The sequence below is a fragment of the Rhodococcus indonesiensis genome (assembly GCF_047782815.1).
Lineage (GTDB): Bacteria > Actinomycetota > Actinomycetes > Mycobacteriales > Mycobacteriaceae > Rhodococcus > Rhodococcus indonesiensis.
The window spans coordinates 4,724,010-4,780,589 of record NZ_CP180630.1; the positions used below are offsets into that span (position 1 = coordinate 4,724,010).

Consider the following 56,580-nt stretch of genomic DNA (forward strand, 5'->3'; position numbering starts at 1 on the left):
CGCGCTCGCGCTACGACGAGGTCGTCGAGAAGATGGTCGCGACCGCCGCGTTCTTCCCCGTCGGCGCCCCCGACGACGCAACCGCACAGCTCGGGCCCCTGATCTCCGCCAAGCAGCGCGACCGGGTCGAGGGCTACATCGCCAAGGGCAAGGAGGAGGGCGCGCGAGTGGTGCTCGGCGGCGGCCGGCCCGCCGGACTCGACAAGGGCTACTTCGTCGAACCGACCATCTTCGCGGACGTCGACAACTCCATGACCATCGCGCGCGAGGAGATCTTCGGTCCCGTGCTGTGCGTGATCCCGTACGACAGCGTGGACGAGGCGGTGAAGATCGCCAACGACTCCGACTACGGCCTCGCCGGCTCCGTCTACACCACCGACGTCGACAAGGGCCTCGAGGTGGCGTCGCGGGTACGCACCGGCACCTACGGCATCAACTGGTACGCCTTCGACCCGGGCTCGCCGTTCGGCGGCTACAAGAATTCCGGCATCGGACGGGAGAACGGTCCCGAGGGCGTCGAGGCGTTCTGCGAGACCAAGTCGGTGCTGTACCCGCCCGGCTACGGCGCCTGACCCCCTCTCCCGGGTCTGGGCCGAATGTCACATCGGGTCGATCCAGTCGACCCGATGTGACATTCGGCCGTCAGACGGCGATGGACGTCAGATGTACATCGCGGGATCGATGTAGCACGCCGGGTCGACGAGTTCCTCGTGCGACTTGCGCGGCCGGATCGTCGCCGGGATGCCGACGGCGATCGAGTCGGCGGGGACGTCGCGGGTGACGACCGCGTTCGCGCCGATCGCGACGTCGTCGCCGATCACCACCGGCCCGAGTACCTTCGCCCCCGCGCCGATGGTGACCCGGTTGCCGATGGTCGGGTGCCGCTTCGTCCGTGCCAGCGACCGTCCGCCGAGCGTGACGCCGTGATAGATCATCACGTCTTCGCCGATCTCGGCGGTCTCTCCGATCACCACGCCCATGCCGTGGTCGACGAAGAATCGCCGGCCGATCGTCGCGCCGGGGTGGATCTCGATGCCCGTGAGGAAGCGGGTGAACTGCGCCAGGACGCGGGCAGGTCCCCGCAGCGCCGGCCGCGCCCACATCCGGTGTGCCAGCCTGTGCGACCAGATCGCGTGCAGGCCCGAGTACACGAGGGCGTTCTCCATGTCACCACGCGACGCCGGATCGTGGCCCCGGGCCGCCTGCAGGTCTTCCCGGAGGGTGCGCAGAACACTCACGATTCGTTCAGTCCCGGATGTGCTCGAACAGCGGAGTGGAGATGTACCGCTCGCCGAAGTCGCAGACCACGGCGACGATGAGCTTGCCCGCATTCTCCGGGCGCTTCGCCAGTTCCAGCGCCGCCCACACGATCGCACCGGACGAGATGCCGCCGAGGATGCCCTCCTGCGTGCCGAGATCCCGGCCCACGCGCACGGCGTCGTCGAACGAGACGTCGACGATCTCGTCGTAGACCGCGCGATCGAGCACGTCCGGCACGAAGTTCGCGCCGATGCCCTGAATCTTGTGCGGGCCCGGCTGCCCGCCGGTGAGGATCGGCGAATCGATGGGCTCGACGCCGACGATCTTCACCTCCGGCTTGTATTCCTTGAGCCTGCGGCCCGCTCCGGTGATGGTGCCGCCGGTGCCGATGCCGGCGACGAAGATGTCGACCTCCCCGCCGGTGTCCTTCCAGATCTCCTCACCGGTGGTGTTGTAGTGGATCTCCGGGTTCGCCGGGTTCGCGAACTGGCGGGCGAGGATCGCGTTCTCGGTCTTCGCGACGATCTCCTCCGCCTTCGACACCGCGCCGGCCATACCCTCGGAGCCGGGGGTCAGGACGATCTCGGCGCCGAACGCCCGCAGCATCACGCGCCGCTCGGTGGACATCGTCTCGGGCATCGTCAGGATGACCTTGTAGCCGCGTGCGGCACCGACCATCGCCAGCGCGATGCCGGTGTTGCCGCTGGTCCCCTCGACGATCGTCCCACCGGGACGCAGCTCGCCGGACTTCTCGGCCGCGTCGATGATCGCCACGCCGATCCGGTCCTTGACGCTGTTGGCCGGGTTGTAGAATTCGAGCTTCACCGCGACCTGGGCGTCGAGCCCCTCGGTCAGCCGGTTCAGCCGCACGATCGGGGTTCGCCCGACCAGCTCGGTGACATTGTTGTAGATACCGCTCATGGGCCCGATCCTCCTCCCGGTCGCAGTGCCGACCGGATTGGTTCCGTCGTCACCTATTGCATCATTCCGCCGGATGCCCGATTCACGTGGGGAGCCGACAACGGCCCTACCGCGAACCCCTCGCCGCAGAACTGACCGAATGTCACATTCCTTCGATCGAATCGAACCCATGTGACATTCGGTCCGTGGCACGGGACGAAGGATGTCGGAAACGTCCAATACTGCAGCTCGTGACGACGCCAGACTGGTCGCATGACGCATTCCGTGAAACCGATTCCCACCGGCTACACCGCCCTCACACCGTTCCTCGTCGTGGACGGTGCGGCCCGCGCCGTCGAGTTCTACCGCACAGTGTTCGGCGCCGAGGTCGTCGACCGCACCGACGGACCCGACGGCACGATCGCCCACGCCGAACTGGACTTCGGCGCCGGCCGGCTCCAGCTGAGCGACCCCGCGCCGGCCATGGGCCTGCGCGCCCCGGACGGGACGAACGTCGTCGACCATTCCTACGTGCTGTACTGCACCGACGTCGACGCGACGTTCGCCCGGGCCGTCGAGCAGGGGGCGCAGGTCTTCGAGGAACCGTCGACGTTCGTCACCGGGGACCGGTTCGGGACGATCCTCGACCCGTTCGGGCACCGGTGGGCGATCATGACGCGGGTCGAGGACGTCCCGCCCGAGGAGGCACGACGTCGCATCGACGAATGGCTCACGAGCCGGTCGTCCTGAGCAGCCGGCACCCCTGAAACGCCGAATGTCACATCGGATCGATCCAAGCGATCCGATGTGACATTCGGTCGGTCAGGCGTCAGCCGAGGCGCTGCTTCAGGGCCTCGAACTCGTCACGGATGCCGGAGGGCACCTTCTCACCGAGGAACTCGAAGTACTCCTCGATCAGGGGCAGCTCTTCCTTCCACTCCGCCACGTCGACCTTCAGTGCCTCGTCGACGTCGTCGCGGTCGACGTCGAGGCCCTCGAGGTCGAGGTCCGCGGCCGACGGCACGAAGCCGATGGGCGTGGACTGCGCGCCGGCCCGGTGCTCGATGCGATCGACGATCCACTTGAGCACTCGGGAGTTCTCGCCGAAGCCCGGCCACAGGAAGCGGCCGTCGTCACCGCGACGGAACCAGTTCACGTAGAAGATCTTCGGCAGCTTGTCCGAGTCGGCGGACTTGCCGATGTTGATCCAGTGGTTCAGGTAGTCGCCGGCGTTGTACCCGATGAACGGCAGCATCGCCATGGGGTCACGACGGACGGTGCCGACCTTGCCCTCTGCGGCGGCGGTCTGCTCGGACGACAGCGTCGCACCGAGGAAGGTGCCGTGCTGCCAGTCGAGGGACTCGCTCACCAGCGGCACCGTCGTCTTGCGGCGACCGCCGAACAGGATCGCGGAGATCGGCACGCCCTGCGGATCGTCCCACTCGGGGGCGAGGATCGGGCACTGCGACATCGGGGTGCAGTACCGCGAGTTCGGGTGCGCGGCCGGGGTGCCGGACTCGGGAGTCCAGTCGTTGCCCTTCCAGTCCGTGAGGTGCTGCGGATCGCCCTCGAGCCCCTCCCACCACACGTCGCCGTCGTCGGTCAGCGCGACGTTGGTGTACAGCGTGTTGCCGGCCTCCATCGTCTTCATGGCGTTGGGGTTGGAGCCGTGGTTCGTGCCGGGCGCGACGCCGAAGAAGCCGTACTCCGGGTTGACCGCGTACAGCCGGCCGTCCTCACCGAACCGCATCCAGGCGATGTCGTCGCCGAGGGTCTCGGCACGCCAGCCCGGGATGGTCGGCTGGATCATCGCGAGGTTGGTCTTGCCGCAGGCGCTCGGGAACGCGGCCGCGATGTAGTAGGCCTTGTCCTCCGGCGAGATCAGCTTGAGGATCAGCATGTGCTCGGCGAGCCAGCCCTCGTCGTGCGCCATGGCCGACGCGATACGCAGCGAGTAGCACTTCTTGCCGAGGAGGGCGTTGCCGCCGTAGCCGGAGCCGTAGCTCCAGATCTCCCGGTCCTCCGGGAAGTGGGTGATGTACTTGGTGTCGTTGCACGGCCACGGCACGTCCTTCTGGCCGGGCTCGAGCGGTGCACCCACGGAATGCAGGGCCTTGACGAAGGGCTTGTCGGTGCCCAGCTTCTCCAGGGCCGCGGTGCCCATGCGGGTCATGATCCGCATGGAGACGACGACGTACTCCGAGTCGGTGATCTCGACGCCGAGCTTCGGGTCGTCCGCGCCGAGCGGGCCCATGCAGAACGGCACCACGTAGAGGGTGCGTCCGCGCATGCTGCCGCGGTAAAGCTCGGTCATGGTGGCCCGCATCTCGGCCGGGTCCATCCAATTGTTGGTGGGTCCGGCATCGACCTCGTTGCGCGAGCAGATGAAGGTGCGCGACTCGACGCGCGCGACGTCCGACGGGTCGGAGTTACCCAGGAAGGAATTGGGCTTCTTCTCGTCGTCGAGGCGGGTGAAGGTCCCTGCCTCGACCAGCTGGGTGGTCAGCCGGTCCCATTCCTCGTCGGACCCGTCGGCCCAGACGACCCGGTCCGGCTGAGTGAGTTCGGCGATCTCCTGTACCCATGCGAGCAGCTCGGCGTGCTGGGTCGGGGGCGTGCCGTCGGTGCCGTTCAGACCGGGAATGGTCACTGAGGTCATCAAACTCTCCTGGGGTGCGCCGGAACCGGATCCCTCCCCCGACCTGCGACGAACCGTCCCAGGGACCAGCGGCGGACCCGGACTCCCCCTCTCGGCAGGGGTACCACCCGCTTCCTCCGTGGCCGAACGGACGAGGCGGGCGCCGGATGTCCTATTCATAGAGGTTAACGCCGGACTTCGGGGTGATGGCAATCGGGGCCGGTCGGAAATGTCACAGAAACGATTCAGAGGGGTGACAGCGTACCCGCCTCACACCCCCACGGCACAGGCGATTTGTCTCACTTTCTCCCGTCCAGGTGACCTTCGTCAATACGGGTCCAGGACTCCGCCCCCTCCACGTCGCACCGGAACTGCCACACGCCGAACCGTCCGTCGTCGCCGAGCTCGGTGACCCGGTCGAACCAGCCGTCGGCGTCGGTGTCCGACGCGACGACGAGGGCCTCCGCGGTGGTGAACGTGACGGTCTCGGGCAGGCCGTCGCCGTCGACGTCCACGGGCGGGGGCAGCGCACCCGGTCCGACCGGGTCGAGCAGGGCCGGGACCAGCCCCGGGACGAACGACGGACGTCCCGGGACGGGTGGACCGGGTTCCCCGTCGTCGATGTCGATCGAACCGTCCACCATCGTGCGCTCCTCACTCCCGTGCCCCACCGTCGGATGCCGTCATCGCGTTGGACGCACCCGGCCGGCCGGCGGTTCCCGCCCGGGCGAGTACCGCGAGATCGCGCTCGCAGGCCGCCAGCTTCCCGGCCCGGACCTCGGCGCGACGTCGCAGTTCGTCGTCGACGGCGGCGATGCGCTCCCGCGCGGCGGCGATCCGGGCGGCACGCGCGGTGGCGACGGCCGCCCCGAGCCGGGCCTCGGCGTCGACGAGGCGCTCGAGCGCCACGGCCTCGAGCTCGGCCCGCACGTCGACGAGTTCCTCGAGCGCCCACCGGCGCATCCGATCCCGATCGGCGAGCCGGCGGCGTATCCGCACCAGCCACCACGCGGCCGCCGCGCCGAGCAACAGGCTCAGCGGTACCGTCGCCAGCTCGAGCCCGGGCACCAGGGACAGTGGGGACACCGCGACCCGTCCCAGTCCGGCCGCCGCCGAAGCACCGATCACCACGGTGAGGCGGTCCTCCACGGAACGTCGTGGGGAGGGCGGCGCGAGACGCGGAGGCGCCACCGGCGGTCCGGCCGGTCGCTGTTCGATCGGATCGAGGCGGGCCAGCCGCGCGGTGACGACCGCGTCCACCCGGACGTACAGGCCGCGCACCGCGTCGTCGAGCAGATCTGGCACGATCGCCGGATCCACCGACTCGAGTGCGTCGCGGACCTCGGCGGACGCCGCCCGGACGGCCGCCGCCACGGCCTGCGCGGTGTCGAGGCGGGCCCGTTGCAGCTCGGCTCGGAGACTGCCGTCGTCGGTGGGAGTGGACGCGCGCAGGCTCCATCGCGCCCGTTCGGCGCGCAGTGCCGCGGTGTCGTCGCCGGCGCGCAACTCGGCGACCGCGCGGATCACGAGGTGGCGGGTCTCGGCGACGACGGCGGTACGCAGGGCCCGGTCCGTGTGCGGGCCCGCGACGAGCGCCGCCGTCAGGGCCTCGTGCAGGTCCACGATCCCGGATTCGAGTCGCAGCACCGCGCCCGCGTCGCCGCCGACGACGCGGGCGCGGGCGGCGAGCGACGTCCCGACGGGCAGCAGGGCCACCGGACCGAGCCAGGGCGCGTGCCGCTGCAGCAGGGCGACGTCCCGGTCGTGCACGTCCCGCCAGTCCGGGTGCGCGTCGATGCCGGTGAGGGCGCACACCACGCGGCCGGCGCCCCGTCCGGCGGACTCGAGGACGGCGAGTTCGGTCCGGCCGAGGTAGGCCGAGGCCTCGAACACCATGAGCACGACGGTCGCGGGACCGTCGCGGACGTACTCCGGGGCAGCGTCGAGCGCGGAGAGTTCGTCGACGAGGACTGCGCAACCGCAACCGTCGACCCCGGCCACCCGGACCCGCGGCGGGCCCACCGGTGCGTGCAGCCGAGCCCATCCGTCCGGGTTCCAGCGGCGCACGACGTCGCCGACATCGGCCGGGATCACCACTCCGACCCGAGGAGATCGTCGAGGACGGATTCGATGACGTCGCGGGCTCGCGGGCCGGCCGCGATGCCGGCCAGGTCGCGGGCGAGCGCGGCGGCGCGGCGGCGGCGCGCGGATCCGAGCCGGTGGGCCACCGCCGCCGGCGCCGACCCGGGCGCGAGGACCGGCCGTCGCACCTGCGCGGCGGCGTGGGCGAATGCGGCGTCGGCGTCGTCGAGTCCCTCGGTCCGGTCGAGCACGACGACGAGTCGTTCGGCGTCGACGGTGAGGAGCGCCGCCAGATCGGCGGGGTGCGCCCGCGCGGCGAGGACGAGGAGGACGACGTCCGCGTCGAGGACCGGTTCGGGCCGGTCCGGCGAGTCGAGTTCCGCGGCCTCGACGCGCGCGACCGCCGCCTCGACGGCGCTGCGGAGGGTGGGACGGACGGCCCCGCCGCGACCGGCGATCTGCACCCGCAGCGGGGCGTCGTGCCGCTCGAGGGCGCGCTGGGCCTGCCGGCCGGCTCCGGCGTCGAACCGGCCGATGTCCTCGACGATGTGTCGCCAACGAGCGTGCGCGACCCCCGCATCCCCCACCATGACCACCCCCGTGTGTCGCCGCCGATTCTGACAGAGGGGGCGGGCGACGGCAGCGGCCCGGGGCGTCGGCACCCTGAGAAAACACTGTGGTCACTTCAGTCCCTCCTGCCACACACTCCGTCGATACGCGACAATGGTCGGGTGAACGACGCCGATCTGGACACGACCGAGACGCTGGAGCAGGGCCCGACCCGAGGAAACCGTCTGTACCCGCGGGTGACGAGTTTCCGCTCGCGGCGGGGTGCGCTGACGCTCCCGCAGCAGGAGTCGTGGGACCGCTGCTGGCCCGAGCTGGGCCGCGACGTCGGCGACGACCGGCTCGACATGGATGCCTGGTTCGGCCGCTCCGCACCGGTCGTGCTGGAGATCGGCTCCGGCACCGGAACCGCCGCGGTGACGATGGCCCGTGCCGAACCACACGTGAATCTCGTCGCCGTCGAGGTCTACAAGCCCGGTATCGCGCAGACCCTGCAGCAGATCGAGCGCACCTACGACACCGACACGCCGATCCGGAACCTGCGGATCCTGCGCGGCGACGCCGTCGAGGTACTGGAGCACATGGTGGCCCCCGAGTCGCTGACCGGAGTGCGGGTCTTCTTCCCCGACCCGTGGCCCAAGGCCCGCCACCACAAGCGGCGGCTCCTGCAGCCACCGACGTTCGCCCTGATCGCGAGCCGGCTGCAGCCGGGCGGCGTGCTGCACGTCGCGACCGACCACGCCGAGTACGCCGAAGCCATCGCCGAGGCGGGCAACGCCGAGCCGTTGCTGACGAGCCTCGACTGGGAGTCCCCCATCAGCCACGAACGGCCCGTCACGAAGTTCGAGGACAAGGCGCAGCGGGTGGGCAGCAGCATCACCGAGCTCGTCTGGGGGAAGATCAGGGCATGAGCGTCCACGAAGAAGTGTCCGACGTGTCCGCGGCTCCCCCGGCGGACGGCACCGAGCGGCGCGAGCGGGTGCTGCTCGTGTGGGACGCGCCGAACCTGGACATGGGTCTCGGTGCCATCCTGGGTGGCCGGCCCACCGCCGCGTACCGGCCGCGGTTCGACGCGCTCGGACGGTGGCTGCTCAGCCGCACGGCCGAACTCTCACGCACCACGACGGCCACCCTCGAGCCCGAGGCGACGGTGTTCACGAACATCGCCCCGGGCAGCGCCGACGTGGTCCGCCCATGGGTCGAGGCGTTGCGCAACGTGGGTTTCGCGGTGTTCGCCAAGCCGAAGATCGACGAGGACAGCGACGTAGACTCCGACATGTTGCGGCACATCGCGCTGCGACGCAGTGAGGGTCTGGCGGGGGTGATGGTCGCCTCCGCCGACGGGCAGGCGTTCCGGGAACCGCTCGAGGAGATCGCCGCCACCGGCGTGGCGGTGCAGGTCCTCGGTTTCCGCGAGCACGCCAGCTGGGCGGTCACGTCCGAGGTGCTCGACTTCCTCGACCTCGAGGACATCCCGGGGGTGTTCCGCGAGCCGCTGCCACGCGTGAGCCTGGACTCGCTGCCCGACGAGGGCGCCTGGTTGCAGCCGTTCCGACCGCTGTCCGCCCTGCTCGTGGGCCGCAAGAGCGTGGCCGAATAGGAGAGTTTCGTGTTCGACCGCTGGGGAGAGCTCGTCCACCGTGCGCGCTTCACCGTTATCGCGGTGATGGTCGCCGGTCTGCTCGGGCTCGCCGGGTACGGCGCGGGCCTGAGCGATCATCTCAGTCAGAGCGGCTGGGACGATCCCGGCTCGGAGTCCGTCGCCGCGGCGAAGCTGGCCGACGGCACCTTCGGCCGGGACACGAACGGCGACGTCCTCGCGCTGTACACGGCGCCGGAGGGCAGGACGGTCGACGATCCGGAGTTCGCGGCGAAGGTCAAGGACAGCCTGAACTCGCTGGTCGCGGACCACTCCGATCAGATCCTGAAGATCAACGGCGCGTACTGGCCGACGGACGGGGCCCCCGCGGTGCCCGCTCTCGCGGACGAGTCCCGGCAGCACGCGGTGGCGTCGATCGCCATCGCCGGCGACAACGACACCGAGCTGACCAACAACTTCCGCGACGTGAAGGACGAGTTCCTCATCGACGGGGTCGACGTGCAGCTCGCCGGCCTGCAACCGATCTCCGGCGCCCTCAACGACACGATGGCGCAGGACATCAAGCGCATGGAACTGCTCGCCATCCCGGCGGTCGGCATCCTGCTGTTCTTCGTCTTCGGCGGGGTGATCGCGGCCGCGATGCCGCTGATCACCGGCGGACTGACGGTCGTCGCCGCCAACGGCATCGTGCGGCTCATCACGAACTTCACCGAGGTGAACTCGTTCGTCGCCCCGGTGGTGTCCCTGATCGGCCTGGGTCTGGCGATCGACTACGGCCTGTTCATGGTGTCCCGGTTCCGGGAGGAACTCGCCGAGGGTTACGCCACACCCGCCGCGATCCGCCGCACGGTGATGACGGCGGGACGCACCGTGGTGTTCTCCGCGACGATGGTCGTCACCAGCCTCGGCGGCCTGCTGCTGTTCCCGCAGGGATTCCTCAAGTCCGTCGCCTACGGCGCGATCGCGACGGTGTCCCTCGCGGCGATCACCTCGATCACACTGCTGCCCGCCATGCTGGCCATCCTCGGCAAGAACATCGACAAGTGGGGCTGGTCCCGGTTCGGGCAGATCCAGTCCAACGAACAGATCGAGAACAGCATCTGGGGACGCATCACCCGCTGGGTGATGCGCAACCCGCTCAAGGTCACGATTCCCACCGTGATCGGCCTGCTGCTGCTCATCGTGCCGCTGACCGGCATCAAGTTCGGCGGCATCAACGAGACCTACCTGCCGCCCGACCATCCGACCCGGCTCGCCCAGGAGCAGTTCGACGAACTGTTCCCCGGCCAGCGCGCCGAGCCGGTACGCATCGTCGTCCGCGGGGCCGAGGGGGGCGATCTCAACCAGATCATCCAGACGGCCAGCTCGGCGCCCGGCCTGGTGGAGAAGTTCACCATCGAAGGCCCCGCTCGGGACGGCGTCCGCGTCGTCAAGGCCGGCCTCGAGGACCGCAACAACTCTGCGGAGACCATCGACTATCTGCATGCGGCGCAGTGGCCCGACGGCGTGGAGGTACTCGTCGGCGGGACACCGGCGATCGAGCAGGATTCGATCGCCGCCCTGATGAACACGCTGCCGTTGATGGTGACGGTGGTCGTGGTGCTCACGACCCTGCTGATGTTCCTGGCCTTCGGGTCACTGGTGCTGCCGATCAAGGCGGCACTGATGAGCGCACTGGGCCTGGGCTCCACCCTCGGCATCCTCACGTGGATCTTCATCGACGGCCACGGCGCCGGCGCCCTGAACTTCACCCCCGGCCCCATCATGTCGCCGGTACTCGTACTCATCATCGCGATCATCTACGGCCTGTCCACCGACTACGAGGTGTTCCTGCTCTCCCGGATGGTCGAAGCCCGCTCGCAGGGGGCGAGCACCACCGAGTCCATCCGGATCGGCACGGCCCACACCGGCCGCATCATCACGGCCGCGGCGCTGATCCTGATCGTCGTGACCGGCGCCTTCGGCTTCTCGGAACTGGTGATGATGAAGTACATCGCCTACGGCATGATCGCGGCCCTGATCATCGACGCCACCGTCATCCGCATGCTGCTCGTGCCGGCGACGATGAAGCTGCTCGGCGACGACTGCTGGTGGGCACCGGCGTGGATGAAGCGCATCCAGGCCAGGATCGGGCTCGCCGAGCCGATCCTCGACAACGAGCTCATGCCGCAGGACGTGCCGGAGCTGATCACCGTCGGCATGTTCGGTCCGGCCACCGTCGCAGCCACCGGGTCGCATCGCCTGCCGACCGTCGCCGGCGTCGCCATGGACGATCCGATGACGCAGCCGCTGCCGAAGATCGCCCCACCCCGCTCGGCCGCCGAGCAGCGGCGCGTGCGCGACCTGCAGCCACCCGTCCGCCGGTCGGCGCCCCCTCGCCCACCGCGCCCGGCGGAGCCGCCGGCACGGGCCCCGGAGGGTCGGGACCGGCCGTCCCGCCGCCCGACCGGTGCCGCCCCGGCCTCGCCGCCGGCACGGCCGCAGCAGCCGGCGGCGGCGAATCCGTCGGGCCGGATCCCGACGCCGCCGCGGCCGGCTCCCACCCCGGACAGTCCCCGCCCGCCGGCACCCGAACCCCAGCCACGCCCCGAGCGGGCGCAGGCCCCGCAACCGCAGGCACAGCATCCCCTGCCGCAGCGGCCCCGCCCGCAGCAGGTCCCGGACCCGCAGACGCCGCCCCCGCCCTCGAGCGGCGAGCGGGGCGGGGTTCCCCCCACGGAGAGCCGTCGCCCTGCCACGCCCCCGTTGCCTCGCCGGCAACGCGGCGACGTGCCACCGCCGGTGACCCAGACCTACGTACGCCCGCAGGCACAGCCGCAACGGCGCTCTTCCGGCGCACCGGCCCGGGACCCGCAGGCGATCGAGAACTGGCTCTCACAGCTGCGACGGGCCAACCCGCGGACGGCGGATCAGCCGGTCACCGACGATCGGGCGCAGCCGACACCGCCGGCTGAGGCCGGCGCCCCCGCCGACGACGCCCCGGCGCAGCGGTCGCAGACCGACGAGCAGGATGCGCAGGGCGGCCGGCACGGAGGAGCCGAGAACAGCCAGTCGATCAGCGTGAGCGAACTGATCGCCCGGCAGCGCCGCGACTGACCGGCCGGATCAGTCCTGGTCGCGTCCCGGCTCCGGCGAGTCGGCTTCGCGACCGGCGAACGCCTTGGCGTAGCGGGTGCCGACCGCGAGCAGTAGCAGGCCCACGACGATGAAGGCGACGACCCGCCACACCCCTTCGAGGGCGGCGAGGTCGAACAGGAAGAGCTTGGCCAGCGCGGCAGCGGTCAGCGACAGCCCCGCGGCCAGGGCGGCGTGTGCGTACTCGGTGCGCGCGAGACCGAGCGCCAGCATCGCGGTCGCCGCGATCATCCAGCAGATGGTCGCGGCGGCGTGCCCGGCGACGAACCCCGCATCCGCGCCCCCCAGGAGGACGCCGGCCGTGACGAGCGCCGTGGTCACCGCGTACAGCACCACGAGCGCCACCCCGCTCCACATCCACGGCACGCCCCGGTCCCGGACGAGATGCAGTCGTGTCGCCGTCCACGCGAACAGCAGCGTGACCGCGGCGAGCAGGACCGCCGTGACCAGCGTGGTCACGTCGAGGCGGTCCACCGCCTGCATCCGGTCGGTGAGATTCTCGATTTCGGCCCCGTCGTAGAACATCGCGCCGCCGAGCACCCAGAAGCCGAGGCCGGCGACGAACAGCAGACGCGAGCGCATCGATGCGGCCGCGCCCGCATACCCGGCGGCGACGGCAAGCAGTACCGTGGCCGCCGCATCGGGGCTCGCACCGGTGAGGCACGCGTGCAGCAGCGCGAACGCCGCCACCGCGGCGGACGCCACCCGCAGCGGGCGCGACCGGGGACCGGCGAGCGCGAACAGCGCGAGGTACCCGGCGGCGGCCGTGGCTTCGAGTGCGACGGCAGGCCACCGGTCCAGCCGCAGACCGACCGTGAGCAGCGGCAGTGCCGCGACCGCCAGGCACACCGCGGCGACGACGTCGCCCGGGTCCCGGCGCAGCAGCAGCACCGCGGTGCCGGCGACGAAGACGGCCACCGCCACCGGGAATCCGACCAGCCAGGCCAGCTCGCCACGGTCGGCTAATTCGCCCCCGGCGATCGTCGCCAGCAGGACCGCGACGATCGGCACGACCCGCGCGAGATGCAGCAGCGCCCAGTTGCGCTGCCACTGGGCCGGGAAGCTCGCGACGAGCAACACCAGCAGGAAGCCGAGCAGCGGCAGCGGATCGCCCTCCGACAGGGCCGGGGCGAGCAGAGCGGCACCGAGCACGAGCAGCACGGCCAGGATCCGGTCCGACCAGCGCACCGCGAGCGCGACGCCCGCACCGGCGACGACGAGGGCAGCGGCCAGACCGGCGACGGCAGGCACCCACCGGTAGTACGCGGTCGCCGCGAAGAGCACCAGGTAGCCGCCCGCGAAACCGGTCGCGGCCAGGGCGGCACCGCCGACGCGTCCGCCCTCGCGTCGGTGCACCCGGATCCCCACGGCGACGAGCGCGACGGCCAGCACCGCACCGGAGACGACGCGGGGCACGGGCCCGAAGATCCCGGCCTGCGCGGCGAGCACGAGCAGCATCACGACGCCGATGAGGGTGACCGCCACCCCCGCGACGGCGAGCACCCGGCTGATCACGCCGTCGCGCTGCCACCACGGCTCCCGCGCCGGCGCCGGCGGCGGCGGCGGGACGACGGGCGGGACCGGCCGTGGGGGTGGCGGCGGGGTCCGCGACACGGACGGCGCGGGGGCCGGCACCGGCACCGGGGCCGGGGCCGGGGTGACAGCGAGGCGGTCGAGCTGGGCCCGTAGGTGCGCGACGTGCGCGCCGACGGCGAGCAGGTGCTGTTCGAGCGCGTAGCACTCGCCGGACAGCTGGGCGACGAGCCGCGGATCGAGACCGGGCGGGGTCGGCGTACTCATCCCTTCATGGTCCGCGGCTCGGCGTCCGGGGGCATGAGTATCACTACCGCAATGTTGGGCTCGTGCATCGCCTCTCGGAGTGGCAGCGGGCGTAGATGGTCAGAGGGCGGGAACGAGCTCCTCTCGGATCCAGCCGCGCAGCTGCGTGGGAGTCGTCGTGACCAGGGAGCGCTGCTGCTCGGGGACGAAGCCGTCCCGCAACCCGACCGACATCCCGAGCACGGCATCGGCCATGGCGGGCGGCATGCCTGCTGCGAGGTACTGCTGGGTCATGTCCTCGTCGGTGATCTGCTCGACGCGCACGTTGCGCCCCGTTTCCTCGCTCAGGATCGAGGCGACCTGGGCCCAGGTGAGGTCCTCGGGGCCGTGAACGGCTTGAACCCGGCGACCGCTCCAGTCGCCGTTGAGCAGCGTCGTCGTGGCGACCTCGGCGATGTCGCGTGGAGCCACCCAGCTCATCGGACTGTCGACCGGAAGCACGGTCTGCAGCAGGCCGGCTGTGATCGACTCGGTTTCGAAGAGCAGGTTGGTGAAGAAGTAACCACACCGCAGATGCGTGGCGGCCACCCCGAGTCGATCGAGAGCTACCTCAGTCGCCGCCAGACCGTCGATCTCGCCGGCCCCCCGACGCTTCTCGGCCCCCACACTGCTCTGGAAAACCACGCGACCGATCCCGTTGGACTCCACCGCCGCCCGGATCGCCTCGGTTGCCCGCGCGTAGTCGGCGAGCGGGTCTGCAGACTCGGCAGGCGGATCCACCCAGTAGATGGCGTCGACGCCGACGGTAGCGGCGACGACGTCGCTCGGTGTGCGTGAGTCGGCCTCGACTACGTCGGCACACTCGTCGATCCCGGCCGGGATGCTGCCTGGATGTCGGGTCAGCAGCAGTGGCCTGACGCCCGCCCGGATGAGCATGGTGGTCACGTGGTGGCCTACATGTCCCAGAGGTGTGGTGACTGCGATGCGCACAGTGGCTCCGTTTCGTTTCTCGGGTCTGTTCTGTCACCGTAGGAGCTGATGCGGCCTGTTCCTGTCCGCCATTTCGACGATGCTGGGGCTTATGGAGTCTGCTTCGTCGCGCTCACTTCAACTGTTGACCCTGCTCCAGACCGGCCGTGAATGGACCGCTGCCGAGCTGGCCCGCCGACTGGAAGTCAGCGAACGCACGGTGCGCCGCGACGCCGGGCGCCTGCGCGACCTCGGCTACGACGTGACCTCACGGCCTGGGCCAGGTGCCACCTATCGGCTACGCCCGAGCATGAAGATTCCCCCGCTGTTGCTCACCCCGGACGAGGTTGCAACCATCATCACCGGCCTGCTCGTACTGGAGGCTCGGGCGCCGGACGACGCGTCCGTCGCAGCCGCGCGAGCCAAGATCGAGCAAGTGCTTCCGGCCGGCTTGCGCAGGCGTGCAGCAGCGACCGCTCTCGCCACGCAGATTCTGACCGACGCGCCGTCTCCGGTGGACTGGCGACTCGTCGGAACAGTCGCCGACGCCGTGGCGACCGGCGCGCGCCTCTGCTTCGACTACACGGACCGACAGGGACTTGAATCGCAGCGGACAGTCGATCCTTATCGCCACATCCTGCGCCGGAGGCACTGGTACCTCATCGGGTACGACCTCGGCCGCGCCGACTGGAGGCTTTTCCGCCTCGACCGTGTCCAGGCGCCCAGGACCCTGCCCGGCCCGCATCACCGCCACGAGTTCCCCTACGACTCGATCGACGACTGGCTCGTGAGCGACTTCGGGGCGCATCCGCGAGCTTCGATCGACGTCCCCGATCAGTACAGCTAGCCCAGCAATCTGCGCAGGGTCGTCCCCAGCGGGTGTTTGACGTTGACGGAACCGAGGCGGACGGTCCCGTCGACGATCAGATGCAGCGGACCGAACGGGGGCCCGTTGCGCACCTTCGACTCGGCACTCGCGGCGACCGTGTCGAGACCGTTGATGTCGGCCGTGGCCTCGGCGGGAACGACCAGGGTGATGGAGCTGAGGTAGTCGTCCACCTGGATCCGCACGACCTGGGTGCGCATGACGGCCTCGGTGAAGTCGAGGGTCACCGAAGACAGCACAGTGTCGAGCCGCAGCACCGGTGGCACCTCCCACCGGCCCTTGCGGCTGAGGTTGGACATCCGGCCGCGAATGGTGGGTACATGCATGTGCGGAGACGGTGCGGGGTATGCCGGCCCGGGTGTCGGTGACGCGGGATACCCCTGCCCGGGCATCGGTGGCGCGGGATGCCCCGGGGCGGGCATCGGTGGCGCGGGATGCCCCGGGGCGGGCATCGGCGGCGCCGGGAGGGGACCGGGCTGGGTGGGGTGCGGCAGGTATTCGGGCCGCACCTGCATGCCGGGCAGGTCGACGAGTACGGCGTTCAGTTCTCCGCGGGTCTTCGCGGCCAGCGCGGTATCCATGCGTTCGGTGAACTCTCCCAGCGACAGCATCCCCTGCCCGACCGCACGTTGCAGCAATGTCCCGACGTGTTCGCGCTCGGCGTCCGAGACACGCAGATCCCTCGACTCCATGATCGACAGGGTAGGCGTTGCCGCACCCGGGGTCATCAGGGTCAGCGCTGCCGCGAGTGCGGGACGATCATGGAGTCGAGGAATCGTCACTGTCGGTTCAGATCGCCGTTGCGGGCCAGCGCGCCGCAGACGCGAAGACACCGGCGGGGTCGTAAGCCGCGCGGATCCGGGCGAGCCGCGCACGCTGGGCCGGGGTCCACGCGCTCGCCACGCGGGCGGCGGGGACACCGTCCGCTGCACCGGCGAAGTTCGTCAACGCACCCCCGGTGCCCCACGGTGCGAGTGCCTCGACGACGGACTCGAGGGCACCGGGCACCGCGTCGGCGACGGGCGGCGCCAGCACTCCGACCGTGAAGAGGTTGAACGCGGCGTCGCGGCCCCCGACCGCGTTGGCGGTCTCCGGCGGCGCGCTCAGGGCGCCACCCATCGCGCGGAGCTCGGCGAGCGTGATCGGCAGCGCGCCTGCGGGACCCGCGACGGCGAGCAGGGCGTCGAGGGCGGCGTCCGGGAGTTCCCGCAACAACAGGGAACGTTCCGTGGCGGGCATCGGATCGGTGGGGTCGGCGTGGATCGAGCCCAGCGCCGGGTACACGATCTCGGCGACGGTGTCGAGGATCGGGGTGGCCGCCGCCCGCATCGGTGCGAGCAGTGCTGTCCCGTCCTCGTGGTCGTCGACGTGCGCGAACCGCACATGCACGGCGGTGCGGCCGCGCAGCGGCTCGGGCAGTACGGGCAGGGGTGGGAAGTTGACGATCGCCAGCGAGCTGGATACGGACATCGGCGCGGCGGAGATCCAGTCCCGCCAGCGGCGCAGCACGGCCGGTGCGTCGGCGATGTCGAAGAAGAGGCCGCCGCCGTCGAGGGTCTGGATGGGAAGCAGCTCGAAGGTCATCTGGGTGACGATCCCGAACGCCGCGCCGCCGCCGAGGAGCGCCCAGAACAGGTCGGGTTCCTCGTCGGCGGTGACCCGCCGCAGCTGTCCGTCGGCGGTGACGACCTCCATCCGCAGCACCCGGTCGGCGGCGAAGCCGTGGGTGCGAGCGATCGGTCCGAGACCACCGCCGAGGGTGTACCCCACCACACCGACGTCGGGCGACGACCCGGCCAGCGGTGCCAGCCCGTGCGGGGCGGCGGCATCGAGCACCTGCCGCCAGCGGACCCCGGCCTCGACGGTGGCGGTGCGTTCGGCGCGGTTGATACTCACCCCGTCGAGGAGGGCGGTGTCGACCAGGATGCTGTTCTCCGGGGCGGGGGCGGCGCCGTGGCCGGTGGCCTGCACCGCGACGGTCAGTCCGCACTCGGCGGCGATCCGGACGGTGGTGGCGACGTCGGCGGCGCTCGAGGCGACCACCACCGCGGCGCTGCGGTGCACGGTGGCGACGTTGAAGCCGGTGGCGGACAGGCGGTAGCCCTCGTCTCCGGGGGCGTGTACCGCGCCGGCGACGGCGGCGCGGAGGCGGTCGGCGACGGGCGTGGCGGCCAGGGTCTGGAACGACTGGTGGGACATGATGCTCCTCGGAGGGGACGACTCGGGGTCCCCTCCAGGACAGCGAACGGCGCTTAGCTGCCGCTTAGCTCCGGCTGGGCACCGACGTGTCCCGTTCGGCACAGCCGGTCGAGCAGTGCGCTCACCTCCGCGCGGTCCAGGCCGGCGCCGAGACCGACATACCGTTCGAACTCGGCGTCGCCGAGCGCATCGCGGACGACCGCTACCTCGCGCGGGCCGTCGACGGGATCCATCACCTCGGGCAGGAAGCCGATGCGGCCACCGAGGGCACGGACCGCGCCGAGCAGCATCGCGCCGACGTCGGGTGTGCCGAGCCGCGCCACCAGGGCCGCGGCACTGTGGACGAGTACCAGCCACGACGTCACGTCGCCCTCGGCTTCGAGCACCGGCTGCATCACCCGGACCGCGTCGAGCGCCGCATCCGTGTCCCCGACGTCCATCGCTGTGCGCATGAGGGTCCACGACGCCGAGCCGACTGCCCAGCCGTGGCCGCAGCGCTCGCCCGTCTCCACGGCCTCCCGCAACACCTGCCGGGCCCGCTCGGGACGGCCGAGGAAGCGCAGGATCATCCCCTCGATGAGCAGCGCGTCGGCGCGCTGCCACACGGCACCTTCCCGGCGCAGGACGTCGGCACTCTCGTGCGCTGCGTGCAGGGACTCCTCGGACGGTCCCGTGATCGCGGAACAGTAGGCCCACCAGGAGCGCATCCATGCCTCGGTGACGGCATCGCCGGTGCGCGCCGCGGTCTCGGCGGACCGAAGCAGCGCAGCCGCCGCGGCGGCTGCGTCGCCCGCCAGGTAGGTGAGTCCACCCAGACCGGTCAGCGCCGACGACAGCGTCGCATCCGGGACGACGGTGGCGGAGCGCTCCACCGCCCCGAGCCCCGCCGAGATCACTCCGAGGCCCTCCCGGATGTGCCCGCGCCGGTACCAGAACCAGTAGAGCGCTCCGGCGAGCTCGAGCAGGTAGACGGCATCGCCGGCAGCTGCGGCGGACGCCGCCGCGGCGCGGTGCTCGGCGATGTCCGCAGTCAGGGCGTCGAACGTCTGCCGTGCCCGGGAACCGCGCAGGTGGGGCGTCGCCGCGAGGGCTCGTTGCAGCACGAACCGGCGGTGCACGACGGCGATCCGGTCCCGTTCGGACGCGTCCACACGTTCCAGGGCGAACTCCCGGATCGTCTGCAGCATCGAGTACCGCCGCGGCGACGACGCCGGTTCCACCCGCAACAGCGACCGTCGCACGAGTGCGGTCAGCGGCGGCAGGACGCTCAGCGGCGGCGCGCTGCCGTGCACGGCGGCAGCGCCCTCGAGATCGAAGCTGCCCGCGAACACCGCCACCTCGCGCAGCAGCCGCGCCTGCTCGTCGTCGAGGAGCCGGTAGCTCCATTCGATGGCGTCGGCGAGTCCGCGTTGCCGGGGCGGAGCGGTGCGGGAGCCGCCCTGCAGCAGGGCGAACCGGTCGCTCAGCCCCTCGGCGATCTGCTGCTCGGACAGCACCCGCAGCTGGGCCGCCGCCAGTTCGATGCCCAGCGGGATCCCGTCGAGCTCGGTGCAGATGCGGCGCACGGGTTCGGTCACCTCGTCGTGGATCGTCCAGCCCGGCACCACCCCGGCGGCCCGGACGCCGAACAGCTCGACGGCCGCATCCTCGTCCAGCGGCGGCACCTCGTAGACCCACTCGCCGTCGATGCCGAGCGGCTCCCGGCTCGTCGCCAGGATCCGCACACCCGGGCAGCGCTCGAGCAGCGCCGTCACCAGCTCCACGACCCCGTCGAGCAGGTGCTCACAGTTGTCCAGCACGAGGACGAACTCGCGGGGCGCGAGGACCGTCGCCAGGTGGTCCACGGTCCCGGGGCCGAGGATCTGCAGGGCTGCCGCGACGGTCGCGGCGACCAGCGCATCGGTGCGCACCGCCCCCAGGTCCACGAACCACGGTCCGTCGGCGGGACGCTCACCGCCCTGGCGGCACACCTCCACCGCCAGACGTGTCTTCCCGACCCCGCCGGGGCCGACGAGCGTGACCAACGGTTCCCGGGCCAGCGCCGCGGCGACCTCCACGAGTTCACGGTTGCGGGCGACGAGGGCGGTGCGTGGGGACGGCAGAGTGGAGTTCGCGTTCCGCGGGGCCGCGGCCGACGGCGGGATCACCGTGCCGAGCAGCCGGGCGTCGTCCTGCCGCAGCACCGCCGTTTCGAGTTCGCGCAGTCCGGTCCCCGGTTCGATGCCGAGTTCACCGTCGAGCACGGTGCGCACGCGGCGCAGCGCCGCCAGCGCGTCCGCTTGCAGGCCCGCCCGGTAGAGGGCGACGACGAGGAGTTCCCAGGCCCGTTCGTCGAGCGGATGCGCGGCGACGAGCCGCTCGGCGGTCTCGACGACGTCATCGGCGCCGCCCAGGTCCAGCCGGATCTGCAGCAGGGCCTTGCGGGTGCGCAACTCGACGGCCGTCAGCCGGGCGACCTCGGAGCGGACGAACTCGGCGTCGGCGACGTCGGCGTAGGGCGACCCTCGCCAGCACGACAGGGCGGTCGCGTACGCCTCGGCCGCGGCCTGAGCGGCACCTTGCTCGCGCAGCCGGTCGCCCCGTGCGACGAGGTCGGTGAACCGGACGGCATCGATCTGCTCGGCGGCGACGGCGAGCCGGTACCGCGAGCCCTCCCGGACGATCACCCCCTCGTCCCCACGTGGTCGCTGCGGGCTGAGCCGGTCGCGCAGCTTGGAGACGGCGAAGTGCAGTGAGCTCGTCTTCGGGTCGTCGACGTCGTGCCAGACCTGCTCGAGCAGCCGCTCGCCCGACACGTCGCCCGGGAACGCGACGACGAGCGCGGCGAGCAGGGCGCGCTGCCGGCTGCCACCGAGGTCGACGGGTCGTCCGTCGACGCTGACGGCGAAGCCTCCCAGTACGCCGAGCGCCACGCCAGCGATGGTCATCGGCGCTCCACCTTTCGATCGCCCAGCCTTTCGATCGCCCAGCCTTTCGATCGAGCACGTCACCGCCGCAACCGGACTGCGGAAGCGGTCGAATTCTAGAGGATCGGTGGCGCCCGGTGAGCCCGATGAGCTAGTCCAGTCCTTGTTCGATCGCGTACCGGGTGAGCTCGACGCGGTTGGCCAGCTGCAGCTTGCGCAGCGTGGCCTGGACGTGGTTCTCCACCGTGCGGTGGCTGAGGGTGAGCCGGGCGGCGATCTGCTTAGCCGACAGTCCCTTCGCGACGAGCCGCAGCACCTCGGTCTCGCGTTCGGTGAGGGTGGGCGGGGCGGCGGCTCGCCGGCCGGAGTCCGAGGACATGCGGCGGTACTCGCCGGAGGACATGCGCCGGTACTCGCCGAGGACCAGACCGGCCAGTCCGGGCGTGAACACCGCCTGCCCGGCAGCGGTCGCCCGCACGGCCTCGGCCAGCTCGGCGGCCGACGCGCTCTTGACCAGATACCCGGAGGCACCGGCCTTCACGGCCCCGAGGACGTCGTCACGCTCGGAGGACGCGGACAGCACGAGCACGCGACTGGCCGGGGAGGCCCCGAGCACGGCGACGGTGGCCTCGGTGCCGGTGCCGTCGGGCAGCGACATGTCCATCAGTACGACGGTCGGCTGCACCGCCGCGGCCCGGCGCGCGGCCGCACCGACGCCGTCGGCGGTGGCGACGACCCGGAAGCCGGCCGCCTCGAGGTCCCGCGAGACGCCGTCGCGCCACATCGGATGGTCGTCGACGACCATCACCGTGATCGGGCCGCTCGTCGCGCTGTCCTCACCCACCTCGTGCTCCCCTCTTCGGAACGCGGATCTCCCATTCGGTGCCCTCGCCGGGCGCGCTGTCGAGCACCGCGACGCCACCGAGCCACTGCGCGCGGCCGACGATCGACTTCGACACACCCATCCGGCCCTCGGCGCGGGCCTCGGCGAGCCGCCCCTCCGCGATGCCCTTCCCGTCGTCGCGGACACTGAGGATCACCTCGTCGCCGAGGTCCTCGACCAGCACGTAGGCTTTCGCGCCGGCACCCGCATGCAGCGTGGTGTTGGTCAGCGCCGTGGTGGCGACGGCCGCCAGTTCCGTGGCGCGGACGCGGTCGAGCAGGACCGGATCGGCGGGCGCGGAGACGGTGACGCCGGCACCGGCCTGGGCGCGCAGCAACGCCCGCAGGTCCACCAGTTCGTCGCCGCGGTCGAGGCGGGTGTTCTGTTCCGAGACGAGCATCCGGAGGGCGGCCTCCTGTTCCCCGGCGAGCCGGGCGAGTTCGGCGGCCTCCCCGCCGAGAGCGGTGCCGCGGCGCCGCACCAGGGCCAGCACCTGCAGCACCCCGTCGTGCACCTCGCGGGCGAGCCGGTCGCGTTCCTCGGTGGCGGCCGCCACTCGCACGGCCTGTTCGAGCTGCCGGTGGGCGCGCCGGGCGGTGGTGGTGGCGAATCCCATCGCGACGCCGACCGCGACGAGGACGGGGGCAGTCGCGTCCCGCCACAGGTCGAGGTTGATCTGGTCGCGGACGATCGCGCTGACCGACGCCATCACCAGTGCGGACGCCACGCCGGCGACGGGACCGCCGAGGATCGCGGCCGAGAGCACCGCGTTGGCGACCCAGAGGGTGGTGGGCAGCGTCTGGTGGGCGCTGTACCAGTCGTGGTCGGCGACGAGCCGCGTCGCGCCCATGAGCGCGACCGCGACGACCTGGTCGATCCCGACCACCACGGCGCGCCGGCCGACCCCCTGCGACAGCAGCACCGCCGACACCCCGGACCACACCGCCAGCAGCGCGACGAAGAACCAGCTGAGCTGCGGGGAGGTGTAGTGGGCGACGGTGGAGAACTGGGAGCTGACGGCGTAGACGACGGTGACGAGCCGGAACACCTGCGCGGCCCGCCACAGCGGCGCGTCGGGGTCGGCGCCGATCCGGTCCCGGGCGGGCACGGCGACGCGACGCGGCGGCCTGTCGTCGGCTCTGCGCCGGACCATGCGGACGGTCCCCTTCCCGGTCGGTCGTCGCGCCGAGGGTAACCGCCCGAAACGCCCGGATCACGACCATGGTGCACTGTGACGGTGGGCACAGTGGTTTGATTTGATGTCGTGTTGGGGTCCTATCGAGCCGTCGCGGCGACGTTGCGTAGTCGCTGGCCGCTCTACATGGCCTCGATGGGCGCGTCGAACCTGTTCGGCGCGCTGCTGGTGTTCGCGTTCGTCCGGTACGGCATCCCGCTGTCCGAGAACGAGAACATCATCGCGGACCGGGTCCGCAACTTCGCGGTGTTCGCGGTGTATCTGGTGTTCGCCGGGATCGTGAGCCTGACGGCGGCCGCCCTGATGCTGCGGGCGGTGGTGCGGTGGCAGCTGCGCGGCGGCCCCCCGACCCGGTCCGAGCAGATGTCCGCGCTGCACGCGCCGCTGCGGCAGGCGATCGTGCACCTGATCCTGTGGATCCTCGGCGGTGCGCTGTTCGTGTTCCTCACCGCGGAGGAGATGCCGGAGCTGGCGGTCGCGGTGGCGATCACCGTCGCGATGGCCGCCACGAGCACGTTCGGGTTCACGTACATGCTGGGCGAGCGGATCCTGCGGCCGGTGGCAGCGCGGGCCCTGAGCGAGGGGGAGTTCGACCGGACCCTCGCGCCGGGTGTCGGTACGCGCCTCGCCATGACGTGGGGGCTCGGCACGCTGATGCCGACCGGCGGCATCGCACTGCTGTGCGTCACGCAGCTGACCACCGACGTCGCGTTCCCGGCGGACGCGATGGCCTGGGCGGTGCTGGCGCTGTCGGTGATGGCGATCGGTCTGGCGGGGGTGCTGTCGTCGCTCACCGCGGCCCAGATCTCCGATCCGGTCAAGCAGCTGCGCTGGGCCATCGAGCGAGTCCAGCGCGGCGCGACGGACGTGCAGGTCGAGGTGTTCGACGGCAGCGAGATCGGACGCCTGCAGGTCGGCTTCAACCGGATGATGGCCGAGTCCGACGAGCGGCGGCGGCTGCGCCAGCTGTTCGGTCAGCATGTCGGCGAGGACGTGGCCCGCCGCGCCCTGCAGTACGGCACCGAGCTCGGCGGGGAGACCCGCTACGTCGCGGTGCTGTTCGTGGACATGGTCGGATCGACGGCGACGGCGGCCGAACGTCCGCCGGGCGAGGTCGTCGAGTTGCTCAACGAGTTCTTCCGGGTGGTGGTGGACGTCGTGGACCGGCACCACGGCTTCGTCAACAAGTTCATGGGCGACGCGGCGCTGGCGATCTTCGGCGCTCCGCTGGACCGGCCCGACGCACCCACCGCCGCGCTCGCGGCGGCCCGGGAACTGCGGTTCGCGCTGGACGAGATCACCGACCTCGACATCGGCATCGGGGTCTCGGCCGGGCTGGCGGTGGCCGGCAACATCGGCGCGGCCGAACGGTTCGAGTACACCGTCATCGGCGATCCGGTGAACGAGGCGTCGCGCCTGACCGAACTGGCGAAGCTGCGGCCGAGCCGGGTGCTCGCCTCGTCGAGCGCGTTGTACTTCGCCGACGACGAGGAACGGGCCCACTGGGAGCTCGGCGACGAGGTGCAACTCCGGGGCCGCCGCCGGGTGACGCATCTGGCCTGGCCGGTGCGGTACCCGGAATCGGGCCACGAGTGACGGGCGGCCGGGACGACCGGCGCCGAAAAGGACGATCCGCCCTCCGGGCCACTTGGCTACGCTGAATCCTGTGGCGCAGCCCCGACGTGATCCGCCAGCACCCGACGCCACGCGGCGCCGGGGTCGCTTCGGACGGGTGAAGTGGCTGCTCGCCGTGGCCCTGGTCGCACTGCTGGTGGTCGAGGGCATCTACCTGTGGCCGACGCTGGCCGACTCCTGGCGCGCCCTGACCGAACTGCACTGGGGCTGGCTGGCCGCCTGCATCCTCGCGCAGGCCCTGTCGCTGAGCGGCTTCGCGGAGGTGCAGCGCCGGCTCCTGCGTGCCGGGGAGGTCGTCGTCGGGCACGTGCGCTCGGCGTCGGTGATCTATGCGAGCACCGCGATGGCGGTGACGTTGCCGGCCGGTCCGGTGTTCTCCACCGCGTTCACCTACCAGCAGACCCGGCGCTGGGGTGCGACGCCGGTGGTGGCGTCGTGGCAGCTGGCGGTCTCAGGAGTGATCGCGGCGGTGACGCTCGCGGCGGTCGGCGTGGGCGGCGCGTTCGCGGTCGGCACGCGGGTGAGCCCGGTGACGCTGGTCCTGTCGGTCGCCGGGGTGATCGCGCTGGTCGTCGGGGTCCGGTACGTGTCCCGCAATCCGTCGTCCGTCGAATCGGCCGGGGCGTGGGTTCTCGCGCGCGTCAACCGCCTGCTGCGCAAGCCGGCCGACACCGGGATGGAGAAGTTCGAGCAGATTCTCGGGCAGATCGAGGCGGTTCATTTGGGTCGGCGCGACGGGCTCGCCACGATCGGCTGGTCGGCCGTGCACCGGACCTTCGACGTCGCGTGTCTGGGGTTCGCGTGCTGGGCGGTGGGTGGGGAGCCGTCGCTGCCGGGACTGCTGATCGCCTTCGCTGCCGCCAAAGCGGTGGGGAGCATTCCGCTGGCGCCCGGCGGGCTGGGTTTCGTCGACGGCACGTTGATCGCCACGCTCACCGCGGCCGGGATGAGCGCCTCGCAGGCCCTCGCAGCGGTGTTCGTGTACCGAGGGGTCAGCTTCATCCTGGTCGCGCTGGTGGGGTGGACGGTGGTGGCTTTCAAGTTCCGGTCGGGCCGGCACGAGGAGAGCATCGACGCCGATCTCGAACGCGAGGAACACGCCCGTTCGGTGCTCGAACGACGTCGTGGCCGGGCCGCGAGCGAGGGCACCCCCGCGCCGGAGTGACGAGTGAGATCCACCTCACACCTCAAGTAGTTGCGGAATCAATCATTCGATGCGATCGTTGACTGCATCGAAGGTTGAAACTTCAACTAAAACTCGACCAGGAGGAGCCCCATGACCACCGCCACGACCGCCACCTTCCCCGGACTCACCGCCGGCACCTGGGTCATCGACTCGGTCCACTCCACGGTGGGCTTCACCGTCCGGCACCTCGTCGTCAGCAAGGTGCGCGGCACCTTCGACGACTTCTCGGGCGCCGTGACCGTCGCCGAGGACGGCACCGCCGCCGTCGCCGCCGAGATCCAGGTCGCGTCCATCGACACCAGGAACGCCGACCGCGACGCCCACATCCGCTCCGCCGACTTCTTCGACGCCGAGCAGTTCCCCACCGCGACCTTCCGGTCCACCGGCGTGCGCACCGCCGGAAGCGACTACGTAGTCGACGGCGAGTTCACCCTGCACGGCGTCACCAAGCCCGTCGAACTGAAGCTCGAGTTCAACGGCGTGAATCCCGGCATGGGCCAGGGCCCGGTCGCCGGCTTCGAGGCCACCACCGTCCTCAACCGCAAGGACTTCGGCATCTCCATCGACATGCCGCTCGAGGGCGGCGGCGCCGTCGTCGGCGACAAGATCACCATCAACCTCGAGATCGAGGCCGGTCTGCAGGCCTGATCCCCGCTCCGCACAGCGAGCGCTCTCCCGTCCCGGAGGGCGCTCGCTGTCGTCGTCGACCTACGCTGGACGTCGTGAAGAAGTACGCACCGGCCCTGATCGACGTCGTCCTGGTCATCGTGTTCGCCGCGCTCGGACGCGCGAGCCACGACGAGGGGGGCGGCCTGGCGGGACTCGCCAACACGGCATGGCCGTTCCTGGCCGGCCTGACCGCGGGATGGATCGCGACGGCGGCTCTCTACAAGGAGAAGTTCGACCCGTGGCTGGTCGTCCCGACCGGCGTGCTCGCCTGGCTGTGCACCGTGGTCGTCGGGATGCTGCTGCGCGTCGTCACCGGCCAGGGCACCGCCGGGTCGTTCATCGTCGTCGCATCGATCGTGCTCGCGGTGTTCCTGCTCGGCTGGCGCCTGCTGGCCGGCCTCTGGCTGCGCCGGCGCGTCGACGCCGCCTGACCGTTCCGCCCTGCCCTGGCCGTACTGCGCATATCGGGCGGAGTGCGGGGCGGACGGCATCCGGAAGGCCGGCGCTGTGCGAGAGTGACAACCATGAGCGAGACCGCGCCGCCTCCCGAACGGACCCGGGAACGAACCTTCTTCGGCCAGCCGTTCGCCCTGGCCAACCTGTTCGGTGTCGAGATGTGGGAGCGATTCTCCTTCTACGGCATGCAGGGCATCCTGATCTACTACCTGTACTACTCCGCCGCCGACGGCGGACTGGGGATCAGCGAGCTGGCTGCCACGTCGATCGTCGGCGCGTACGGCGGCACGGTCTACCTGTCGACGATCCTCGGCGCCTGGATCGCGGACCGGCTGCTCGGTTCCGAGCGCACACTGTTCTACAGCGCGATCCTCATCATGCTCGGCCACATCTCCCTGGCGCTGCTACCCGGACTGGCCGGCGTGGCCGTCGGCCTGGTGTTGGTCGCGGTCGGCAGCGGCGGCCTCAAAGCGAATGCGACGTCGCTCGTCGGCGATCTGTACGACGAGCAGGACACCCGTCGCGACGCCGGGTTCTCCATCTTCTACATGGGTATCAACATCGGAGCGCTGATCGGCCCGCTGCTCACCGGCTGGGCCCAGACCGAGCTGGGCTTCCACTACGGTTTCGGGCTGGCCGCGATCGGGATGGCGCTCGGACTGCTCCAGTACACCCTCGGCCGCAAGCACCTGCGCGGGATCGGCGCCACGCCCCCGCACCCGCTGCCCGCCACCCAGCGGGTCCGCGCCGCCGGCATCGCCCTCGTCGTGCTCGCCCTGATCGCGGTGTTGTTCGCGACCGGACTGGTCACCGTCGACAACCTGTCCGATGTCGTGGTCGGCACGATCGTCGCGGCGTCCGTCGTGTACTTCGTCGTGATCCTGTCCAGCCGCCAGATCACCCCGGTCGAACGCAGCCGGGTGGTCAGCTTCATCCCGATGTTCCTGGCCAGCGCGGCCTTCTGGTCGCTGTTCCAGCAGCAGTTCACCACCGTCGCGGTCTACGCGGACAAACGCCTCGACCGCAACCTGTTCGGCTGGGACTTCCCGCCGGCATGGGTGCAGTCGATCAACCCCGTGTTCATCATCGTGTTCGCCGGTGTGTTCGCCGCGCTGTGGACCCGGCTCGGGCCCCGGCAGCCGTCGTCGCCGGCGAAGTTCGCGATGGGCACGATGCTCATGGGCGTCGCGTTCCTGTGCTTCATCCCGATGTCCGGCGGCGGCCCCAACAGCGCTCCCGTGCTCGGTCTCGCCGGCATCCTGCTGCTGTTCACGTTCGCCGAGCTGCTGCTCTCCCCTGTCGGGTTGTCCCTCGCGACGAAGCTCGCCCCGCGCAACTTCCACACCCAGATGGTGGCGCTGTTCTTCCTGTCCGTGGCGCTCGGCACGGCGATGGCCGGCACGCTCGCGAAGTACTACGACGAGGCGAACGAGAAGCCGTACTTCGCGTGGGTCGGTTTCGGCTCGATCGCGATCGGCGTCGTGCTGGCGCTGCTCTCGCCCTGGATCCGGCGGAAGATGCAGGGGGTCCACTGACCCGGCGGTGTGCACGGGCGCGGCGGACTCATCGGACGGCCAGCCACACCGCCAGCCCGAAGCCGGCGAGTGCGACCGACACCCGCAGCACGTCGGGCGGGATCCGCCGGACCACGGGCGGTCCGCACCACCCGCCCGCGACGGCCCCCAGCGCCATCGCCGCGGCCGCGCCCCAGTGCACCGGGCCGAATGCGGCGAACCCGATCGCCGCGACGAGGTTGGCCACCCCGAGCAGGAAGCTCTTGAGGATGGTGGCACGCCAGATGTGCTCGGAGGTGCAGATCAGGGTCACGGCGAGGAAGACGACGCCCGCCCCGGCCCCGAAGTAGCCCCCGTACACGGCGACGACGAACAGCAACGCCGAGTACGGTCCCGGCAGATCCCGGCCGCCGGCCAGGGCACGGATCCGCGGCTGGAGCAGCAGCGCGAGAGCCGCGAACGCCACCATGTAGGGCACCACCGCCTCGAACGATCCGGCCGGCGCCCACAGCAGCACGACGGCGCCGACGAGGCCGCCGAGCGCCGAGTACGCAGTCCACCGCCACAGCCGTGGTCCGGTGTCGACGACCTCGCGGGTCGAGTTGGCCAGCGCCCCCACGCCGACCCCCACCATCGCGACGGTGTTGGTGACGTTGGCGGCGACGGGTGGCAGCCCCACGGCGAGCAGTGCCGGGTACGACACGATGGACGCGAGGCCGGTGACGAACCCGACGAGCCCGGCGAAGAACCCCGCGACCGCGAGCAGCAGCAGGTCGACAGGGGTCACGAGCGACAAACGTACCCGGGTCCGCTTCGAGGGAACCGTCGAGGTCCGCGGCGGTCAGCCGTCGGCAGGCGGCTTGGCGAGCTCCCGGAGGAACATGTCGGCCATCTTCACCGCACGGTCGCCGCCGTCGGCGTTGGCGACGAACACCGCGAAGGCCAGATCGCCGGTGTATCCGTAGAACCATCGGTCGTCGCCGCTCGCGGCTGCGATGCCGGCCAGACCCGGATGGCCCTTCAACAGCGATGCGGGGCCGCTGCGCACGTTCTCGGCCATCGCGGCGCGCAGCGCGTCGGTCACCTGCGGTGGCAGCGGTTCGACGGCCTCGTCGACCTTCGCCGACCTGCCCTGCACGATCGCCGGCAGCGGCGCTTCACCCCGCGCGACGGACGCGGCGAGCAGCGCGGCACCGAACGGGCTGAGCAGTGCCTCGTTGCCGCCGTCCGACCCGGAGAACTGCACCACGCCCGACCGGTTGTCCCCGATCTGCGCGGTCTCGAACTCGAACCCCGGAACGTCGTAGTCGAGTCCGAGCCCGAGCCGGCGGGCGGTGGCAGCCAGATCGTCGGTACTCACCGAGACCGGGTCGACGCCGCGGTCGAGACCTGCGGCCAGGCGCACCGGATCCAGCGTTTGTCCGGCCGGGTACAGCCCGCGCGAGGCGACCGGTCCGAGTTCCATCGCCCAGTTGTTCACGTCCAGGGCCAGGACACCGCCGGTGGACGGCTGGATCGCCACGATCGCCGCGGGGGTACCCACGCTGACCACGGCTTCCTTGGCGGCGAGCTGGACGTGCGAATCGAGGGTCGCCTGCAGGTCCGGCGGCGGCGGGCCCTGGAAGCCGGCGAGCTGCACGGGGTCGGCGCCGGGTTCTTCGAGAGTGACTGCCCAGCCGGCGGTGGCGTCGCGTTCGAGCTGCCAGGCCGCGCGCAGCGGGTCGAGCAGAGGAGTGGAGATCCGCCGGTCCGCGCTGATCAGGGTCGGTGTCTTGACCACCACGACGCCCGGGATGGGCACGATCTCGTCCTCGAGGAACTGGTAGTCCTGGTCGCGCAGCTTCACCGCGGTGATGCGCGCGCCCGGGTCGGCCGCGAGGTTGCGCTGCAGCAGGTCGGCGGTGATGACCGGGGCGACCGGTTCGAGCACCTTCGCCAGCCGGGTCGTGGTGTCGACCGGGTCGGACGTGAGGGTGGGGTCGACGACGACGGCATTGATGGTCTGCTCGGCCATGAGCAACCGACCGGTGCGGTCGAAGATCTTCGGCGGGGCGGCGTCGGTGCGCACGTGGTGCACGGTGCGGGTCCGGTTCAGCTCGGGCACCAGCACCTGCGGGTCCCAGGAGATCCGCCAGCCGACGGCGAGGTTCTTCGCCACGCCGTCCACCTGGTATCCCCAGTCCTTGCCGGGCCCGAAATTCCAGTCGGCCCCCAGGGAGAAGAAGCCCGTCTGCTCGTTGAGTTCGACGAACTGGGCGACGTCGAACTCGACGTCGCCGTCCTTCATGCCCTCGAACATCTGGCGGATCGACGCCTCGGCGGCGTTCGGGTACGAGGTGAGGGCGGCCGCGCCGGCGGCATCTTGTTCGTTCAGTTCCGCGACGAAGTCGTCGACGAGTCGCTGCGCGTCGCTCCGGGGGTCGTCGAACACGCACGAGGCCATGCCCGCTGCGAGAACCACGACGGCGACCAGGGCTGTCACGCGGCCGCGCATCGTGCGCCAGTCCCGAAAACCCATAACGACCAACCTTCACTTCTGTCACTTCAGTAACAAGCACGCCCTGCCTACGATGCGATCACGATTGCGCCTCGAACCGCGCCTCACCCCCTCAGCAGGCGTCCCGCCACGTCCACTGCCGGTGCCGAACTGCCCGCTCCCGCAACGAAAACCGCGAACGCGAGGTCTTCCTGCGAGCCGACGAACCACCCGTGGGCACCGGTGCCATCACCGTACTCCGCCGTCCCCGTCTTACCGACGAGTTCGGGGATGTCCCGCAGCACACTCGCGGTTCCACCCGTGACAGTCTCCCGCATCATCGTCCGTAACGCGGCAGTGACCTCCTCCGGCGCGGCGACGGGCGCACGATCGGCCACCGCCGGCCGGCCCTCCACCAGCATCGGCAACGGAGTCGACCCGTGCGCGATGGACGCCGCCACGAGTGCCATCCCGAACGGAGACGCCGTCACCCGACCCTGGCCGATCGCGGACTCGACGCGCTCCGCCGGCGTCTGCGCCTCGGGCACGCTGCCGGTGACCGTGACCAGCCCGGGCGTGACGTAGTCGACCCCGAGCCCGAACTGCGCGGCCGCATCGGTGAGCGCGGTCGCCGGCAGGCCGACGGCGAGCCGGCCCATCGTGGTGTTGCACGAGAAGGCGAAGGCCGTGTGCAACGGCACGGAGCCGAGGTCGAAACTGTCGTCGTTGGGGATGACGCGGCCCTCGATGTTCGCCGTCCCGGGGCACGGCACCACCGTGTCGGGGGTTGCGGCCCCGGCCTGCAGCGCGGCCGAGGTGGTGACGGTCTTGAACGTCGAGCCGGGCGGATACAGCCCGGTCAGGGCGAGCGGCCCCTCGGCGTCTGCGGCGGCGTTCTGCGCCACCGCCCGCACCGCCCCGGTGGACGGTTCGATCGCGACGATCACCGCCGGTTGCTGCAGTGGCGCCAGGACCGCCTCGGCGCGCGTCTGCAGGTCCAGGTCGAACGTGGTCTGCAGGTCCGGTGCCGGCGGACCGTCGGCTCCGGCGACGCGGCGCGTGGTGCCGTCCCCGGACACGAGCCGCACGGCCCATCCGGCGGACGCGTCCTGGCCCTCCTGCCACAGCTCTCCCAGCCCGGACAGCACCGGCGAGGCCAGGGCGCGGTCGACCGTCAGCAACCGGGTCTGCCGGACGAGGCTCACTCCGGGCAGCGCGGCGAGCTGAGCTTCGATCGGCGCGAGGTCCGCCTCCCGGAGGGTCACCGCCGTCACGGGCTTGCCCGCGGCGGCGGCGACGTCGGCGGCGAGCGATGGCGCGGTGACGGTGGGCGCCGCCGTGGCGAGCAGCGGCGCGACGGCCGCCGGGTCGGCGGTGGCGTCGAGGTTCACCAGCGTCACCACCTGTTGTTCGAGGATCGGCTGCCCGCGGCGGTCGAGCACCGACGGTGCCGGACCCGTCGTCGTCGTGTAGCTCAGGGTGGCGTCGGCGGTCAGGTCCGGGGCGAGCAGCGCCGGGTCCCACTCGATGCGCCAGCCCTGCGGGTCGAGGTCGACCGCACTGCCGGACGTGCGGTACGCCCAGTCCTGCCCTTCGCCGAAGGTCCACGCGACGTCGAGGTCGAACGTGCCCGCATCAGCCGTGCCGGCGAGGTTCACGTCGGGGCGGACCGTGCCGGAACCGTCGACGCCGAGACCGTCGAACACGTCGCCGATCGTCGTGGCTGCCGCCGCGGGGTCGGTGGTGAGTTCCGCCGCGGCCTGCACGTCACCGGCCTCGAGCGCCGCCGCGAACTCGCCCACGACGGTCTCGGGCTGGTCGGGACCGAAGGAGCACCCGGCGGCCGCGAGCGCGGCGACGACGGTCGTCAGGAGCGGAACCGGTCGGCGTCGAAGGATGGGCACGACCACGATCATGCCCGAATCCGGACGGTGCCGTCGTGCACGACCGGAGCGCGTGCCGTACAGGCGGCACGTTGTGACGCAGGCCGCGGTGACGGAAAACCGGTTGCCGCTCCGCGATCACCGCTCTACCGTGGATTCTCGTCACGTTCCCGTCGATCGGAGAAGGCCGTTGCTCCTGTAGAGGTTTCGCCCGCCGCGCCGCACCCTGCGCGCGGTATGTCGTCACCTACTGCCGGGAGCAGCCATGTCACACCCTTCCCCGACGCTGTCGGACCTCACCTTCACCTGGCCGGACGGCACCGTCGTGTTCGACGGTCTCGACACGACCCTCCCGGCCGGGCGCACCGGACTCGTCGGACGCAACGGGTCCGGCAAATCGACTCTGCTGCACATCATGTCGGGCGAACTGTCGCCGACCCGCGGCTCCGTCACGATGCGTGGCCGGGTCTCGCTGCTGCCGCAGGACATCGTGCTCGACCCGCACCGCACCGTCGACGCCGTCCTCGGCATCGACGGCGTGCGTGCGGCGCTGCGGCGCATCGAGTCCGGCTCGACCGCCGCCCACGACTTCGACACCGTCGGCGAACGCTGGGACGTCGAGGAGCGCGCCCTGGCCACCCTGCACCACCTCGGCCTCGACCGAATCGTCGGATCCCCCAGCGACTTCGATCGCACCGTCGGCACCCTCTCCGGCGGCGAGACCGTCCTGCTGGCACTCACGGCCCGGCTGCTCGACGAGCCGGACGTCCTGCTGCTCGACGAGCCGACGAACAACCTGGATCCGGCGGCCCGCGCGCGGCTGTACGACGTGCTGCGGGAGTTCCCCGGGACCCTCGTCGTCGCGACCCACGACCGTGACCTGCTCGAGCGGGTCGACACCGTCGCCGAGGTGCGCGACGGGCGGCTGCGGCTGTTCGGCGGCAACTACCGCGAGTACGAACGCATCGTCACGGCCGAACAGGAAGCCGCGCTGGCCGCGGTACGCGACGCCCGGGCGGACGTGCGCCGGCAGGCACGCGAACTGAGCGACTCGCACATCAAGCTCGCCCGGCGAGAGCGCTACGGCCGCAAGATGTTCGAGAACAAGCGGGAGCCGAAGATCGTGATGGGGGCCCGCAAACGGCAGGCTCAGGAGTCGGCGGGTCGGCTGCGGCGCGAACACGAGGGCAAGCTCGCCGGCGCGCGCGAGACCCTCGAGCGGGCCCAGGACAGCGTGCGCGACGACCGGGAGATCCGGGTGGACCTGCCGGAGACGGAGGTGCACCCCGGGGCGCGCGTCGCCGAGGGGCCCCTCGAGATCGTCGGTCCCGAGCGGATCGCGCTGCGCGGCGCCAACGGTTCGGGCAAGACGACGCTGTTGCGCGCGGTCGTCGCAGCCGGCCCCCGGGTGCCGTTCGCGGTGCTGCCGCAGCGGCTGGACATCTTCGACGAGTCGCTGTCGGTGGCGGACAACGTCGCGCTGGGTGCCCCGCACATGTCGTCGCAGCAGGTCCGGGCACTGCTCGCCCGGTTCCTGTTCCGCGGCGCCGACGCGGACGTGCCGGCGGCCGTCCTCTCGGGCGGCGAGCGTCTGAGGGCGGCGCTGGCGACGTTGCTCGCGGCGGATCCGGCGCCGCGGCTGCTGCTCCTCGACGAGCCGACCAACAATCTGGACCTGCCCGGCCTCACGCACCTGGTGCAGGCGCTGCGCGCGTACCGGGGTGCCCTCGTCGTGGTCAGCCACGACGAGCGGTTCCTGTCCGACATCGGCGTGACCCGGTCGGTCAGACTGGAGCGGTGAGCCATGCGATCAACCCTGTCGACGGAACCCGCATCGCCTTCTCGGTGATCGACTCCGACGCCGGCGCCGGCAGCCCGTCGCTGCTGCTCGCGCACGGCAGCGCCCTGTCGTCCGCCATCTGGCGGGGATTCGGGTACGTGCGTCCCCTGCGGGAGCGGTACCGGCTCATCCTGCCCGACCTGCGCGGACACGGCCGCAGCGACAAGCCCGATGTCCCGGACGCCTACGCGATGGACCGGATCGTCGACGACGTGCTGGCGGTGCTGGACGCCGCCGGCACCGACCGCGTGCACTATCTCGGATACTCGTTCGGAGCCCGGGTCGGCCTGTCGCTGGCGGTACGTGACACCGGCCGGCTACGGACGCTCACCGTGGGCGGGGGCAGCGCACGTGCGCAGACCGGGACGTTCGATCGGCTGTTCTTCCCGGGGTGCGCCGACGTGCTCGGCCACTACGGGGTCGAGGGGTTCCTCGAGGCGTGGGCGGAACACCTCGGTTCACCCGTCGATGCGGCGACACAGGCCGCGTTCCGGGCGAACGACGCCGCCGCCCTCGCCGCGTACATGCGGCGGTCGGATCGCGAACCCGGGATCGACGACGCTGCCCTCGCCGCGCTGGACGTGCCGACGCTGGCGTTCGTCGGTTCGGAGGACGGCGAACGGATCGACGACACCCGGGAGTTGTCGCGGACGATCCCCGGTGCCCTACTCGCCGTCATCCGGGGGTACGACCACGCGACGACGATCGCGGCGGCGCCGGAGGTACTGTCCGTGATCGAACCGTTCCTCGCGGCGCACGCCGGCGAATCGTCCGGCTAGCTCACCGAGGACGGCTCGCCCACCCACTGCACGAGCTGGTAGACGATGCCGTTCGGGTCGCGCATCTGGAAGTACCGCTCGCCCCACGGCTCGGTCTCGATCGGGGTGACGATCGGTACCCCTTCGGCCCGCAGGCGTTCGTACTCGTCGTCGATCGCGTCGACGACGAAGGCGACGAGCATCCCCTGCCCCGCGTCGCCGGCGACGCTCGCGGGCTTGAAGCTGCCGAGGCCGGTGCGCAGGAAGACGAGGTTGAAGCCGGCATCCTCGCGGGTGAGGGAGACGAACCCGTCCGCGGCCATCGCTTCGGTGAACCCGAGATGGCGGGTTGCGAAGTCGGCCGACGCGGCCACGTCGGGAACGTTGAGGGACAAGGCACTGGCAGTGATCTGCACTGTGAACTCCTTCCGGTTGCACGACTGCGAACGTCCGGTGGACGCATCCGGTTCCCGCGCCCCGCTGCGTGGGTGCGGCCGAATGTCACATCGGTTCGATGTGATCGAAGGGATGTCACATTCGGCCCCCAAGGGGGTGTTGTCCGCCGCCCCGAACCGGAGGACTCTCGGAGTCACCCCTGTCCCCTCCGGAAGGTCCCACCGTGACGCACACCGTCTCCTCCGTCGACACCGCCGCTCAGCGCGTCCTCGACTCGGCGCTCGGCGCCGTCGATGTGATTGCGATCTACATCGGCGACCGGCTCGGCTGGTACCGCAGTCTCGTCAACGACGGTCCCGCCACGGCCGACGAGCTCGCGACGCGCACCGGAACCGACCCGCGTTACGCCCGCGAATGGCTCGAACAGCAGGCGGTGACCGGTCTGCTCGAGGTCGACGACGACGTTCCGCCGCGCTTCACGCTTCCCCCAGCAGTGGCCGAGGTCCTCACCGACGAGCAGAGTCTCAACTATCTCGGGCCGCTGGCCCGCCTGTTCGCCGGAGTGTCCGTGCAGCTCCCGGCCCTGCTCGACGCGTACCGCACCGGCGGCGGCGTGAGCTGGGCGCAGCTCGGCACCGATGCGCGCGAGAGCCAGGCGGACATGAACCGGCCGTGGTACGAGAAGGTGCTGCCGGGTGCTCTGGCGTCCGTACCGAACCTGGACGCCCTGCTGCGCCGGCCGGGGGCCGCGATCGCCGACATCGGCTGTGGCGGAGCATGGTCCACGATCGCCCTGGCCCGCGCGTACCCGCAGGCCCGGTTGTTCGCCGTCGACATCGATCCGGCGACCGTCGCCCTGGCCCGGACGAACGTCGCCGCGTGCCCCGACGTCGCCGACCGGATCACCGTCGTCGAGGCCGACGCGGCCGGCCTGCCCGACGAACGTTTCACCGCCGCGTTCGCCTTCGAGTGCGTCCACGACATGCCGCGTCCCGTCGAGGTGCTCTCCTCGGTGCGGGGTGCGCTCGCGGACGACGGCGTCATGATCGTGATGGACGAGGCCGTCGCCGACCGGTTCACCGCGCCCGGCGACGAGGTAGAGCGGCTGATGTACGGGTTCAGCATCGTGTGCTGCCTGCCGGACGGCATGAGCCATCCGCCGAGCGCGGGAACCGGCACGGTGATGCGCGCGGACACCCTGCGCCGGTATGCGCTCGACGCGGGCTTCTCGGATGTGTCGGTGCTGCCGATCGAGGACTTCGGGTTCTGGCGGTTCTACCGGTTGACCCCCTGACCGGTCTCAGCACGACGCCGGTTGGCGTGCCTCCGACAGCTCCGGCCGGCCGGCCTCAGACAGTGCCGGCCGGCCGGCCTCAGACAGCAGCGCGGTGACGGTGTGCTTCATCAGCTCGGTGGCTTCGGCGACGGGCAGGCCCAGCACGTCGCGCAGCGCCACCCAGGACCCCCAGGTGCTCGCCACCGCCACGGACCGCACCAGCCGGGCGCGATGCGACGGGTCGAGGGCGGCCAGCTCCGCCGCGAACAGCTCGTCGACCTCTTCGACCACCCGGGCGATGTGCCGCAACCTGTTCCGCCGGATCCGTTCGGACTGCGACGCCCTGATCGCCGACGAGCGCGCGAACGGCGCCACCAGCTCGAGCAGCTCCGCGCGCTGCCGGCAGAACGCGTCGATCCGCTCCCCGAGGGGCAGTCCGACAGGGACCGGGACGAAGGCGGAGTCCTGCCGCCGCAGCAGCTCTGCCCCGGTCTCCTCGAACAGCGTTTCCAGATCGTTGAAGTTCGCCCACAACGCCCGGAGCGAGACCCCGGCCCGGGCGGCGATCTGCGCCCCGGTCGGTTTCAGCTCCCCGGCCTCGATCAGGGCGATGTGTGCCTCTATCACTGCGTGGCGGGTCCGTTCGGCCCGCGCGACGCGTCCGTCGGTGACGGTCACGTGTCTCTCCTCCCGTGTCGCCGACCGGTTCCTCCCAACCGGTGCGGCGAACCCAATTGTGCCAGGGCCTGTGTCACCTGGGAGCGCGGCGCCGCGCGGGAGACGGTTCAGTCGTGATCGAGCACGGGAGTGCGGGCGGTCGCCCGGACGATCGCGTCGCACAGCGCGCGGGTGGCGCCGGCGTCCCGGACGAGGACGGACTCGTCGGATATGCCGGGGCGGCAGTGCAATTCGACAGGAACGCCGGCTTGCCGGAGCCGTCGGGCGTAGTCGGTCGCCTCGCCCCGGAAGGGAGCGCGTTCGCCGACGGTGAGGTAGGTCGAGGGCATCCCGGTCAAATCGATCCGGCGGGCGGGCACGGATTGCCCGGTGGCTTCCCGGCCGCCGAAGGGGTGCGGCCGGCTTCCGGCGGCGTCGAGGCCGGGGTCGAGGCCGGGGTCGAGCAGTGCCTGCAACGCGATGCACGGGCCGCCCTCCTCCCGTGCCCGCAACGCGACGGTCGCGGCGAGCGCGCCACCTGCGGCATCGCCGAGGACGACGATGCGGTCCGGGTCCATGTCCGGGCAGGCCGTGCCGGAGGCGACCCATTCGAGGACCGCGTAGCAGTCGTCTGCCGCAGCAGTGGGATCCTCGGCCGCGAGCCGGTAGCCGACGGAGACGACGATCGCGCCGGTCGCACGGGCGACGGCGAAGGCGAAGGCCTCGCGGTGCGTGGCACCGCCGAGGGCTGATCCGCCGCCCGGGATCTCGAGCACGACGGGCCGTGCCGCGGGGTTGCCGCTCGGACCCGTATCCGCCGTGTGGATCCGCACGGGCACCTCGGGGTCGCCGGGCGCGCCGGGGACGAGCCATTCCTCGACGGTGCCACCAGGCCCGGCGGCCGCGACGACGGAGTCCAGGTCCGGACGGTCTCCGTCGGGATCCGAAAGGAGTGTCGTCGCGGCGGCCGGTTCGGGATCGACCTCGGTCGAGTCCGGAATGAGCTCGGGCATGGCGACACGATAATAGAACCTGCATCCCGAGTGCAGATACTTGTCCCGGGTACCGGGACTTCCGGACCGTGAGGGACGACCCGGACTCCCCGTCACCCGGAGAGCAGCCCCTTGGCAATGTGCGTCACCTGGATCTCGTTGCTGCCCGCGTAGATCATCAGCGACTTCGCGTCCCGCGCGAGCTGCTCGACCCGGTACTCGGTCATGTAGCCGTTACCGCCGAAGAGCTGCACCGCCTCCATTGCGACCTCGGTGGCCGCCCGGGAGGAGTACAACTTCATCGCCGACGCCTCGGCGAGAGCGACGGGTTTGCCGGCCTCGGCACGCTCGATGGCGCTGAACACCATGTTGCGGACGTTGATGCGGGCGATCTCCATCTCGGCGAGTTTGAGCTGGATCAGCTGGAACTGCGCGATTTCGCGGCCCCACAGGGTGCGGCTGCGGGCATAGTCCTTGCACAGGCGCAGGCACTCTTCGATGATGCCGAGGGCCAGGTAGGCGATACCGATCCGTTCGGCGGCGAACGACTCGCGCGCGCTCTCCTTGCCGTCGCTGCGGCCACCCTCCTCGGTCTCGCCGAGCAGCCGGTCGCGCGTGATGCGCACGTTGTCGAAGAACAGCTCGCCGGTGGGCGAGGAGTTCATGCCCATCTTCTTGAACGGCGGACTCTGGGTGAGTCCCTCCATGCCCTTCTCGAGCACGAAGGCCAGCACCTTGCGGTCACGCCGGTCGACGCTCGGGTCACCCTCGTCGAGTTTGGCGTACACGATGAGGACGTCGGCGTAGGGACCGTTGGTGATGAACGTCTTCTGTCCGTTGAGGATGTAGTCCTCACCGTCGCGCCGGACGGTGGACTTCATCCCGCCGAAGGCATCCGACCCGGAGTCGGGTTCGGTGATCGCCCAGGCGCCGACCTTCTCGAACGTCACGAGTTCGGGCAGCCACCGCTTCTTCTGGGCGAGGGTGCCGCGGCTGCGGATGGTCCCGGCGGTGAGGCCGAGGCTGACCCCCATCGAGGCGACCAGCCCGAGGCTGACGCCGGCGATCTCGCTGTTGAGCAGGGCCGCCATGCCGCCCGAGCCCATGCCGCCGCCCGACTTGGCCGACGGCGCCTCGCCGGCCTCCTCGCGGGCGAGGGCCTTGTTCAGGCCGTCGCGGGCCAGCTCGTCGATACCGAAGGCGGCGAACAGTTTGCGGATGATGTCGTAGGGCGGCAGATCCCCGCTCTCGAGCCGATCCACGTGCGGGCGGATCTCCTTGTCGATGAATCCGCGCAGCGCGTCACGGAACATGAGATCGGTGTCGGACCACTCGTACATGCACGAAATATAGAACACGTTCTCGGATTCGTACACAGGACGAGACACGGGGTCGTGACCCGAATATATTTAGCCTGCGATTAGTTAATGCACTATTTAAATGGCTAGACTACGGGTGTGTCGACCCTGCACGAAAGGCCCCAGAGAATGAGCACCCGCCCCGGACCGTTCCAATGGCTCGCCTACGCCTTCGGCCGCCCCCTCCCGGCCTCGATGCGCGAATGGGTGCGCAACGACCTGGTCGGCGACCACGCCGTCGCCCGGCACATGATCCGCAGCCAGGTCCCGTTCCTGCCGCTGTACGCCGCATTCCTGCTGCTGCCCGGCCCGGTCTGGCTCCGCCTGTCGACGATGGGGCTCGGCGTCGCCCTCGCCCTGTTCTTCTCCGCCGCCTACATGGCACAGAACCGTCGTCGCCGGCTCGAGCGCCACGGGTTGCCGGGCGAGCTCGAGAACCCGCGCCGGGCCGAGCGGCGCGAGGCAGAGAAAGCCGCCTACGAGCGGATGCACTCCACGATGCGCCCCGATCCGTACGCGCGCCGGGGGTAGGCGAACGCGGACACCATCGCAGATGCGGGCGACCGCGCGCCGAGCGGTCGCCCTTCGTGCGGCTCAGCCGGCGGCGACCGCCTCGGCAGCAAGCGCCCGGCCGAGGCGCAACGGTGCGTCGGAATGCTCCATCTTGGAACCGGACAGCGCGCCGTCGTAGATCAGCTGGATGCGCCGCGCCGTGGCCGCCGGATCGCGCACCCCGGCCTCGGCAAGCAGCCCGGTGAGGGTGTCGCGCAGCCAAAGCCGGTGCGCGCGCACGGGCGCGAGGTCCTCGTCCGGGAATTCGGTTGCCGCATTGGCGTATTGACACCCCCGGAAGTTGCGCACCGGCGCCGAGGCGAGTGCGAGGTCGAAGAACGCCAGGATCCGGGCCACCGGGTCGGGGTCCCCGGCGACGGCGTCGGCCCAGCGCGCTCGGTCCCGTCGGTCGAGGTGCTCGAGATAAGCGAGTACGAGCGCGTCCTTGGACCCGTAGGCCGAGTACATGCTGGCGCGGGCGACACCCGACTCGGCAAGGATGCGATCGATGCCCACGGCGCGGATCCCGTAGCGGGAGAACAGGTCCGACGCGGTGGTGAGCAGCCGCTCAGCGGGCGGGGCCTTGATCGAGCGGACTCTGGGCGCGGCGTCGACGCGGGTATCGGCGGGAGCGGGCACGAATCCAGGATAACCGAGGCCCCGCATAGACAGATCGTTCTGTTCGCCTGTACTGTGGGCGGCGTGACCCGCAGCAACCTCACCCGCCGCCTGCACGTGGACTTCGTGCGCGTGGCCGCTGCGGTGTGTCGTCACTGCTGTCGCTGACCAGGGCCATCGGCTCCCAGCGCCCGCGCGCCACCCTCTCGCGGTTCGGCGCGTCCCGTCTTTCACATCCCGTCCCCGGAAGGTGACCCATGTCCCTGTACCTGTACGAACTCGTGCCCACCGCCGGCAACGCCGATCAGGCTCTGAAGGAATTCGACACCCGGATCGCCGCCGCCGGCGGCGAGCTGATCGAGGCCCAGGTCACGAACCGTGCGCAGCGCGTCTTCGCGATCGCCGAGTTCGACGGCTGCAGCGCCCCCGACCTCGACGCCGGGTCGCTGTCTGCCGCCGAACTCGACGGCCCGCACCAGGTCCGGCTCGTCGGCGCCGAACTCGACCAGATCAAGGCGGCCCGCCCCGAGGCCGGCTACCTCGTCGAGTGGGACATCCCCGACACCATCGACATGGAGACCTACCTGGCCCGCAAGAAGGCCAACTCGCCGAAGTACGCGAACGTCCCCGAGGTGAGCTTCCTGCGCACCTACGTGCGCGAGGACATGGACAAGTGCCTGTGCTTCTACAACGCGCCCGACGAGGCTGCGGTCTTCCGCGCCCGTGAGGCCGTGAGCACCCCCGTCGACCGCATCCACACCCTCGAGAGCTGACACCCACGATGACCGCGGCTGTTTCCCGATCCACTGACGAACGACGCCGAGCCGTAGCCGAATTCGTTCGCGGCCGGGCAGACTCGCTCGACCGGGGCGAGACCGACGTCCGTACCGACCTCGCCCAGATCGGCGAGAGTTGCCTGCTCGCTGCAGGTCTCGGTAAGCACGGGATCGGCGAGATGGTCGCGGTCATCGAGGACGTCGCCGCCGAGAGCCTGACGGTCGGCTTCTCGCTGTGGGCACAGCGGATGAGCCTCGAATACATCGACCGGGCTCCCGCCCCGCTGCGGGACCGTTACCGCGACGACCTCGCCGCCGGGCGGATCGTCGGCGTCACCGCGATGGCGGCCGCGCTCAAGCATCTCGCCGGCCTCGGCGAGCTTCCGCTCACGGCCGAACGCACCGCCGACGGCCTCACGGTCTCCGGGCCGATCCACTGGGCCTCCAACGTGTTTCCCGACTCGCTCATCGTGTTCCCGGCACGCGGGACCGACGGCACCCGCTACGTCGCCGCGGTGCGGGCGAACGCGCCCGGCGTGCGGATCGCTCCGGCGCCGGACCTGCTGGCACTCGGCGCCGCCTCGTCGACCTCGCTGACGTTCGAGCGGGTGCACGTGCCCGCCGACCACGTCGTCACCGACGACCTCGGTGGTTTCTGCGGGGGCATCCGCCCGACGTTCCTGCTGTTGCAGACCGCGTTCTGCAGCGGCATCACCCGCGCCGCCCTGACCGAATCCGCGGCCCGACTCACGGGTCTCGGCGCCCAGTTCGCAGGCGAGCACGAGGCTCTGGCGGCGCGGTACGAGTCCCTGCGCGAGCGTCTGCACCGCTTCGCCGCGGATCCCGTGACCGCGGGATCGGCCGACCTGATCCGGTTACGGCTCGACGGCTCGGTCGTCGCGGTCGCGGCGACCCGTCTCGAGTCGACGCTACGCGGTGGCGCCGGCTACGCCTCGTCGAGCGCGACGAACCGCCGCTTCCGCGAGGCCGCCTTCCTGCCCATTCAGTCGCCCTCGGAAGGACAACTGCGGTGGGAACTCTCGCAGTACGAATAACGGATGGCCACAAGAGCTTCCACGGACGACGCGCGCCCGTCCTGGACGGGGTCGATCTCGACATCGCCGACGGCGAGTTCCTCGTCGTGCTCGGCACCAGCGGCAGCGGCAAGTCCACGCTGCTGCGCATCGTCGCCGGCCTCGAGCACCTCGACGGCGGCACCGTCACCTGGCCGACCGCCGACGACGACACCCGCCCGCGCACGGGAGTGGTGTTCCAGCAACCGTTTCTGATGCCGTGGCTCACCGTCCGCGAGAACATCGCCTTCGGTGGCCGGTTCGCCGCCCACCGCGACCGGTTCGACGCCGCCTACGCCGACGAGCTGCTGCGCACGTTCGGGCTCGCGGAACTGGCCGGGTACTACCCCGATCAGCTCTCCGGTGGGCAGGCCCAGCGGGTCGCGGTGATCCGCGCCGTCGCCGTCCGCCCCCGGCTGCTGCTGCTCGACGAGCCGTTCAGCGCGCTCGACCCGGCCATTCGCGCCGACCTGCAGGTGTGGCTGCGCGACCTCGCCCGCGAGCTCGGCTTCACCACGGTGCTCGTCACCCACGACATCGACGAGGCGCTGCTGCTCGCCGACCGCATCGCGCTGCTCGGCCACGGCACCGTCCGGCAGCAGTGGCGCCTGGACGACCGCATCGACGGGCAGCCGGACCGTCTGCGCACCGAGATCCTCGCCCGCTACCGCGACACGTCGCTGACAGCATCGTGAGCGCCGCCATCACGCGCCGCACGCTGCTGCGCGGCACCGTCGGGCTGGCCGCGGCCGGCGGCCTGGCCGGTCTGGTGGACCTCGGCCGGGTTGCGGCCACCGACCGCGCCAACACCACGGGGCAGCTGCGGATCGGCTACCTGCCCATCACCGACGCCGCCCCGCTGCTCGTCGCGCACCGCACCGGTCTGTACCCGCAGGGCGTCGTGGACGGCGCGAAACCGGTGCTGTTCCGCAGCTGGGCGTCGCTGGCCGAGGCGTTCCTCACCCGGCAGGTCGACGTCGTGCACCTGTTGATGCCGATGGCCGTGCAACTGCGGTATGCGCTCGGCAGCGCCGTGCGCATCCTCGGCTGGAACCACACCAACGGTTCGGCGCTGACGGTCGCGCCGGACGTCACCGACCTCGGGCAGCTCGCGGGCCGGCAGGTGGCGATCCCGTTCTGGTGGTCCATCCACAACATCGTCCTGCAGAAGATGCTGCGCGCACGCGGGCTGCGCCCGGTGATCCGGCGGTCGGCGTCCCGCGCCGACGGCACCGTGGAGCTGATCGTGATGAGCCCGTCGGACATGATCCCCGCGCTCGCCAACGGCTCGATCGGCGGCTTCACCGTCGCCGACCCGTTCAACGCCGCCGCCGAACTGCGCGGCGTCGGCCGCATCCACCGCTTCCTCGGCGACGTCTGGCGCGACCACGCGTGCTGCGCGCTGCTCGTGCACGAGGATTTACTCGAGCGGCGGCCCGCCGTCGCGCAGTCGGTCGCCGACTCGCTCGTCGCCGCGCAGCAGCGGATCGGCACGGATCGCCCGGCCGCCGCGAAGCTGCTCGCGGGCGGATACCTGCCGCAGCCGCTGCCGGCGATCACCACGGCCCTCACCTATCCCGGCCGCGCCCCCGGCGTGCATCCGCACTGGCAGCCCGAGCGGGTGGGTTACCAGCCGTTCCCCTTTCCCAGCTTCACCGCGGCGCTGATCGAGGCCATGCACGGGACGCTCGTCGACGGCGACACCCGGTTCCTGGACCGACTCGACCCGGCGACCGTGCACGACGACCTCGTCGACGACCGGTTCGTCCGGGCGTCGCTCGGCCGTCTCGGCGGCCCCACCGCCTTCGGCCTGCCCGCAGACCTGACGCGCACCGAGGAGGTCGACCCGTCTTGACTACCCCCGCCCCCACCCCGCCGTCCCGGCGACCGTCGCTCGTGCCGCAACTCGTCGCGGTGCTCGTCGCCGTGGCCGTGTGGTGGCTGCTCACCAGCGTCGTCGCCGGGACGGACTCGCTGCTGCGGGAGTTCGCGCCGCAGCACGTGCTGCCCGCCCTGGTCGGGCTCGTCGAACGCGGTGTGCTGCTGCCCGACGTCGCCGCCAGCATGTGGCGGCTGCTCGTCGGCCTGCTCGTCGCGGCGACCGTCGGTATCCCGCTCGGCCTGCTGATCGGACTGAACCCGACCGTGGAGCGGGCGACCCTGCCGGTGATGCAGTTCCTGCGGATGATCTCGCCGCTGTCGTGGGCGCCGATCGCCGTGGCGCTGTTCGGGATCGGCCATCAGCCGGTCTTCTTCCTCATCGCCGCGGCGGCCGTGTGGCCCATCGTCATCAACACCGCCGCCGGCGTGCACGCCGTCGACCCCGGTCACCTGCTCGTGGCCCGGTCGTTCGGGGCGACCCGGTTCGAGCAGCTCACCGCCGTGGTGCTGCCCGCAATCCGCGGCCAGGTGCAGACCGGGCTGCGGGTCGGGCTCGGCATCGCCTGGGTGGTCCTGGTTCCCGCCGAGATGCTCGGCGTCCGCTCCGGCCTGGGCTACCAGATCCTCAACGCCCGCGACCAGCTCGCCTACGACCAGGTGATGGCTGTGATCGTCGTGATCGGCGTGCTCGGATTCTGCCTCGACTGGGCGGCACGACACGTGTTGCGCGACCGGCGCCGCCCGGTGCGCGTCGAGGACGCCGACCGCGGCGCCCGCGAACCGGTCTGAGCCCATCGCACCGGAATCCGCTCGCGCCACAGCGTGGGCGGATTCCGGTTTCCCGCACGAATGCCGCGAGCCGTCAGCCCTTCGGGGTCAGCAGATAGACCGGGATCTCCCGCTCGGTGCGCCGGGCGTACAGCTCGTAGTTGGGCCACACCTGCACCAGTACCTCCCAATGCATGTCGCGCTCGTCGCCGCGCGCGCGGCGCGGCACGACCACGGTGTTCTCCCCGCGGTAGGTCACCAGGGCCTCGTCGGCGGCTTCGAGGTTGTGCGCCCAGCCCGGCAATTCGGGCATCCCCCAGTTGGATCCGGCTACGAGCCAGCCGTCGTCGCGCGGGGCGCACAGCAGGGGCGTGCGCCGCTCCACCCCGCTCTTACGGCCGCGGACGGTGAGCACGAGCTCCGGCAGCCCGGCGAGTGTCAGCAGCGTGACCCGGCCGAACGTCACCCGCTGGATGGTGTGGTCGACGGTGACGATCTGCGGGGTGAACCGCGGCAGCCACGGTTGCCGGCCGAGTTGTACCGCGACGGGACGCAGGGGGTTCACGGCGCCGACCATCCGGCCAGGACCGTCCGCACGGCGGTCACCACCGCCAGCGGCTGGTCGATCATCGGATGGTGTCCCGCGGCGGGCAGTTCGGCCACGAGCGCACCCGGACCGAACTGCGGCCGCATCCGATCCAGCAGGTCGAGGCCGACGATCCCGTTCTCGGAACGGAAGTAGGCGACGCGGCACTTCGCTTCGAAGCTCTCGAGGCTGGTGCGCTGGTCCTTGGTCATCCGCAGGGCGTCGAACTTCCAGCTCCAGCCGCCGGGCACCTGCCGCATGGACTGGCGGGCAATGTGCTCGAGCACGTACGGCTCGGCGGTGTCCTGCGGCGGGACGAGCCGGAAGCGGGCCATGGCCTCCTCCGCCGTCGGATACACCTTCGTGCCGCTGCGCTCGCGGGCCACCTGCGCGCGCAGCTCGATCTCCTCGGGTGTCAGGTCCCGGATCGGCGAGTCGAGGATCATCACCCCGGCCAGCCGGTCGCCGTACACGTGGGAGGCCACGAAGGACACGATCCCGCCCATGCTGTGCCCGACCAGTACCGGGGGCCCGGCGATCCCGCCCGCCTGCGCCGCCGCGAGCACCTCTCGCGCCCACGACTCGAGGGAGTAGTGCTCGCGGTGGTCGCTGTCCCCGTGTCCGCTCATGTCCAGCGCGACGACGCGCCGGTCCCCGGCGAGCTGGGGTGCGATGTGATCCCACCAGCGCGAGTGCGCCATCCCACCGTGCACCAGCACGAGGCCGGGACGGCCCTCCTCACCCCACGCGCGATAGGCGATCGAGGCGCCGTCGACCTCGACGCTGCCCGTCTCCACCGGCGCGGACAGGGCCTCGACGAACCACTTCGGCGCCGAATCGTTGTCGATGCTCATTACCTGAATCTACTGCGTGGCGTGGCCCCGGTCACCAGCCGGGCCATCAGTTCCAGGCGCGGTTCCTCCTGCTCGGGTTGCGAATGCACCACCGACGCGACGGCCTCCCCGTCGAGCAGGTGCACGAGTGTGAACAGCAGCATGTCGAATTCCGCCGGCTCGAACCGCGACGCGATCGGCAGGGTGCGCCCGAACTCGGCGATCTGGTCGTGGTACCGCTGCGCCATGGGGGCCAGGCGTTCGCGCAGCGCGGGGTCGGTGCGTGCCGCGCCGAGCAGTTCGTACCAGGCGGCGTTGATCGGGGCACGGCACGCGGCCCGCAGCAGGCGCAGGCACTCGCGGACCGACTCGGGGCTGTCGTCGGGCCCGCCGAGTTGCGCCAGCCCCAGCCGGAAGTTCGCGAACTGCCGCTCACGGACGGCGTCGGCGGCCGCGACCATCAGGTCGAGCCGGGTCGGAAAGTGCCGGAACACCCCGCCGGAGGACACACCGGAGCGGCGGCACACCTCCCCGATGGTGGTGGCCGTGTAACCCAGCTCGCCCAGTGCGGCGACGGTCGCGTCGAGGATCCGTTCGATCGTCGCCGTGCGCCGCTGCTGCTGGGTGCGACGCGACGGTGCCGCGGTCCCGGTCACGGTGCCGCGCTGCCGGCCGGCGCAGCGGCGGGCGGCGCGGGGCGGCGCACCGGCACGGGTCCGCGCTCGTCGGTGCCCGCGCGCAGGAACCGGCCGGTGCCGACGGTGGCGCCGTAGCCGGGGACGAACTCACCCGCGCGGAACACCACGCGACCGGCCACCGCGGTCGCGGTCACGGCGGCGTCGTTGCGGTTGACCATGCGGCTCAGTCCCCCGAACTCGGGCATGGGCGCCTCGTGGTAGGCGTCGGTGTCCTGGTTCAGCCCCGCCGGGTCGACGACCACGAGGTCCGCCCGGTCGCCGATGCGCAGGTGCCCGGCGTCGATGCCGTAGAAGTCGCCGAGTTCGCCGGTGAGCTTGTGGACCGCCGATTCCAGGGGCATGACGGGCTTTCCGCGCCGGGCGTACTCGTGGATACGGCGCAGCATGCAGATGCCGTAGTTGTAGAACGCCATGTTGCGCAGGTGGGCACCGGCGTCGGAGAAGCCGACGGTCACGCCGGGCTGCCGGAGCAGCCGGTTGGCCACCTCGGGCCGGTCGTTGGCGATCACCGTGTGCCAGCGGAACTTCCGTCCGTGCTCGACGACGAGGTCCAGGAAGGTGTCCACCGGATGCACGCCGCGGTCGCGGGCCACGTCGCCGATGGAGCGACCGACGAGCGACGCGTCGGGGCACTCCACGATGGTGGTGTCGTCGAAGTCGCGGTGCCACACGCGAGGCGAGAACTTCTTGTCGAAGTCCTGCCGGAACCAGCGGCGGTACGCCTCGTCGCGCAGCAGCTCGTTGCGGGCGACCTCCTCCTTCAGGTGCAACGCGGCACGCCCCGAACCGAACTCCTCGAACACCACGAGGTCGATCCCGTCGGAGTACACCTCGAACGTGGTGGGCAGGTGCTGCCAGCGGAACGCGCCGCGCCCGATCCGGTTGGCGGCGAAGGCGATCGGACCGAAGATCCGGTGCACCCAGCGCTCGGCCTTGGTGTCGGCGGCGGCGAGCACGGCCGCCTTCATCGGCTTGCGGCCCAGCCCGGTGGTGGCGAGGGCGAAGAAGGCCACGTCGTACTTGGTGTTGAGGTTCGGCACGGCCTGCAGGACGCGGTCGCGGCGACGCAGGATGCGGTGGATGCGGCGGAACTCGGCCCACGACGCGTGGGTCGACGGCAGGGTGCGGGAGCGGTAGCGATCGCCGTCGAGCTTGTCCCAGGGATTCGTCATGGTGGACACCCCAAGGAATCCGGCGTCGAGGGCGTCCTCGACGCCGGCGTCGATCGCGGCGAGTTCGGCCCGGCTCGGCCGGCTCGAGGGATCGGTGGAGCGGCCCAGCCCCAGGACGGCCGCCCGCACGTCGGAGTGCCCGATGAACGCGGCGACGTTCGGACCGAGCGGCAGGGCGTCGAGCGCGGCGACGTACTCCCGGGGCGACGACCAGGTCCGGCCCTGTTCGAGTGCCGTGAGGACGTGCTCGCGGGGCAGCGCCTCGACCCGGCTGAACAGGTCCGCGGCGTCGAGTGGCGGCACGAACACCGTCGAGAGCGAGCAGTTGCCCATGAGGACGGTGGTGACGCCGTGCCGCACCGATTCCGGCAGGCCGGGCGAGACGAGCACCTCAGCGTCGTAGTGCGTGTGCGGGTCCACGAAGCCGGGCATCACCCACCGGCCGGCCGCCTCGACCACCTCGGTGTCCGGTCCGACGGGCAGCGGGTCCGCGCTCGCCGTCGCCACCACCCCGTCCTTGATGCCCAGGTCGCGGACGACACCGGGGGCGCCGGTGCCGTCGAACCACAGTCCGCCGCGGACGACCAGGTCGAACTCGGTTGACGCCGGTGTCGTGCTCATGTGACCTCCCTCACATCGATATACGAAGCATAGCCGGAAAGAGGACGGTCGCTCTCTATTTTCGGGCAACCCGGGGTGCGGACCGCCGCCGGGCAGCACCGCGAATAGAGTGCGGCCATGCCCGCGTTCCCGGCGGTTCCCGCCACCCCCGCCCTGCTCGTCGATCGTGACGTCCTCGACCGCAACATCGCGCGGATGGCCGACGCGGCACGCACCCGCGGGGTGTCCCTGCGTCCCCACGCGAAGACCCACAAGTGCATCGAGATCGCCCGGCGTCAGATCGCCGCCGGCGCCGTCGGGCTCACCGTCGCGACGGTCTCCGAAGCCGAGGTCTTCGCCGATGCCGGCTTCCGTGACCTGTTCATCGCCTATCCGCTGTGGACGGACGCCGCGCGCGGGGCCCGCCTGCGGGCACTCGCCGCGGAGGTCCGGCTGACCGTGGGCGTGGACTCCGTCGAGGGCGCGCGGGCACTCGCCGAGCACGCCCGGCCGGGTCTGACCGTGCTCGTCGAGGTCGACAGCGGTCACCACCGCACCGGCGTCGCCCCGGAGCGGACCGGGTCGGTCGCCGTCGCGGCGGCGTCCGTCGGGCTCGAGGTGCGCGGCGTGTTCACCTTCCCGGGGCACTCGTACGGCCCGGGACAGCCGGCGGTCGCGGCGACGGACGAGGCGGCGGCGCTGAGCCGGGCCGTGGCGGCGCTGGAGGCTACCGGACACGACGCCGACGTGATCAGCGGCGGCTCGACCCCCACCGCTCACCTCGACGTACCGGCCGCCACCGAACTGCGCCCGGGCGTGTACGTCTTCGGCGACGCCCAGCAGCTCGAACTGGGCACGATCGACGAGGACGCGATCGCGCTGACCGCGCTGGCGACGATGGTGTCGGCGCGGGACGACACCGTCGTGCTCGACGCCGGCAGCAAGGTGCTCGGCGCCGACCGCGCCCCGTGGGCGACGGGCTACGGCCGCATCCTCGGCGCCCCGGACGCGCGCATCGTCGCACTGTCCGAACACCACGCCACCGTGCAGTGGCCGGCCGACGCCGACCGCCCCACCCTGGGCACGCGCATCCGGGTGATCCCCAACCACGTGTGCTCCACGGTCAATCTCGCCGACGACCTGACCGTCGTCGCCGGAGACACAGTCGTCGGCCGGTGGCCCGTCGCCGCGCGAGGCTGCAACACGTAGGCGGCTCCGCCGCCGGTGGTTGCTAGGGCAGCCCGAAGGGCACACCGCCGGGCAGGGCCGCGCCGATCGCGGCGGCCGCGGCCGCCGCCCGCGATTCCGGCAACCGCGCATACCCGCACACGAGTCCGCTCGGACCGCCGAGGCCGGCGCTGTACCTGCTGAGGGGCGCGGTCTCCACACCGAGCCGGCGCGCTGCCTCTGCGATCGCGACGTCGTCGACACCCTCCGGAAACCGCAGCACCACATGCAGACCCGCTTCGATGCCGGTCACCGTCACGTCGGACCGTTCGAGATCGCCGAGGGCACCGACGAACGCGGCCCGACGAGCGCGGTACGTGCGGGACGCACGCGCCAGATGCCGCGACAGCGCCCCCGATTCGATCAGCCGGGCCAGCGCGGACGCGGTGACCGAGCAGGCCACCTCCCCACTCTCGGCCACGGCCGCCGCGATCCGCGAGCGCAGCGGAGTCGGTGGGATCAGCCACGCGAGTCGCAGATCCGGGGACAGGATCTTCGAGGCGGTCCCCACGTACGCGACGCACTCGCGGCCGCCGTCGATGCTGCGCAGCGCCGGCAGGGCCGACACGTCGTACCGGAACTCACCGTCGTAGTCGTCCTCGACGACGATCGTGCCCATGTCGGCGGCACGGGCGACGAGCCGGGCGCGGTGGGACACGGGCATCCGCGCTCCCATCGGATACTGATGCGCGGGTGTGCAGTACACCGCGGCGTCGGTCTCCCGCACCGTCTCGGGATGCAAGCCGTCCGTCCCCACCGGGATCGGACGGGGACGGGCGCCCTCGCCGAGGAGTGCCCGTCGCGCACGGAGGTATCCCGGATCCTCGAAGGCGACGTCGCGGTCTCGCAGCCGCGCCGCGATCGCGAGCACCCGGATCGCGGCCGCGACGCCCGGCAGCACGACGATCTCGTCCGCCCCGCAGGCGAGGCCCCGCGTCCGCCGGAGATGGTAGGCCAGCGCCCGGCGCAGATCCGGATGAGCCTCCGGATCCGCGACGCCGAGGGCCCGCGGCGCCGCGGCGGCCGCCCGCCACGCGCGACGCCACTCGGGTTCCGAGATCAGCGCCGGATCCGGTATCCCCGGCCGCAGGTCCAGTACCGGCGCGCGCCGCGCCGGATCCGGTTCCGTCACCGCCGCCGCGGGCGCGACCGGATGGGATGCGGCGTGCGCCCGCGCCGCGACGTCGGCACCGGGCGCGACTCGCGTGCCCGAACCCGCCCGCGCCACGGCGAATCCCGAGGCGCACAGCTCGTCGTAGGCGTCGACCACGCACCCGCGGGAGACCCCGAGCTCCGCGGCCAGCACGCGGGTCGACGGCAGCGGGTCGCCGACCCCGATGCGGCCGTACCGGATCTGGTCGACGACGGCCTCGGCGACGCGCTGCCGGAGTGGCGCGTCGGTGTCGGGCAGGTCGAAGGCCGGATGGACGGCGGGCGCGACACGGGGCACGGCGCCACGATACTGGTCCTGGACTATGCGCGCTTTGTGGACCTGTTCAGTGATCCGGATTGCCGCCAGACTCACCGGCATGGACAACATCAGGCGCCATCCCGAGCGGGCCCGCACCCGGCGAGCCGACCTCGACGCGGTGCTGGACGCGGCCGTCACCTGCACCTTCGCGACCGTCGTCGACGGCCTGCCGTGGGTGGTACCGATGCTCTACGCCCGCGACGGCGACCGGATCCTGCTGCACGGCTCCACCGGCGCGGGCGCGCTGCGCCTGGCCGCATCCGGTGCGCCGGTGGCCGTGTGCGTCTCGCTCCTCGACGGTGTCGTCGTCGCGCAGGACCTGTTCCACTCGTCCGCGAACTTCCGATCCGCCGTCGTCCGCGGCGAGGTCCACGTCCTGCCCGCGGAGGAGTCCGCCGCCGCCCTGGATGCTCTGTCGGACGGCCTGATTCCGGGGCGCAGCACCGAGACCCGGGCACACACCCGGAAGGAACTGGCGGCCACCGCCACCTTGGTCCTGCCGATCCGGGCGGGGCAGTGGACGGTCAAGATTCGCGACGCACCCCCGTCCGAGCCCGACGTGAACGACGGCTCGTGGGCGGGTGTGGTCCCGTTGCGGACGGTCGCGGACCGGCCGGTCGCCGCACCGTGGGTCGCGGACGACGTGCCGGTGCCCGAGTCCGTCCGCCGACTGGTCGACCGTTACGCCACGAGCACGGCGATGGTCTCGGCGACGAGCGCGGGCTTCTCGGCGCCCTCGGCTTCGACGGTGTAGGTGACGGTGAGGTTCGCGCCCTTCGCGGTGCGCTCGAGCGAGGTGAACTTCGCGGTCGCCCGCACCTTGGATCCCACCGGAACCGGCGACGGGAATCGAACCTTGTTGGCACCGTAGTTGATCCGCATCTTCAGCCCCTCGGCGGAGAAGATCTGAGATCCGAGGACGGGCAGGAGGGAGAGGGTGAGGTAGCCGTGGGCGATGGTCGTGCCGAACGGTCCGTCCTTCGCGCGCTCGGGGTCGACGTGGATCCACTGGTGGTCCCCCGTCGCCTCGGCGAACAGGTTCACCCGCTCCTGGGTGATCTCCAGCCACTCGCTGTGGCCGAGATCCTCGCCGACGGCCGCCTCGATCTCGTCGATTCCGTGGAAGGTACGCATGATTCGTTTCTCCTGGGTCGGGGCCGCTACGGACGGTGTCCGGCGCGACGGAGGGTGACGCGATACGTGTAGTGCTCGGGCAGAAAGTAACTGACGGACAGCTCGGTGGGTTCGCCCACGTCGTTCGAGTACAGCCGGTCCACCCGCAGCAGCGGATGGCCCGTCTCGCAGTTCAGCTCGCGGGCAACCTCTTCCGTGGCCCGCGCGACGGTGATCGTCTGTGCCGCTTCGACGATGGGATGCTCGAGGTGCGGCTCGAGCAGACCCATCACGGTGTTCCGGCTCGACGCGCCGGCCGCGAGTTCCGGGGCCTCGTGTACGTGCGCGGCCACGTGATCGGGCAGGTACACGGTGGTCAGCGCGAACGGGATTCCGTCGTGCACGCGGCGCAGCACCACCGCGTGCACCAGATCGGTGTCCAGGCGCAGCCGGCTGGCGGCCTCGATGTGCACGCCGCGTCTCAGTGGCGCGACGATCTCCATCGTGGTGTCCGCGGCGAGGTCGAGCAGGTCCTCGATGGAGCCGAGCTGGCGCCGGTAGCGCCGTCCGTCCTCGTCGGCGAACGTGCCCCGGCCGGGCACCCGGTAGACGACGCCGTCGGCGACGAGGTCCTGGAACGCGCGCCGCACCGTCTGCCGGCTCAGTCCGTAGCGCCGCGCGAGCTCGGCCTCGGTGGGCAGCCGGACGCCGCCGCGGTACTCGCCGGCGTCGACGGCCTCGCGCAGCCGTCGCGACAGCTGCGCGTACGCCGGTTCCGTGTCGCGTTCGCCCATGACGATCACGGATCCTAGTGACGGGCGGTCACAGGCCGCCGCGGGCCACCAGTTGGGACGCGATGACGCCCTTCTGGATCTCGTTGGTGCCCTCGCCGACGATCATCAGCGGGGCGTCCCGGAAGTAGCGTTCGACGTCGTACTCGGTGGAGTAGCCGTAGCCGCCGTGGATGCGCACCGCGTTCAGCGCGATCTCCATCGCGATCTCCGAGCAGTACAGCTTGGCCATGCCGGCCTCCATGTCGCACCGCTCGCCGCTGTCGAAGCGCTCCGCGGCGTAGCGGGTCAGCTGCCGCGCCGCGGTGAGCTTGGTGGCCATCTCCGCCAGGTAGTTGCCGATCGACTGGTGCTTCCAGATCGGCTGCCCGAAGCTCTCCCGCTGCTGCGCGTACGCGAGGGAGTCCTCGAGCGCGGCCGCGGCGACACCCAAGGCGCGGCACGCGACCTGGATGCGGCCGGTCTCGAGACCCTTCATCATCTGCGCGAAACCCCGGCCGGGCTCACCGCCGAGGATCGCCGTCGCCGGGGCGCGGTAGCCGTCGAAGCTCAGCTCGCACGACTCGACGCCCTTGTACCCGAGCTTGGGCAGATCCCGCGAGACGGTCAGGCCGGGCCCGTGCTCGACCAGGACGATGGAGATGCCCTTGTGCCGCGGGGTGGCGGCCGGATCCGTCTTGCACAGCAGCGCGATCAGCCCGGCGCGGCGCGCGTTGGTGATCCACGTCTTGGCACCGTTGATCACCAGCTCGTCGCCGTCGCGGCGGGCGGTGGTGGTCATCGCCTGCAGGTCCGACCCACCGCCCGGCTCGGTCAGCGCCATCGTCGCCCGCACCTCGCCGGTCGCGAGCTTCGGCAGCCAGGCCCGCTTCTGCTCCTCGGTGCCGAACAGCACCAGCAGCTTGGCGACGACGGTGTGCCCGCCCATCGCGCCGGCCAGCGACATCCAGCCCCGGGCGAGCTCCTCGGTGACCTGCGCGTAGCACGGCATCGACACCGGCATCCCGCCGTACTCTTCCGGCACCGCCAGCCCGTAGATCCCGATCTGCTTCATCTGCTCGATCCACTTCTCGGGGTACTCGCCTGCGTGCTCGACTTCCTGCACCGACGGCTTGACCTCCCGGTCGATGAACTCGCGCACCGTCTCGACCAGGTAGGTCTCTTCGTCGCTCAGGTAGCTCACGGAAAAATCCTCGAATCGACACGGGACCTGCGATCCCACCCGCCATTTGTACGGCCATTTTTCGTCGCGCACCCGACCGTGTCAACACCGGACGGCCGCTCGACATCCCTCGAATGAGCTATATGTCGACCCTGTCGGCACCTATGGGTCCGCTCCAGGTAGCGCCGGACCGGACAATGGCCGTACATTTAGCGCGTTCCCGACCGCCCCACAGCAGAGGTTGATCCGTGACTCTCGCCCAGCCCCGCCGGCGAGCCGTGCTCGTCGCCCCCGGCTCCGACGAACGCAAGGCCGGCAAGGCCCTGGCCTCCTCGGCCGACGAGGTGGTCCTCGATCTCGAGGACGCCGTCGCCACCGCCCACAAGGACACCGCCCGCGGCCTCGTCGCCGATCTGGTGTCCACGCACGGCACCGGCCGCACCATCGCGGTGCGCGTCAACGGACCCGGCACGCCGTGGTTCGCCGACGATCTGCGCGCCTGCGCCGCCCTCGGATCGGCCCTGTCGTCGGTGGTGGTGCCCAAGGTCGAAGGCCCGGACGACCTCGCCGAGACCGACCGCATCCTCACCGAGGCGGGCGATACCGACCTGGCCGTGCAGGCGCTGATCGAGACCCCGGCCGGAGTGACCCGCCTCGACGAGATCGTCACCGGCCCACGATTGGCCGCGGTGATCCTCGGTTACGCCGACCTCGGCGCCGCGCTCGGCCGCACCCGCACCGCCGCCCCCGAGCACTGGCTGTACGTGCAGGACCGGATCCTGCACGCCGCCCGCGCCGCGGGCGTGCAGGCGATCGACGGCCCGTTCCTCGGCATCACCGACGACGACCGGTTCCGTCACGCCGCCCGCTGGACCGCCGACCTCGGCTTCGACGGCAAATGGGTCATTCATCCGGCCCAGATCGTCTCGGCCGCAGCGGCCTTCACCCCCGACGACGAGCAGGCCGAGCAGGCGCGGCGGGTGCTGGCCGCCCTGGCCGAGGCCGAGGCCCGCGGCGCGGGCGCCGCCCAGCTCGACGGACAGATGCTCGACGAGGCGGTCGCCGTCGCCGCCCGCCGCACCCTCGCCCTGATCGGAGAGAACTGAGATGACCACCGCGAACGCCGCCGAGGTCGGCGGACCCTACTTCGACGAGCTGACCGTC

The 56,580-nt window shown here is 71.4% G+C and carries 53 protein-coding genes (2 of these 53 running past the window's edge); 24 read left to right on the forward strand and 29 right to left on the reverse strand.

The window, feature by feature from the left end:
- Positions 1–572, forward strand: the 3' portion of a protein-coding gene (locus ACM26Y_RS21600; RefSeq protein WP_416061907.1) for an aldehyde dehydrogenase. The gene continues 877 nt to the left of window position 1, outside the view; 572 of the gene's 1,449 nt are visible here — the last part of the coding sequence; its start codon lies beyond the left edge, outside the window; its stop codon occupies positions 570–572.
- 87 nt (positions 573–659) lie between these two features.
- On the opposite strand, the gene epsC is transcribed toward ACM26Y_RS21600, so the two are convergent.
- Together epsC and cysK are read right to left on the reverse strand one after the other, a co-directional pair.
- Positions 660–1,238 (reverse strand): serine O-acetyltransferase EpsC, encoded by a 579-nt coding sequence (epsC, locus tag ACM26Y_RS21605; RefSeq protein ID WP_416061908.1) that lies wholly within the window; start codon positions 1,236–1,238, stop codon positions 660–662.
- A 7-nt stretch (positions 1,239–1,245) separates the two neighbouring features.
- A complete protein-coding gene (gene cysK, locus ACM26Y_RS21610) occupies positions 1,246–2,181 on the reverse strand; it encodes a cysteine synthase A (RefSeq protein ID WP_003939081.1) in 936 nt (311 codons plus the stop codon).
- Positions 2,182–2,433: 252 nt separating this feature from the next.
- Here cysK and ACM26Y_RS21615 point away from each other — a divergent pair, with 252 nt between their 5' ends.
- Positions 2,434–2,910: a VOC family protein gene (locus tag ACM26Y_RS21615; RefSeq protein ID WP_416061909.1), complete on the forward strand. Its 477-nt coding sequence runs from the start codon at positions 2,434–2,436 to the stop codon at positions 2,908–2,910.
- A gap of 79 nt (positions 2,911–2,989) precedes the next feature.
- Here ACM26Y_RS21615 and ACM26Y_RS21620 read toward each other — a convergent pair whose 3' ends face one another.
- From ACM26Y_RS21620 to ACM26Y_RS21635, 4 genes are all read right to left on the reverse strand, one after another.
- Entirely contained in the window at positions 2,990–4,819 is a 1,830-nt protein-coding gene (locus ACM26Y_RS21620; RefSeq protein WP_416061910.1) for a phosphoenolpyruvate carboxykinase (GTP), read from the reverse strand.
- Positions 4,820–5,097: 278 nt separating this feature from the next.
- The gene (locus ACM26Y_RS21625; protein WP_054375072.1) at positions 5,098–5,442 is read right to left on the reverse strand and encodes a DUF6802 family protein; all 345 of its coding nucleotides are present in this window, start codon (positions 5,440–5,442) and stop codon (positions 5,098–5,100) included.
- A gap of 10 nt (positions 5,443–5,452) precedes the next feature.
- On the reverse strand, positions 5,453–6,892 hold the full coding sequence (locus ACM26Y_RS21630) for a hypothetical protein (RefSeq protein WP_416061911.1): 1,440 nt from the start codon (positions 6,890–6,892) through the stop codon (positions 5,453–5,455).
- Positions 6,889–7,470, reverse strand: a complete 582-nt coding sequence (locus tag ACM26Y_RS21635; protein ID WP_416061912.1) for a hypothetical protein — start codon at positions 7,468–7,470, stop codon at positions 6,889–6,891. The genes ACM26Y_RS21630 and ACM26Y_RS21635 overlap by 4 nt, the downstream gene beginning before the upstream one ends.
- A gap of 105 nt (positions 7,471–7,575) precedes the next feature.
- Between ACM26Y_RS21635 and trmB the strand changes: the two genes are divergently transcribed.
- Genes trmB through ACM26Y_RS21650 form a run of 3 tightly spaced genes read left to right on the forward strand, consistent with a single transcriptional unit; the run spans position 7,576 to position 12,143 of the window.
- Positions 7,576–8,358, forward strand: coding sequence for a tRNA (guanosine(46)-N7)-methyltransferase TrmB (trmB, locus tag ACM26Y_RS21640; RefSeq protein WP_193788867.1), 783 nt, complete (start codon positions 7,576–7,578; stop codon positions 8,356–8,358).
- Positions 8,355–9,047 (forward strand): NYN domain-containing protein, encoded by a 693-nt coding sequence (locus ACM26Y_RS21645; RefSeq protein WP_054375337.1) that lies wholly within the window; start codon positions 8,355–8,357, stop codon positions 9,045–9,047. Before trmB ends, ACM26Y_RS21645 begins: the two co-directional genes overlap by 4 nt.
- Positions 9,048–9,056: 9 nt before the next feature.
- A complete protein-coding gene (locus tag ACM26Y_RS21650) occupies positions 9,057–12,143 on the forward strand; it encodes an MMPL family transporter (RefSeq protein ID WP_416061913.1) in 3,087 nt (1,028 codons plus the stop codon).
- Between the two features lie 9 nt (positions 12,144–12,152).
- Here the strand turns inward: ACM26Y_RS21650 and ACM26Y_RS21655 are convergent, their stop codons facing one another.
- On the reverse strand, positions 12,153–13,982 hold the full coding sequence (locus ACM26Y_RS21655; protein ID WP_416061914.1) for a DUF2339 domain-containing protein: 1,830 nt from the start codon (positions 13,980–13,982) through the stop codon (positions 12,153–12,155).
- 99 nt (positions 13,983–14,081) lie between these two features.
- Positions 14,082–14,951 (reverse strand): NAD(P)H-binding protein, encoded by an 870-nt coding sequence (locus tag ACM26Y_RS21660; protein WP_416061915.1) that lies wholly within the window; start codon positions 14,949–14,951, stop codon positions 14,082–14,084.
- A 91-nt stretch (positions 14,952–15,042) separates the two neighbouring features.
- On the opposite strand from ACM26Y_RS21660, the gene ACM26Y_RS21665 reads away from it, so the two are divergent.
- Positions 15,043–15,777 carry a helix-turn-helix transcriptional regulator gene (locus tag ACM26Y_RS21665; protein ID WP_416061916.1) on the forward strand — a complete coding sequence of 245 codons (735 nt, stop codon included), beginning with the start codon at positions 15,043–15,045 and terminating at the stop codon, positions 15,775–15,777.
- On the opposite strand, the gene ACM26Y_RS21670 is transcribed toward ACM26Y_RS21665, so the two are convergent.
- The 5 genes from ACM26Y_RS21670 to macS all read right to left on the reverse strand — a co-directional run bounded on the left by ACM26Y_RS21670 (position 15,774) and on the right by macS (position 22,957).
- Entirely contained in the window at positions 15,774–16,508 is a 735-nt protein-coding gene (locus tag ACM26Y_RS21670) for a DUF1707 SHOCT-like domain-containing protein (RefSeq protein ID WP_416061917.1), read from the reverse strand. The two genes, ACM26Y_RS21665 and ACM26Y_RS21670, sit on opposite strands and share 4 nt — an antisense overlap.
- 97 nt (positions 16,509–16,605) lie before the next feature.
- The gene (locus ACM26Y_RS21675; protein WP_416061918.1) at positions 16,606–18,015 is read right to left on the reverse strand and encodes an FAD-binding oxidoreductase; all 1,410 of its coding nucleotides are present in this window, start codon (positions 18,013–18,015) and stop codon (positions 16,606–16,608) included.
- A gap of 53 nt (positions 18,016–18,068) precedes the next feature.
- Complete coding sequence (locus ACM26Y_RS21680; protein ID WP_416061919.1) at positions 18,069–20,942, reverse strand: BTAD domain-containing putative transcriptional regulator; 2,874 nt, start codon at positions 20,940–20,942, stop codon at positions 18,069–18,071.
- Between the two features lie 130 nt (positions 20,943–21,072).
- The gene (locus ACM26Y_RS21685; protein ID WP_414706282.1) at positions 21,073–21,726 is read right to left on the reverse strand and encodes a response regulator; all 654 of its coding nucleotides are present in this window, start codon (positions 21,724–21,726) and stop codon (positions 21,073–21,075) included.
- Between the two features lie 31 nt (positions 21,727–21,757).
- Positions 21,758–22,957, reverse strand: a complete 1,200-nt coding sequence (gene macS / locus ACM26Y_RS21690; protein WP_416061920.1) for a MacS family sensor histidine kinase — start codon at positions 22,955–22,957, stop codon at positions 21,758–21,760.
- Between the two features lie 168 nt (positions 22,958–23,125).
- Between macS and ACM26Y_RS21695 the strand changes: the two genes are divergently transcribed.
- From ACM26Y_RS21695 to ACM26Y_RS21715, 5 genes are all read left to right on the forward strand, one after another.
- Positions 23,126–24,595 (forward strand): adenylate/guanylate cyclase domain-containing protein, encoded by a 1,470-nt coding sequence (locus ACM26Y_RS21695; RefSeq protein ID WP_416063729.1) that lies wholly within the window; start codon positions 23,126–23,128, stop codon positions 24,593–24,595.
- Between the two features lie 70 nt (positions 24,596–24,665).
- On the forward strand, positions 24,666–25,799 hold the full coding sequence (locus tag ACM26Y_RS21700; protein WP_416061921.1) for a lysylphosphatidylglycerol synthase transmembrane domain-containing protein: 1,134 nt from the start codon (positions 24,666–24,668) through the stop codon (positions 25,797–25,799).
- Positions 25,800–25,910: 111 nt separating this feature from the next.
- Positions 25,911–26,468 carry a YceI family protein gene (locus ACM26Y_RS21705; protein ID WP_416061922.1) on the forward strand — a complete coding sequence of 186 codons (558 nt, stop codon included), beginning with the start codon at positions 25,911–25,913 and terminating at the stop codon, positions 26,466–26,468.
- Between the two features lie 74 nt (positions 26,469–26,542).
- Positions 26,543–26,920, forward strand: a complete 378-nt coding sequence (locus ACM26Y_RS21710) for a DUF3054 domain-containing protein (RefSeq protein ID WP_289378659.1) — start codon at positions 26,543–26,545, stop codon at positions 26,918–26,920.
- A 93-nt stretch (positions 26,921–27,013) separates the two neighbouring features.
- A complete protein-coding gene (locus ACM26Y_RS21715) occupies positions 27,014–28,480 on the forward strand; it encodes a peptide MFS transporter (RefSeq protein ID WP_289378658.1) in 1,467 nt (488 codons plus the stop codon).
- A 28-nt stretch (positions 28,481–28,508) separates the two neighbouring features.
- On the opposite strand, the gene ACM26Y_RS21720 is transcribed toward ACM26Y_RS21715, so the two are convergent.
- The 3 genes from ACM26Y_RS21720 to ACM26Y_RS21730 form a co-directional block, all read right to left on the reverse strand.
- A complete protein-coding gene (locus tag ACM26Y_RS21720; protein WP_054373588.1) occupies positions 28,509–29,246 on the reverse strand; it encodes a sulfite exporter TauE/SafE family protein in 738 nt (245 codons plus the stop codon).
- A gap of 54 nt (positions 29,247–29,300) precedes the next feature.
- Complete coding sequence (locus ACM26Y_RS21725) at positions 29,301–30,977, reverse strand: NTF2-like N-terminal transpeptidase domain-containing protein (protein WP_416061923.1); 1,677 nt, start codon at positions 30,975–30,977, stop codon at positions 29,301–29,303.
- Between the two features lie 83 nt (positions 30,978–31,060).
- A complete protein-coding gene (locus tag ACM26Y_RS21730) occupies positions 31,061–32,851 on the reverse strand; it encodes a penicillin-binding transpeptidase domain-containing protein (protein WP_416061924.1) in 1,791 nt (596 codons plus the stop codon).
- A 232-nt stretch (positions 32,852–33,083) separates the two neighbouring features.
- On the opposite strand from ACM26Y_RS21730, the gene ACM26Y_RS21735 reads away from it, so the two are divergent.
- Both ACM26Y_RS21735 and ACM26Y_RS21740 read left to right on the forward strand, forming a co-directional pair.
- Positions 33,084–34,619, forward strand: a complete 1,536-nt coding sequence (locus tag ACM26Y_RS21735) for an ABC-F family ATP-binding cassette domain-containing protein (RefSeq protein ID WP_416061925.1) — start codon at positions 33,084–33,086, stop codon at positions 34,617–34,619.
- Entirely contained in the window at positions 34,616–35,437 is an 822-nt protein-coding gene (locus ACM26Y_RS21740; protein WP_416061926.1) for an alpha/beta fold hydrolase, read from the forward strand. The genes ACM26Y_RS21735 and ACM26Y_RS21740 overlap by 4 nt, the downstream gene beginning before the upstream one ends.
- On the opposite strand, the gene ACM26Y_RS21745 is transcribed toward ACM26Y_RS21740, so the two are convergent.
- Positions 35,434–35,832 carry a VOC family protein gene (locus ACM26Y_RS21745; protein ID WP_054373583.1) on the reverse strand — a complete coding sequence of 133 codons (399 nt, stop codon included), beginning with the start codon at positions 35,830–35,832 and terminating at the stop codon, positions 35,434–35,436. The two genes, ACM26Y_RS21740 and ACM26Y_RS21745, sit on opposite strands and share 4 nt — an antisense overlap.
- A 203-nt stretch (positions 35,833–36,035) precedes the next feature.
- Here ACM26Y_RS21745 and ACM26Y_RS21750 point away from each other — a divergent pair, with 203 nt between their 5' ends.
- A complete protein-coding gene (locus tag ACM26Y_RS21750) occupies positions 36,036–37,106 on the forward strand; it encodes a class I SAM-dependent methyltransferase (protein ID WP_416061927.1) in 1,071 nt (356 codons plus the stop codon).
- 6 nt (positions 37,107–37,112) lie between these two features.
- Here the strand turns inward: ACM26Y_RS21750 and ACM26Y_RS21755 are convergent, their stop codons facing one another.
- From ACM26Y_RS21755 to ACM26Y_RS21765, 3 genes are all read right to left on the reverse strand, one after another.
- Positions 37,113–37,766: a TetR/AcrR family transcriptional regulator gene (locus ACM26Y_RS21755; RefSeq protein WP_416061928.1), complete on the reverse strand. Its 654-nt coding sequence runs from the start codon at positions 37,764–37,766 to the stop codon at positions 37,113–37,115.
- A gap of 107 nt (positions 37,767–37,873) precedes the next feature.
- Positions 37,874–38,758, reverse strand: a complete 885-nt coding sequence (locus ACM26Y_RS21760) for an alpha/beta hydrolase fold domain-containing protein (RefSeq protein ID WP_416061929.1) — start codon at positions 38,756–38,758, stop codon at positions 37,874–37,876.
- 92 nt (positions 38,759–38,850) lie between these two features.
- The gene (locus tag ACM26Y_RS21765; protein WP_416061930.1) at positions 38,851–40,077 is read right to left on the reverse strand and encodes an acyl-CoA dehydrogenase family protein; all 1,227 of its coding nucleotides are present in this window, start codon (positions 40,075–40,077) and stop codon (positions 38,851–38,853) included.
- A gap of 147 nt (positions 40,078–40,224) precedes the next feature.
- Between ACM26Y_RS21765 and ACM26Y_RS21770 the strand changes: the two genes are divergently transcribed.
- Positions 40,225–40,626 carry a DUF5313 family protein gene (locus ACM26Y_RS21770; protein WP_416061931.1) on the forward strand — a complete coding sequence of 134 codons (402 nt, stop codon included), beginning with the start codon at positions 40,225–40,227 and terminating at the stop codon, positions 40,624–40,626.
- Positions 40,627–40,689: 63 nt separating this feature from the next.
- Here ACM26Y_RS21770 and ACM26Y_RS21775 read toward each other — a convergent pair whose 3' ends face one another.
- The gene (locus ACM26Y_RS21775; RefSeq protein ID WP_414706281.1) at positions 40,690–41,286 is read right to left on the reverse strand and encodes a TetR/AcrR family transcriptional regulator; all 597 of its coding nucleotides are present in this window, start codon (positions 41,284–41,286) and stop codon (positions 40,690–40,692) included.
- Between the two features lie 236 nt (positions 41,287–41,522).
- Between ACM26Y_RS21775 and ACM26Y_RS21780 the strand changes: the two genes are divergently transcribed.
- Genes ACM26Y_RS21780 through ACM26Y_RS21800 form a run of 5 tightly spaced genes read left to right on the forward strand, consistent with a single transcriptional unit; the run spans position 41,523 to position 45,784 of the window.
- Positions 41,523–42,038 carry a DUF4242 domain-containing protein gene (locus ACM26Y_RS21780; RefSeq protein WP_416061932.1) on the forward strand — a complete coding sequence of 172 codons (516 nt, stop codon included), beginning with the start codon at positions 41,523–41,525 and terminating at the stop codon, positions 42,036–42,038.
- 8 nt (positions 42,039–42,046) lie between these two features.
- Positions 42,047–43,096: an acyl-CoA dehydrogenase gene (locus ACM26Y_RS21785; RefSeq protein WP_416061933.1), complete on the forward strand. Its 1,050-nt coding sequence runs from the start codon at positions 42,047–42,049 to the stop codon at positions 43,094–43,096.
- Positions 43,072–43,809: an ABC transporter ATP-binding protein gene (locus ACM26Y_RS21790; RefSeq protein WP_416061934.1), complete on the forward strand. Its 738-nt coding sequence runs from the start codon at positions 43,072–43,074 to the stop codon at positions 43,807–43,809. The genes ACM26Y_RS21785 and ACM26Y_RS21790 overlap by 25 nt, the downstream gene beginning before the upstream one ends.
- Positions 43,806–44,969, forward strand: a complete 1,164-nt coding sequence (locus ACM26Y_RS21795; RefSeq protein ID WP_416061935.1) for an ABC transporter substrate-binding protein — start codon at positions 43,806–43,808, stop codon at positions 44,967–44,969. Before ACM26Y_RS21790 ends, ACM26Y_RS21795 begins: the two co-directional genes overlap by 4 nt.
- Positions 44,966–45,784: an ABC transporter permease gene (locus ACM26Y_RS21800; protein ID WP_054373574.1), complete on the forward strand. Its 819-nt coding sequence runs from the start codon at positions 44,966–44,968 to the stop codon at positions 45,782–45,784. The genes ACM26Y_RS21795 and ACM26Y_RS21800 overlap by 4 nt, the downstream gene beginning before the upstream one ends.
- 73 nt (positions 45,785–45,857) lie before the next feature.
- Here ACM26Y_RS21800 and ACM26Y_RS21805 read toward each other — a convergent pair whose 3' ends face one another.
- Genes ACM26Y_RS21805 through ACM26Y_RS21820 form a run of 4 tightly spaced genes read right to left on the reverse strand, consistent with a single transcriptional unit; the run spans position 45,858 to position 49,673 of the window.
- Positions 45,858–46,340: a nitroreductase family deazaflavin-dependent oxidoreductase gene (locus ACM26Y_RS21805; RefSeq protein ID WP_289378645.1), complete on the reverse strand. Its 483-nt coding sequence runs from the start codon at positions 46,338–46,340 to the stop codon at positions 45,858–45,860.
- Positions 46,325–47,203, reverse strand: a complete 879-nt coding sequence (locus ACM26Y_RS21810; RefSeq protein ID WP_289378644.1) for an alpha/beta fold hydrolase — start codon at positions 47,201–47,203, stop codon at positions 46,325–46,327. The genes ACM26Y_RS21805 and ACM26Y_RS21810 overlap by 16 nt, the downstream gene beginning before the upstream one ends.
- A complete protein-coding gene (locus ACM26Y_RS21815; protein WP_289378642.1) occupies positions 47,203–47,838 on the reverse strand; it encodes a TetR/AcrR family transcriptional regulator in 636 nt (211 codons plus the stop codon). The genes ACM26Y_RS21810 and ACM26Y_RS21815 overlap by 1 nt, the downstream gene beginning before the upstream one ends.
- Entirely contained in the window at positions 47,835–49,673 is a 1,839-nt protein-coding gene (locus ACM26Y_RS21820; RefSeq protein WP_289378641.1) for an N-acyl-D-amino-acid deacylase family protein, read from the reverse strand. Before ACM26Y_RS21820 ends, ACM26Y_RS21815 begins: the two co-directional genes overlap by 4 nt.
- Positions 49,674–49,790: 117 nt before the next feature.
- On the opposite strand from ACM26Y_RS21820, the gene ACM26Y_RS21825 reads away from it, so the two are divergent.
- Positions 49,791–50,861: an alanine racemase gene (locus tag ACM26Y_RS21825; RefSeq protein ID WP_416061936.1), complete on the forward strand. Its 1,071-nt coding sequence runs from the start codon at positions 49,791–49,793 to the stop codon at positions 50,859–50,861.
- A gap of 22 nt (positions 50,862–50,883) precedes the next feature.
- Here ACM26Y_RS21825 and ACM26Y_RS21830 read toward each other — a convergent pair whose 3' ends face one another.
- The gene (locus ACM26Y_RS21830; RefSeq protein WP_416061937.1) at positions 50,884–52,329 is read right to left on the reverse strand and encodes a PLP-dependent aminotransferase family protein; all 1,446 of its coding nucleotides are present in this window, start codon (positions 52,327–52,329) and stop codon (positions 50,884–50,886) included.
- A 79-nt stretch (positions 52,330–52,408) separates the two neighbouring features.
- On the opposite strand from ACM26Y_RS21830, the gene ACM26Y_RS21835 reads away from it, so the two are divergent.
- Positions 52,409–53,104, forward strand: coding sequence for a pyridoxamine 5'-phosphate oxidase family protein (locus tag ACM26Y_RS21835; protein ID WP_416061938.1), 696 nt, complete (start codon positions 52,409–52,411; stop codon positions 53,102–53,104).
- Here ACM26Y_RS21835 and ACM26Y_RS21840 read toward each other — a convergent pair.
- From ACM26Y_RS21840 to ACM26Y_RS21850, 3 genes are read right to left on the reverse strand one after another with little or no spacing between them, the layout of a single operon-like run.
- Complete coding sequence (locus ACM26Y_RS21840; RefSeq protein ID WP_003938510.1) at positions 53,032–53,484, reverse strand: MaoC family dehydratase; 453 nt, start codon at positions 53,482–53,484, stop codon at positions 53,032–53,034. The genes ACM26Y_RS21835 and ACM26Y_RS21840 overlap by 73 nt on opposite strands.
- Positions 53,485–53,510: 26 nt before the next feature.
- On the reverse strand, positions 53,511–54,257 hold the full coding sequence (locus ACM26Y_RS21845) for a GntR family transcriptional regulator (RefSeq protein WP_289378634.1): 747 nt from the start codon (positions 54,255–54,257) through the stop codon (positions 53,511–53,513).
- 28 nt (positions 54,258–54,285) lie between these two features.
- Complete coding sequence (locus ACM26Y_RS21850; RefSeq protein ID WP_416061939.1) at positions 54,286–55,437, reverse strand: acyl-CoA dehydrogenase family protein; 1,152 nt, start codon at positions 55,435–55,437, stop codon at positions 54,286–54,288.
- A gap of 257 nt (positions 55,438–55,694) precedes the next feature.
- Between ACM26Y_RS21850 and ACM26Y_RS21855 the strand changes: the two genes are divergently transcribed.
- Together ACM26Y_RS21855 and ACM26Y_RS21860 are read left to right on the forward strand one after the other, a co-directional pair.
- Positions 55,695–56,522 (forward strand): HpcH/HpaI aldolase/citrate lyase family protein, encoded by an 828-nt coding sequence (locus tag ACM26Y_RS21855; RefSeq protein ID WP_003938178.1) that lies wholly within the window; start codon positions 55,695–55,697, stop codon positions 56,520–56,522.
- A 1-nt stretch (position 56,523) separates the two neighbouring features.
- On the forward strand, positions 56,524–56,580 hold the beginning of the coding sequence (locus ACM26Y_RS21860; RefSeq protein ID WP_416061940.1) for a MaoC family dehydratase. 948 nt of this gene lie beyond the right edge of the window; 57 of the gene's 1,005 nt are visible here — the first part of the coding sequence; it begins with the start codon at positions 56,524–56,526; its stop codon lies off the right edge, out of view.

Excerpts from the sequence above, each read along its gene's own strand:
- cysK (WP_003939081.1), bottom strand. The coding sequence starts at position 2,181 with ATGAGCGGTATCTACAACAATGTCACCGAGCTGGTCGGGCGAACCCCG.
- ACM26Y_RS21615 (WP_416061909.1), top strand. The coding sequence starts at position 2,434 with ATGACGCATTCCGTGAAACCGATTCCCACCGGCTACACCGCCCTCACA.
- ACM26Y_RS21620 (WP_416061910.1), bottom strand. The coding sequence starts at position 4,819 with ATGACCTCAGTGACCATTCCCGGTCTGAACGGCACCGACGGCACGCCC.
- ACM26Y_RS21625 (WP_054375072.1), bottom strand. The coding sequence starts at position 5,442 with ATGGTGGACGGTTCGATCGACATCGACGACGGGGAACCCGGTCCACCC.
- ACM26Y_RS21635 (WP_416061912.1), bottom strand. The coding sequence starts at position 7,470 with ATGGTGGGGGATGCGGGGGTCGCGCACGCTCGTTGGCGACACATCGTC.
- ACM26Y_RS21645 (WP_054375337.1), top strand. The coding sequence starts at position 8,355 with ATGAGCGTCCACGAAGAAGTGTCCGACGTGTCCGCGGCTCCCCCGGCG.
- ACM26Y_RS21655 (WP_416061914.1), bottom strand. The coding sequence starts at position 13,982 with ATGAGTACGCCGACCCCGCCCGGTCTCGATCCGCGGCTCGTCGCCCAG.
- ACM26Y_RS21665 (WP_416061916.1), top strand. The coding sequence starts at position 15,043 with ATGGAGTCTGCTTCGTCGCGCTCACTTCAACTGTTGACCCTGCTCCAG.
- ACM26Y_RS21670 (WP_416061917.1), bottom strand. The coding sequence starts at position 16,508 with ATGGAGTCGAGGGATCTGCGTGTCTCGGACGCCGAGCGCGAACACGTC.
- ACM26Y_RS21675 (WP_416061918.1), bottom strand. The coding sequence starts at position 18,015 with ATGTCCCACCAGTCGTTCCAGACCCTGGCCGCCACGCCCGTCGCCGAC.
- ACM26Y_RS21680 (WP_416061919.1), bottom strand. The coding sequence starts at position 20,942 with ATGACCATCGCTGGCGTGGCGCTCGGCGTACTGGGAGGCTTCGCCGTC.
- ACM26Y_RS21685 (WP_414706282.1), bottom strand. The coding sequence starts at position 21,726 with ATGGTCGTCGACGACCATCCGATGTGGCGCGACGGCGTCTCGCGGGAC.
- macS (WP_416061920.1), bottom strand. The coding sequence starts at position 22,957 with ATGGTCCGGCGCAGAGCCGACGACAGGCCGCCGCGTCGCGTCGCCGTG.
- ACM26Y_RS21695 (WP_416063729.1), top strand. The coding sequence starts at position 23,126 with ATGGCCTCGATGGGCGCGTCGAACCTGTTCGGCGCGCTGCTGGTGTTC.
- ACM26Y_RS21705 (WP_416061922.1), top strand. The coding sequence starts at position 25,911 with ATGACCACCGCCACGACCGCCACCTTCCCCGGACTCACCGCCGGCACC.
- ACM26Y_RS21715 (WP_289378658.1), top strand. The coding sequence starts at position 27,014 with ATGAGCGAGACCGCGCCGCCTCCCGAACGGACCCGGGAACGAACCTTC.
- ACM26Y_RS21725 (WP_416061923.1), bottom strand. The coding sequence starts at position 30,977 with ATGGGTTTTCGGGACTGGCGCACGATGCGCGGCCGCGTGACAGCCCTG.
- ACM26Y_RS21730 (WP_416061924.1), bottom strand. The coding sequence starts at position 32,851 with ATGATCGTGGTCGTGCCCATCCTTCGACGCCGACCGGTTCCGCTCCTG.
- ACM26Y_RS21735 (WP_416061925.1), top strand. The coding sequence starts at position 33,084 with ATGTCACACCCTTCCCCGACGCTGTCGGACCTCACCTTCACCTGGCCG.
- ACM26Y_RS21760 (WP_416061929.1), bottom strand. The coding sequence starts at position 38,758 with ATGCCCGAGCTCATTCCGGACTCGACCGAGGTCGATCCCGAACCGGCC.
- ACM26Y_RS21765 (WP_416061930.1), bottom strand. The coding sequence starts at position 40,077 with ATGTACGAGTGGTCCGACACCGATCTCATGTTCCGTGACGCGCTGCGC.
- ACM26Y_RS21770 (WP_416061931.1), top strand. The coding sequence starts at position 40,225 with ATGAGCACCCGCCCCGGACCGTTCCAATGGCTCGCCTACGCCTTCGGC.
- ACM26Y_RS21780 (WP_416061932.1), top strand. The coding sequence starts at position 41,523 with ATGTCCCTGTACCTGTACGAACTCGTGCCCACCGCCGGCAACGCCGAT.
- ACM26Y_RS21785 (WP_416061933.1), top strand. The coding sequence starts at position 42,047 with ATGACCGCGGCTGTTTCCCGATCCACTGACGAACGACGCCGAGCCGTA.
- ACM26Y_RS21805 (WP_289378645.1), bottom strand. The coding sequence starts at position 46,340 with ATGGTCGGCGCCGTGAACCCCCTGCGTCCCGTCGCGGTACAACTCGGC.
- ACM26Y_RS21810 (WP_289378644.1), bottom strand. The coding sequence starts at position 47,203 with ATGAGCATCGACAACGATTCGGCGCCGAAGTGGTTCGTCGAGGCCCTG.
- ACM26Y_RS21820 (WP_289378641.1), bottom strand. The coding sequence starts at position 49,673 with ATGAGCACGACACCGGCGTCAACCGAGTTCGACCTGGTCGTCCGCGGC.
- ACM26Y_RS21825 (WP_416061936.1), top strand. The coding sequence starts at position 49,791 with ATGCCCGCGTTCCCGGCGGTTCCCGCCACCCCCGCCCTGCTCGTCGAT.
- ACM26Y_RS21835 (WP_416061938.1), top strand. The coding sequence starts at position 52,409 with ATGGACAACATCAGGCGCCATCCCGAGCGGGCCCGCACCCGGCGAGCC.
- ACM26Y_RS21840 (WP_003938510.1), bottom strand. The coding sequence starts at position 53,484 with ATGCGTACCTTCCACGGAATCGACGAGATCGAGGCGGCCGTCGGCGAG.
- ACM26Y_RS21845 (WP_289378634.1), bottom strand. The coding sequence starts at position 54,257 with ATGGGCGAACGCGACACGGAACCGGCGTACGCGCAGCTGTCGCGACGG.